This window comes from Labrys sp. WJW (assembly GCF_001676615.1).
Classification (GTDB): Bacteria; Pseudomonadota; Alphaproteobacteria; order Rhizobiales; family Labraceae; genus Labrys; species Labrys sedimenti.
The window spans coordinates 169493-212049 of sequence record NZ_LYXZ01000004.1; the positions used below are offsets into that span (position 1 = coordinate 169493).

Consider the following 42557-nt stretch of genomic DNA (forward strand, 5'->3'; position numbering starts at 1 on the left):
TCGCCATCGAGACGCTGAAGCTCTCCTCGCTGGTGTCGTTCATCTCGATCGCGGACATGACCTTCCGGGCGCAGACCCTGCGCAACCTGACGCAGGACAGCACGACGATCTACACCCTCACTCTCGTGGGGTACTTCCTGATGTCGCTGGTAATCATGGTTGCCATGCGCTTCCTGGAACGCCTAGTGCGCCGCGGCGCGGCCTTTCCGAAGGCGGTGCACTCATGATGTATGGTTTCGAATGGGATCCATCGACGCCGCTCACTTACGCGCAGTCGATCCTGCCAATCTTGCTGATCGGCCTCACCGTGACCCTGCAGGCCGCCGCGGCAGGGTTTGCCATCGCCCTGGTGCTCGGCCTCGTCTTCGCTTTGATGCGGCGCAGCCGGTTGAGGCTTGTGAGTTGGACCACGGCTTTCGTCGTCGAGTTCCTGCGCGATACACCGCTCTTGGTGCAGCTTTTCTTCCTCTATTACGTCCTGCCCGACTACGGCATCGCCCTGCCGGCCTTCCTGACGGGCGCCATCGCGCTCGGCCTGCAATATTCGGCCTATACGTCGGAGGTCTATCGCGGCGGCATCGAAGCGGTGCCGCGCGGACAATGGGAGGCCGCCACCGCCCTCAACATGTCGCGCTGGCAGCTCTACCGGAACGTCATCATTCCCCAGATGGTGCCGCGCATCCTGCCCACCATGGGCAACTACCTGATCGCCATGTTGAAGGAGACGCCCGTGCTCTCGGTGGTGACGGTGCTGGAAATGCTCGGCCTCGCCAACATGATCGGCGAAAATACCTTCGAATATCTGGTGCCGCTGAGCATGGTCGGCATCATCTTCCTCATCCTTACCCTGGTCTGTTCCGCCGGCGTCCACCGGCTGGAAAGGGCCTTGCCGAAAGCAGGGATACCGATGCGATGACCAAGAACGCCCAATCCGACATCATTCGCTTTTCCAATGTGAGCAAGCGCTTCGGCACCCTGACGGTCCTGCATGATTTCGATTTCACCGTCGCGCCAGGCGAGAAGGTCTCGCTGATCGGCCCGTCGGGGTCAGGCAAGACCACGGTGCTGCGCATTTTGATGACGCTCGAGCCCTTTCAGGACGGCACACTGGAGCTTGGCGGCATCGGCTATCATGAACCCGGCGGCCACGGCCCCTTCAAGGCCAGCGAGCGGCATCTGCGCCAGATCCGCACGCAGGTCGGCATGGTGTTCCAGAGCTTCAACCTGTTCCCGCACATGAGCGTCCTGCGCAACGTGGTGGAGGCGCCCATCGCCGTGCTCGGCCTGAAACGCGAGGAGGCGGAATGCCGGGCCCTCGACCTGCTCGGCATGGTCGGCATGGCCGACAAGAAGGACCATTTTCCCAGCCAGCTTTCCGGTGGTCAGCAGCAGCGCGTCGCCATCGCGCGTGCCCTTGCCATGCGTCCCCGAGTCCTCCTGTTCGACGAGCCGACATCGGCGCTCGATCCCCAGCTCGTCGGCGAGGTCCTCGGCGTGATCCGCTCGCTGGCCAGTGAGCACGATCTCACCATGCTGCTGGTCACCCACGAAATGCGCTTTGCACGCGAGGTTTCCGACCGCGTCTGTTTCTTCGACAAGGGACGCATCGTCGAACAGGGAGAGCCCGAACGCATCTTCTCCAACCCGGAACAGGCAAGGACGCGCGAGTTCCTGCAGTCGGTGTTGTGAGCGGTTTTCGCCTAAGGCGTTTCCTACGTCATTGCGAGCGAAGCGAGGCAATCCAGGCGGGAGGAGGGCATCGTGTTTTGGGCTCCTGGATTGCTTCGCTTCGCTCGCAATGACGATGGCAGATCGATTGAACGAAACGCCCCTGACCAATGCCGACGATCTATCGGCGCGCGCCGGCAAATACCGAAGCTTTGACGGCGAGGGCAGGGGGGAAGCGAGACATTCTCGCAGCGCCTCGGGCTAACCTTCAGGACATGACGCCACCGGAGTTTCTTCGATGATCGCCACCGCTCTGAAACAAGTCGGCCATCCCGCGCTCGGCCGGCTCAACGACCGACGACTGCTCAGGGAACTCGCCTATATCGACGGCCGCTGGGTCCAGGGGCGGCAAGCAGCGAGCTTCGAACTGCGGGATCCCGGCTCCGGCACCATCCTCGCCCATATTGCCAGCCTGGGGGCGGAGGAAACGGGCAGGGCTGTCGATGCCGCCGCCAGAGCCTTCCCGGCCTGGAAAGCGCTGGCGCCGCAGGAACGGGCCGCTCGCCTGCGTGCCTGGTACCAGCTCATCCTCACCGCACGCGAGGATCTCGCTTTGCTGATGACGCTGGAACAGGGCAAGCCTCTGGCCGAGAGCCGCGGCGAGATCGACTATGGCGCCTCCTTCGTCGAATGGTATGCGGAAGAAGCCAAGCGCGTGAACGCCGAGAGCGTGACCAGCCACCTTTCCGGAGCGCATATGCAGGTTTCCCGTGAGCCGCTCGGCGTCGCCGCCCTGCTGACGCCCTGGAACTTCCCGTCGGCCATGGTGACCCGCAAGGCGGCGGCGGCCCTGGCGGCCGGCTGCACCGTCGTGCTTCATCCCTCGTCCTATACGCCGCTCTCCGCTCTGGCCCTGGCCGAACTGGCGGAACGCGCCGGCCTACCGGCCGGGGTGTTCAATGTGGTCACCGGCGAGGCAGCTCCGATCGCCAGGCGCCTATGCGAGGATACTCGCGTGCGGGTGGTCAGCTTCACCGGCTCGACCGAAATCGGGCGCCTGATCGCCGCCCAATGCGCGCCCAGCGTCAAGCGTCTGGTGATGGAACTTGGCGGCAATGCGCCGCTCATCGTCTTCGACGATGGAGATCTGGATCGTTCGGTCAAGATTGCGATCGACGCGAAATTTGCGACGTCCGGCCAGGATTGCCTCGCCGCCAACCGCATCTTCGTCCAGCGCCCGCTCTATGCTTCCTTCTGCGAGGCCTTTGCCCGTCGTGCCCGGGAACTCAAGGTCGGCCATGGCCTGGAAGAAGACAGCGCGATCGGCCCGTTGATGCATGAACGTGCCGTCGAGCGCACCAGGGAACGCATCGCCGAGGCTCTGCAGCGAGGCGCCCGCAAGTTGGCGGGTGGAGACATCGTTCCAGGATCGCTTTTCGTGGCACCGACGGTCCTCGCCGACGTCCCCGATGACGCCCTGATCATGCGGGAAGAAGTCTTTGCGCCGGTAGCCAGCATCACGCCCTTCGACGACGAGAACGAAGTGGTGGCCCGCGCCAATGCCACCGAATACGGCCTCGTCGCCTATGTCGTCACGCAGAATGCCGGCCGGGCGCTGCGCCTCAGCCGCGCGCTCGACTATGGCATGGTGGCCGTCAACCGTGTGAAGCTGACCGGTGCGCCGATCCCCTTCGGCGGCGTCAAGCAATCCGGCATGGGGCGCGAAGGCTCGCGCCACGGCCTCGAAGCCTTCACCGATCTCAAATATACCTGTCTCGACCTCGCCTGAAAGGAGCCCCCATGCTCGACCGCGCCGTTTCCGACAATGAACTCACCGCCTGGGATCGCGACCACTTCTTCCATCCCTCGACCCATATGGCCCAGCATGCCCGCGGCGAGACGCCAAACCGCATCATTACCGGTGCCGAGGGGGTCTACATCACCGATCGCAACGGCAAGAGCAGCCTCGACGCTTTTGCCGGCCTCTATTGCGTCAATGTCGGTTACGGCCGCACCAAGATCGCCGAGGCGATCGCCGAGCAGGCGGCGCAATTGCCCTACTACCATGCATATGTCGGCCACGGCTCCCAGCCCTCGATCACCCTGGCCAAGATGATCATCGACCGGGCGCCGGAGGGCATGAGCCGGGTCTTCTTCGGCCTGTCGGGTTCGGACGCCAACGAGACCAACATCAAGCTGGTCTGGTACATCAACAATGTGCAGGGCCGCCCGGAGAAGAAGAAGATCATCTCGCGCTGGCGCGGTTACCATGGCTCCGGCTTGATGTCGGGCAGCCTTACCGGCCTTGCCGCCTTCCACAATCTGTTTGACCTGCCCAAGCCGCCGATCCTGCACACGGAAGCGCCTTACTATTTCCGCCGTGAGGATCGCTCGCAGAGCGAGGAGCAATTCGCCGATCATTGCGCGGCCAAGCTCGAGGAACTGATCCTGGCCGAAGGGCCGGACACGATCGCCGCCTTCATCGGCGAGCCCGTGCTCGGCACCGGCGGCATCGTGCCGCCGCCCCGGACCTATTGGGAGAAGATCCAGGCCGTCCTCACCAAATACGACATCCTGCTGATCGCCGACGAGGTTATCACCGGGTTCGGCCGGCTCGGCTCAATGTTCGGTTCGAACCATTACGGCATCAAGCCCGACCTGATCACCATCGCCAAGGGCCTGACCTCTGCCTACGCGCCCCTCTCGGGCGTGATCGTCTCGGAGAAGGTCTGGCGCATCCTCGAGAAGGGCTCGGACGAGTTCGGCCCGATCGGGCATGGCTGGACCTATTCCTCCCACCCGCTCTGCGCGGCGGCGGGAGTCGCCAATCTCGAACTCGTGGACGAACTCGACCTTGTCGCCAATGCCGGCAGCGTCGGCGCCTATTTCAAGCAGGCGCTGACGGATGCGCTCGGCGCACACGCCCATGTCGGCGAGATCAGGGGCGAGGGACTGATGGCGGCCGTCGAACTCGTGAGGGATCGTGACGACCGCGTCTTCTTCGACGCATCCGAAAAGGTTGGCCCGCGCGTGGTCGCCGCCATGCTGGAGAATGGCGTGATCGGCCGCGCCATGCCACAGGGCGACATCATGGGTTTTGCGCCGCCGCTCTGCCTCACCCGCGAAGAGGCCGACGTCGTGGTGTCGGCGGCGGCCAAGGCGGTGAAATTCGTGCTGGGATAAATGTGACGTGATCTTTCTGGGAGCGCGGACGTCCGCGCTCCCAGGGATCATTCCGGGAACTGGTAGCCCGGCGTCGACTTCGACAGCGCGATCTCCTCGGCATCCATCTCGGCCTCGATGCCGTCGAACAGAGGCGTCGTCATATAACGCTCGCCCGTATCGGGCAGCATGCAGAGGATGACGGAGCCAGCGGTTGCCTTCTCGGCGATCTGGCGGGCTACCGCGAAGGTCGCGCCGGCCGAAATGCCGACAAAGATACCTTCCTTCTGGGCCAGGGCCTTGGCCCATTTCACGCCTTCGGCACCGGCGATCGGAACGAGCTCGTCATAGAGATTGTTGTCGATCCCCTCCTGCAGCACCTTGGGGATGAAGTCCGGCGTCCAGCCCTGGATCGGATGCGGCTCGAAGGCTGGATGGCCGACCGCGGGCGAACCATCGGCATCGCGTTCCTGCTTCTGGCCGCTGCCGACCAATTGGGCATTGGCCGGCTCGCACAGAACGATGCGCGTCTCCGGCCGCTCCCGGCGCAAGACACGCCCGACCCCGACGGCGGTGCCACCGGTGCCATAGCCTGTGACGAAGACATCCAGCCGCTTGCCGGCGAAATCGTTGATGATCTCGCGTGCCGTCGTTGCCTCGTGAATGGCGGCATTGGCCTCGGTCTCGAACTGATGGGCCAGGAACCAGCCATTGGCCTCGGCCAGTTCCACCGCCTTGCGATACATGCCGAAGCCCTTCTGGGCGCGCGGCGTCAGCACCACCTTGGCCCCGAGCATGCGCATGAGCTTGCGGCGCTCGATCGAGAAACTGTCCGCCATGGTGACGACCAGCGGGTAGCCCTTCTGCGCGCAGACCATGGCGAGGCCGATGCCGGTATTGCCGCTGGTCGCCTCGACCACGGTCATGCCCGGCTTGAGCGCACCGGTACGCTCGCCATGCTCGATGATGCTGAGGGCCAGCCTGTCCTTCACCGAAGCGGCCGGGTTGAAGAACTCCGCCTTGACGTAGATCGTGGCATGATCGGGGGCGAGGTTGTTGATCTTGATGACGGGCGTATCGCCCACTGTCTCCAGGATACTTTCGAAAAGGCGGCCGCGGCCGGATGTCGTTCTGGACTGGGACTGTTGGGTCATCTCACCTGCTCCTTGGCTTCGGTTCGTCGCATTTTGCAATCGCGTGATAACATCGAGGCGTGAGCCGCTCGTGAAGAGGCCGGCAAGGCCCGGAAAACCGCAGATGGTTTCCCCGGAACCGGCTCAGCGCCCGGCGGATATGATCACCATCATCGGCCGATCGCGCTCTTCCGCAAGCGTGGAGTGCTCTGCCACCTGTTCTTCCGTCGGGCTCCATTCCACCACGCGCCGGATCGCGAAGCCGACGTCGATCAGGGTGTTCAGGGTCGTCCCGAGGGTGCGATGATATTTGACAACGCCCTTGGCCAGCCAGTCAGTGGTGCGCTCGCCCTCCGCCGAATAACGATCAAGCGGCCAGATCTTCCGGCCGTCCCCGTCCTGCCAGCCTGGATGGCTCGGAGCCATGAAGATCGGGTGCTCGATGGAGAAGACGAAGCCGGAGCGCGGGCGTAACGCATCATGGATAACTCTGGCCAGGCGGCCGAAATCTGCAACATAGTGGAAAGCCAGCGAACTATAGGCGAAATCGAAACCAGCCTCCGGCAGTTCGAGGGTTTCGAGGTCGGCGATCCGATAGTCCGCCTTGGAACTCGCCGTCATGTCCCGGGCCCGCGCGAGCATGTTCTCGGAGAGGTCCAAGCCAAGCGTGCTCGCCGCCCCATGATCGAGCGCCCACCGGCTGAACCAACCGAATCCGCAGCCGAGATCGACCACGCGCTTGCCGCCGAGATGGGGGATCAAGGCTCGAATGTCCGGCCATTCCGGCGCTCCCGCCAGGCCGTGGACGGAGCGCGGCAATTGGCGGTATCCGTCGAAGAATTCCTGACGGTCGTAAATATTCTGAGCCATCCCCGTCTCTTCCTTCGATGTTCTCCGCAGATGGCCCCGCGCCGGTCCAACTGCAAAAGAGGCCGATGGTAAAACGGCTTCAGTTGCGGCTCTCGACCTCTGCCACGCAATCGGCCAGCAATTCGACGCCTCGCCTGATCTGCCGCACATCCAGGCTGCCATAGCCCATCACCAGGCCGACCCTGTCGGGCTTGGTCGCGCTGCCCGCCGCATAGAGCGGCGACAGAGGGTGGAGACCGAGGCCGACCTGGTTGGCTTTTCGGATCAGTTCCCCCTCGTGGGCCGCCGGAATATGGCGGAACCATGCGATGATGTGAAGGCCCGCCTTGGCTCCCTCGACGGCAAGCCTGTCGCCGAAACGCTGCCGCAGCCCCTCGAGCAGGGTGTCGCGGCGTTCGGCCATACGCCGGCGAATGCGCCGGATATGGCGTTCATAGGCTCCACTCTCCAGAAGGGTGGCGAGGGTTTCCTGCTCCAAGGCCGGGCTGTGCCTGTCCATGATCTGCTTGGCGTGCGTGAAAATGCCGGCGAGGCTGGAGGGGACCACCAGATAGCCGATGCGCAGGGTTGGCGACATGGTCTTCGAAACCGTGCCGAGATAGAGGACATTCCGGCCGTTACCCAGGCCATGAAGCGGGGGCACCGGATTGATGTCATAGCGATACTCGCTGTCGTAGTCGTCTTCGATCAGGTAGGCGTCGCGCTCCTGGGCCCAGGCGAGCAGGCGGTGGCGCCTGGCGATCGACAGCACGCTGCCGAGGGGAAATTGATGGGAGGGCGTGACATAGGCGAGCCGCGCATCGACGTCGTCGAGCCGCGAGGTGTCCAGCCCGTCCTGGTCAGCCGCAATCGGCACGATCCTGGCACCGGCCGCCGCGAAAATGTCCCGAGCCATCCGATAGCAGGGATCTTCCACGATCGCACCATCGCCGGGATCGAGCAGGAGACGGCTGCACAGATCCAATCCCTGCTGGGATCCGTTGACGATGATGATCTGTTCGGTCTCGCAGCGCAGCGCACGTGCCCGCCAGAGATAGCCCTGCAAGGCGCGCCTCAACCGGCGGGAACCGGCCGGATGACCATAGGAAAGGCGATCCGGTCTCTGCGCAAGCGCTCCCAATATGGCGCGTCGCCAGATCGGAGTGGGAAAGTCCGACACCGCGAGGTCACCGTAGCGAAAATCGATGGCCGGCCGCGCTGAGGGAGGGAGAAAGGCCGGCTGCACGGCCAGGCGTTCGCCATAGCGCGACAGGGGGAGGGGAACCGGGACCGCCGGTGCCGGCGACATCTGCGGCGTGCGGTCGAGAACGGCGGTCACTTTCGGCCTGGCGCCCTGGCGGCTGCGAATGAAACCTTCCGCCGATAACTGCTCATAGGCCGAGGTGACGGTTGCGCGGGCCACGCTGAGTTCGGATGCCAAGGCGCGGGAGGAGGGCAGAGCACCATCATCACCGTAGGTTCCTGCCAGGATCTGAGCCCGCAGCACGTCATAGATTTGCCTGGCCCCCGGACCTCGCGCCTGTCGGTTTTGCGGCATGATAACTGGCCTAGTAAAAAATACACAAACTGGACGTTCTTGTTGAGCCAGTTTGCTCCTATCCTGACGGGAAACCAAGTCGAGTTTTAACGAACCGAGTTCCTGCGAGTTCTTGCGATGTACATACCGCCCGCCTTCCGCGAAGACGATCCGGCCATCCTGCTGCAACTGATGCAGGATACGCGGCTGAGCACTCTGGTGACAGCAACCACGGCCGGCCCGATCGGCACACCCTTGCCCTTGTTCTTCGATCCGGACGAGGGAGAGCACGGCACCCTCTACGGCCACCTTGCCCGGGCCAATCCGCAATGGCAGGCCGAGCCGATCGGCGACGCCATGGCCATCTTCATGGGGGCCGACGCCTATGTCTCGCCCAGCTGGTATGCCGCCAAGCAGGAACATCACAAGGTCGTGCCGACCTGGAACTACGAAGCCGTCCACGCCTATGGGCCGGTGGAGTTTTTCGAAGATCCCGCGCGCCTGCTCGATGCCGTCACCCGCCTCACCAATCTCCATGAGGGGGCGATGGCCACGCCTTGGCAGGTCGACGATGCGCCACCGGCGTTCGTCCAAGCCCAATTGCGCGGCATCGTTGGGGTGCGCCTGGCCATCCGTCGCCTGGAGGGCAAGCGCAAGCTGAGCCAGAACCGGCCGGCCGCCGACCGGGTCGGCGTAGCACGTGCGCTCGCCGACAGCCCCGATCCCGTCGATCGCCGGATCGCTTCGCTCATCCCCCTCGATTCCATCCGATAGGCGGCTTGATACCAGGCCGGATGCTTGAAATGAACGAACACCACATGGAAGCCACCGACAGGCATGAGCCGGTTGTCACAGCCGCAGAGACGACCGCTCTCGACGAGCAGGACATTGCCCGTTTCGGCCCCGATCCGCAGACGAGTTTCGCCGCCAATCTTGCTGCCGTGCAACACAGGATCGAGGCGACCAGCCAGCGCGCCGCCCGGCAACCGGCCGCCGTGCGCCTTCTTCCCATCACCAAGACCGTGCCGGCCCACATTTTGCGGCTCGCCTTTGCAGCCGGCATCCGCGACTTCGGGGAAAACAAGATCCAGGAGGCGCAGGGCAAACGCGATGACCTCGCCGACCTGCCGATCGCCTGGAGCATCGTCGGGCATCTGCAGACCAACAAGGTGAAATATCTCGCCCGCTTTGCCCGCGAGTTTCACGCCCTCGACAGCCTGCGGGTCGCCGAGATGCTGGACAAGCGCCTGGCCATCGAGGATCGCTTCCTCGACGTCTATGTCCAGGTCAATACCTCGGGAGAGGAGAGCAAATTCGGCCTGCATCCCGATGCGCTGCTCGATTTCGTTGATCGGCTCGACGGCTTTGCGCGCCTGCGTCCCCGCGGGCTGATGACATTGGCCCTGTTCAGCGACGACATGGCCCGCGTGCGCCCCTGCTTTCGCCTGCTGCGCGCCCTGCGCGACCAGGCGGTGAAGCGCAATGCCACCTTGACCGAGCTCTCCATGGGCATGTCCGGCGATTTCGAAGCCGCGATCGAGGAGGGGGCCGACGTGGTTCGCGTCGGCCAGGCCATCTTCGGCAAGCGCCCGACGCCAGACGGGCATTATTGGCCCGGCTTCGCGCCAGGCTAAGGCGTCGCGTCGAAAAGTGAGCGCCGGTTTTCGGCGGGAATGATCAGGCAACCGAATCTACACCGTTCGGAGCGTGAATCCGTCTATCTCAAGACGGAGTTCGAACATGCCTGCAGCGCTCGCCATCGCCCAAACCTATGTGGGGCCCTTTGCTGAAGAATTGGCCAAGCTCCAGAAAACCAACCCGATTGCCGACGCCAAACGCTGGCAGCAGGCCAAGCATGATGCGATCGAGTTCCTGACCGATTGGGGCGACCAGGTGGCCGAACTCGGCTGGAGCGCCGATGACCTTTTCGGCCTGCACCCGACCGCGCCGCTTGTGCGTTATGACGTGATGGGGCTGATCTGGTTGCTGCAAGGGCAGGCCGTGAGCGAGGTCAGCGACCAGAGCGCAAGGCTCGGCGCCACGACCTTTTACAGGACGGTACGATAGAACCAGGTGATCGACGACCCGCCGCAGCGAGCCTTCGGAATCACGCCGAAGTCACAGGCCGTCGACACACTCGCATCAGTCAACGGCCACGACATTAGGAGAGGTCGGCTGACGATAGTACCCCAATAGAACTCGCCCGGCGCAAGAAGCGTCGGGCTTTTTTGTCGGGTATCTTGATTCGCAATATTTGCCGCGCGCAGACGATCACCAACGGTGATGCCGGCCGCCATGCCTGCGCCAGCCGTCATGCCCGTGCCGTCCGCCATACCGACGCCAGCCTTCATGGCGACCGCGCCTCCAGCCGCGATGCAGGCCATTGTCATGGTGCCGGCGCCAGCCATGCTTCCCCCAGCCATGCCAGCCGACCTGCTCGGCCTGCGTTGCGGCGGAAATGCCCAGATGAACCGGTGCGAGAGCGGATGATGGTGCGACGCTGGCCGACAACGCGCCGACGGCAATAAGGGCAGCGAGAAGAAGCTTTTTCATTGAAAATCTCCAATCGGATTTGACGGCACTGACATTCCGTTACGTAATATGAATGGATGCTGAATGAATTTCATTATCCGGATCCGATCGCCTCGCTCCTACTACCGCGGCGGACTTGCCGAACCAGGCGCCAAGCGCAGCCTCGAGGCCCACCGCACTTCGGTCCCCAACCCAGGCCACATGCCCGTCGGGTCGGATCAGCACGGCGCTTGGAGACTGGATCGCGCCGATCACCGGAAGCTCGCATATCCCCTCGAATTTCGCCTCGACCAACGCGATGCGATCCGCCCATCCCCGAATGTCGAGGCTGCCGGGTTCCCCGAGATTGAGCAGCACGGGCCGGGCGTCGTGCAGGAGATCGAAGAGCCGCACTGGCCCGTCGGCACCGACCAGGTCGAGATCGGGCATGCGGCGGCCGAGCAGCGGATGCCCCTCACCGAGGTCGTAGTGAATGTCGAGGCCAGACATCATGGCGCAATACCAGATGCGCGGGGCATCCATTTGCATCGCCGGCGCCATCATCTTGCGCAAGGCCTTCGTGCGCTCATCGCCGCGATTGAGTGCCGTGAGTGCCAGGGTGTGCTCCAGCAGGGCCGCTCCCACCGGATGCCGTTCGGCATGGTAGGTGTCGAGCAGGTCGTCCGGCGAGATGCCCTTGGCCACCTGTGCCAGTTTCCACCCCAGATTGACCGCATCCTGCAGGCCGATATTGAGGCCCTGTCCGCCAACGGGAGAGTGCACATGGGCGGCGTCCCCGGCCAGCAACACCCGTCCCTGTCGATAGGAGGCAGCCTGTCGCGCAGCATCGGTGAACCTCGACAGCCAAGTGACATTGTCGACGCCGAAATCCGATCCATAGGTGGCGATGAGCGTTCCGCGAAGGTCATCGACCGTGGGTTTGCTGCCCCGTTCGAGACGTTGTTCCGTCACGACGCCGCGGACGCGTCTACCGTCCTCCAGCCGGCCAAGGGCATAGACGCCCCTTGCGCCATGGCGCATGCCCAAGGCCGGCTCGTCCGTCATGTCGGCCTCGAAAATCAGGTAGCTGACATCGGGGTCCCATCCGGGGAAGTCTATCCCCGCCATCTTGCGGACAAGGCTGCGACCGCCGTCGCAGCCTGCAAGATATTGCGCGCGCATCATCCGGCCATCGTTCAAGCCAATGGTGACGCCGGTGTCGTCCTGCGTGAAGCCCGTTACCTCACAGCCGCGATAGATCGGCACCGCCAACTCGGAAATCCAGTCGGCGAGAATGCGCTCGATCTTGGCCTGCCAGAGCGCGAGCGTGTAGTTGTGACGGGTCGAACGGTCGCTGGCATCCAGAACGGTTCCGGCAAACGGCACGACCCGGTGTTTTTCGCCCTGTGAGATAAAGCGATCGGCGATGCCGCGCTGGTCCAGCACCTCGATCGACCGCGGATGCAATCCGCCTGCGCGAGATCCCTCGACATCCTGGTTCAGGCGTCGCTCGACAATGGCGATATCGATACCCGCCAGGGCCAGTTCACCCGCCAGCATCAAGCCGGTCGGTCCCCCTCCGGCGATGAGCACGTCATGCCCGGACAAAGACATCTGCCACCTCATGAATCACGGTTGAAGCCCGTTTTCTACGCGATGACCGGCGTCTTGAAGCAAGAGGGGGGGGCGCCCTATATCAGGAGTGGAAGGGAGCGGCATTCGCCGGACTCGGACAGGCCGCCTGCGGATTCAGGCAGGGAATCCGCGCGGCGCTGAGCGGGCGTCTTCTTCCCGTCAGCGCAGCAACAGCCTCTACAATCAGGCTCACTCGGTGAAATCGGTCGAACGGGAGACCTCTTCCCAGACCGCTATCTCCGCCTTCATCGCATCGATCTTGTCTTGGACGAGCTTGAGCGCGTCGGCCCCGAGATAGAGCCGGACTGGTGGGTTCGGGGTCGAGACCAGCTTAAGCAGGGCCTGTGCCGCCTTGGCGGGATCACCCGGCTGATTGCCGCTTTTTGCCTGCCGGGCAGCACGGATCGGATCCATCACCGCATCATAATCGGCAAGACTGCGCTCGGAGCGAACCATCGAACGCCCGGCCCAGTCGGTGCGAAACTGGCCCGGCGCCAACGCCGTCACATGGATGCCGAACGGCTTCACTTCCTTGCCGAGCGCTTCGGAGATGCCTTCGAGGGCAAACTTGCTGCCGCAATAATAGGTAATGCCCGGCATGGTGATGAAGCCACCCATGGAGGTGACATTGACGATATGGCCGGAATGCCGCGCCCGCATGCCCGGCAACACCGCCTTGATCATCGCGACCGCGCCGAACACATTGGCATCGAACTGGCGGCGCATCTCCTCCAGCGACGATTCCTCCAGGATTCCCTCATGACCGTAGCCGGCGTTGTTGACGAGGACGTCGATGGCACCAGCCTCTTCCTGCGCCTGGGCAACGGCCTTCGGGACGGCATCAAAATTCGTGACATCGAGGAGCATGGCATGCGCGCGGCCTGGTGCAAGCGTCGTGAATGCCTGTGCCGCGTCCCCAGTGCGGACCGTGCCGATCACGTGGTGCCCGGCTGCGAGCGCGCCTTCGGCAAAGGCTTTGCCCAGCCCCGAACTGACGCCCGTAATGAGAAAGGTCTTGTTGTTGCTCATGGGAGCTCCTTTTGCAGCGCGCCATCTGGCTCGCCATATTATATCGTGACCTTAATTATATATCATGATATAGATTTTCAAGTGATGTTCGAAACAAGGAATTGAAACGGCCATGGCTGGAACGGAGCGGCAACCCCTTAGGGAAAGGAACAGACAGCTTGCCCGCGAGGTCGTGCTCGATGCGGCCGAGCGGTTGCTCGAGAGGGGCGAAACAGCCGACTTCTCGATGCGGGCACTGGCGGCCGAGGCGGGCGTGGGGTTCGCGACACCGTTCAATCATTTCGGCAGCAAGAATGCGATCATGCAGGCGCTCTCGGCCCGCCTGATCCAGCGGATGGCGGCGCAATTCCGCGACGAGGCCCCCGCCGGTGACGCGATCGACCATGTGTTGGCAATGGGGCGGATCAGCGTCGCTCTCCTGCTGGAGAAGCCGGACGTCCATAAGGCGGTGGTGGGATCGCTCGGCATCGCCACTTCCGAGCCCGGTCCGGTGCGGCAGAACTCACGAGAGCTTTGGTCGCTGGCATTGGGGGACTTCGCTGGCATTGCCGTCGAGACGAAGACGTTCGCCGAGGCTGTGCTGGCAGACCAGCTTGCCTTCAATTTCCGGGGTTGCGTCTCGTTCTGGATCGCGGGCGAACTTCAAGATGAGGATCTTGATAGCGCTTTCCGGGTTGGCGCTTCCACGCTTCTTCTCGGCTTCGCCAGCCCGTCGCGTCGCACCGACCTGATCGAGCAGATCAGGCGCTTCTAGGGGCCGTGGGACGATGCCCGGCCCATCAGGCGAGTGACTTGACAGCCATCCTATCAGAAGGTAGATAGAGAGTGCCTCACTTAGCGGACGGAATGAAGCATTTTTCATCCCCGTAAAGATCGGAAAATCGACTGAGGGCTCCCCTCGATCGGTCCGGCTCAACTTTGAAGGTGTGGGTTGAGTTTGCCTGCTCGACTACCTTCTAGTTGGAAGAACAAGGAGACTGAGATGTTTGGAATCTCTCCGATCGGTTGGGTGCATACACTCGGCAGCTTGCCCGCCATTCCGCTGGCGCTTTACATGCTTATTCGCCACGGGCGGATTGTACCTGGCTCGACATCCGGCATCATCTATTTCATCTCGATGGTCATCGGTGCCGCAACGGCATTTCTCGTTGCGCATCAGCCGGTGAGCTATGTCATCGGTGCGGCGACCATCATGTTGCTGGTCGCAGGCTATGGCGTTGGGCGGCTTCCGGGGCTGGAACGTACCAAGCGCTTCATCGAGACGATCTGCCTGAGCCTGACCGTCTTCCTGCTGATGGTGCCGACGGTCACCGAGACCTTGCGCCGTGTGCCGGACGGCCATCCCCTCGTCACCGACTTGAAGTCGCCACTCCTCCTCGGGGCTCAGGGCAGCCTTCTCGTCCTGCTCATCGTCGGCCTGACGGCCCAGATCGTCTATCTCCGCCGACAGGGGAGGGTTGTGGCATGACAGCCTCGCCGGCGTGACGGCAATCGCCGGCATGCAGCCCGGCAGGGCTAGGACCTGCCGCCGACGCACCCATTAACCATCATTCCACAGCGCTCGTCATGCCGTGACCGATACTATCATTTTTCAGAAACCGTTCATTTTTGTCTCGCTAGTTTGCTCCCCATAGCTGGGGGCGGCTTTTCTAGGAGAATATTATGAAAAAGCTTATTTGCGCCGTCGTCCTTTCCATTGCGGCACTTGGCGGGACAACTCTTGCTGCCTCGGCGGCGCCCCGGCATGACTGGCGGCATCCGGGTTTTGACCGGCATCACCATCGCCCGGTGTGCAAGGTCGTCAAGACCAAGACCTTCAAGCATGGCCGGCCGGTGTGGGTGACACGGCGCGTTTGCCGATAAGAGCGCTTGCGAAGCGCCTGACGCAAACAGGACCCCTCTGGCCCGCAGGCCGGAGGGGCGGCAACTGGGATCGCGAAACCCGGCTACCCGAGCGAAACTTCTCACCGTTCGCGGCTTCGCTGTCGCTCACTTTGCAGGTCTATTCCAGGCTTGGCCCCGGTAATCAGTGAATTTGATTGCCATATCCGGCAGCACGTCAAAATATTCCAAGAGATTTGGGCTGGAGACTTGGCGGCATGGCGAGGATCGTCTTTGGAATGAATCTGTCCCTGGATGGCTATGTCGACCACCAGGAATTTGCACCGGATCCCATACTCTTTCGTCACTGGGTAGAGCATGTGCGCGGGCTGGCGGGCAGCGTCTATGGCCGCCGCATGTACGAGGTCATGCGCTATTGGGATGAAGATCATCCTGAATGGACCCCGGAGCTTCGCGATTTCGCGGTGGCGTGGCGGGAACAACCGAAATGGGTCGTATCGCGTTCGTTGAAATCGGTCGGCCCTAACGCCACGCTGGTCGCGGATGACGTCGCAGCGGTGATAGGCCGGCTGAAGAGTGAGGTCGTCGGAGAGATTTCGGTTTCAGGACCAGAGTTGGCGCAAAGCCTGACCGATCTTGGCCTCATCGATGAATATCGCCTCTATTTTCACCCAGTCGTGCTTGGTCGCGGCAAGCCGTTCTTTGCCGGCTCCCGACCGGCGCTGCGCCTTGTAGCCAGCGAGTTGATCGGCACGGATGTGATCCGGTTGACCTATGTGCCGGCCTGATCACGCAACCGGCCGGGAAGATTGCGTCGATGCTGCAGGCCAGCATCGGATCACAGGCCGTCATCGCCGCGTCGCCGGCCTGTCTGACCATGTCTGGGAGACAGCCATTCCAGCCGGCAGGCCTGGAACCAACGGCGGGTAAGACTGTTTAGCTCTAGCTTCGGCATGACGCTCACATGCCCTTCAGCCGGGTGACCGGCAATTTTGAAAGACTTGCATCATGAATATTTCGCCCAGATTTCGTACAATCGTGGCCGCGGTTATCGCCACGGCGGGCATCGGTCTCGCCAGTTCCGCGCAGGCCGACAGCGGTACGATCCGCTTTTACGTCTACAAGGCTGCCTTCTTCGTGGGTGGCTCCGGAGGCGAGGGCACCCTGACCTTCCATGGTCGCCGCTATCCCATCTCCATCGGCGGCATCTCGGGCGGCCTGGCTTTCGGGGCTTCCAAGACCTATTTCCAAGGCCGGGTGCGCAATATTTATCGCGTCCGAGACGCGACGGGGGTCTATGGCGCGGCGGGCGGCGGCGGCGCCGTCGGCAGGGGCGCGCAGGTGATCGTCATGACCAACGGAAAGGGCGCCCGGCTCGAGCTCCAAGGCCGGCAGGTCGGCCTGCAGGTCAACGCCGATGTCACCGGCCTTGCGATCTCGATGAAGTAAGGGCTGCGGTGTCGGCGGCCGGCCCGGCTTCCGACACCGAAACATCAATCGCTTGGACGAAGAAAATAAATGGCGGAGGGGATGGGTCTGAAAGACAACCTTCTCTACCTCAAGCCTTTGATTTTATTAGCCAGAAGGTCTCGATGTGACGATCAAACTCTCGATGCGCCGAGGTTTCGTGACGCTGCAACCCAAGCCCGCGCACGGCACCTTCAAGGCCTACGAGCCCGGCTATCTGCATATCGACATCAAATACCTGCCCCAGATGGCCGACGAGGACCGGCGGCAGTATCTGTTCGTGGCCATCGACCGGGCGACCCGCTGGGTCTTCGTGCGCGTCTACCCGGCGAAGACGGCTGCCAATGCCCGTCGTTTCCTCCGCGATCTGGACCGCGCCGCGCCCATGCGGATCACCCGGATTCTCACGGACAACGGCAAGGAGTTTACAGACCGGCTCTTTGGCCTGCGCCGTCGCGCCGCCACCGGCAACCACGAGTTCGACCGACTCTGCGCCGATCTCGGCATCGAACACCGCCTGGCGCCGCCGATGCGGCCGCAGACCAACGGCATGGTCGAGCGGTTCAACGGCCGGATCGAGGACATCCTGCAGAGCCACCGCTTCCGCAGCGGGAAGGATCTCGAGCAGACCATCCTGCGCTATGTCCGGCTCTACAACGGCCAGTTGCCGCAGTCCGTCCTCAAGGGTCGAACCCCCATCGATGCGCTCAAGAGTTGGCATCGTGAAAGACCAGAGCTGTTCAAGAAGCGGCCGTATAATCACGCGGGATGTGACACTTAGATAGGTCTGTCCGGGGAAAGGGGAGGTCCGACCGTCACCCGATTGGTGCAACAGAGCCTGGCCATGGCCTTCAGGCTGATGATGTCTCAAGCCCCTGAGCCTGCTTCGCGCGACCTGGAGCCGTCAAAATTCGAGGTGCCCATGGGTAGATTTACTCATGACGCGAGTCTGCCGCCTCTATAGCATGCAAGCAAGATGATATGTTTGGCGTTCTCAGCAACAACAGCGGAGGTAAGCATGCAGACTGACAGTTCGCATTACGCGACATCCGCACAGCGCCGGGCCGTCTCGAATATCATCTCAATCATGTCGGAAGACCTGTCCCGAGCCAACAGGATTTTGATGGTCGCAGAGGAGCTGAACTCTCTGGCGCCGCTGGCCGCGATGTCGCTCTCGATCTACGACCCGCTGACCCGCAAGCACAACTCGATATTTTCGAACGGATATTCCCGGGAAACCGTCGCCTACTTGGACAATTCATACATGCGCGTCGATCCGGCCTATCTGTGGATCCTGCGCACCAACCAGTCGTTCTTCAGCTGGGAAACAACCAATTTTGATTACTCCCGCAGCATTTCCGCGCGCAACTTCTGGAACCCGGCCGGCTACAGGGGTGGGTCGACCAGCTATCTGAAGAGCCGATCGAACAGATATGTTGGCAACCTGCATACCAGCAGTGAAGATCCCGGCCAGCCATCCGTCGGGTTCCTGAGGATCATTGATGACATTTCGCCCGTGCTGTCTGCGCTGGTCGACAATTGGAAAACGCCGAAATCGCTGATCGAAGGGCTGGAGGAATATGCCTGCTCCTTCTTCATCGACAACACGGGAAACACTCAGCGCCCCCACAGGCATGAGGCATGTATCTCCGGCAGGATCCACGAATTGTCCAATATTGCCGTCAGAAAATACGGCAACATCGACCGCCTGCATGTCATCGGCGTGCGTCTGCCCAGCGCCTGCTGGTGCCTATGCGGAGATATCGTGCATCGCGTCGATTTCAATATCTGCCATGGCGGCTGGCTTGTAAGCCACGTCCCCGCGTCCCTACCCTTCGGATTGACCATCAGGCAGGCCGAGGTCTGCTCACTCTCTGCTATCGGCATGACGCGCACCCAGATTGCGGACATTCTGACAATATCTGCACGGACCGTCGATCGGCATATCGAAAATATACTAGAAAAAACCTTCGCCAGAAACCGGATCGAGCTTGCATATATCGCCGCGAGCTCCGGCCTGATCAACCTAGATTACCTTGTCGCACATTTCAATTCGGCACAATGCCACAAAAAGGGAGGAGAAGATGACTGAAGCCAGCGAATCCTGCGTCCGGGATCCGTCGAACTATCGTGACAGGAGCGCCGACTGGTACGCGTTCTATGACGAGCGGCGGCGAAAGGAGATCATTGACATCATTGATGAACACCCCGAAATCGTCGAGGAGCATGCCGCGAACCCGTTCGGCTACAGGAAGCACCCCAGCCCCTATCTTCAGCGAGTGCACAACTATTTCCGCATGCAACCGACCTTCGGAAAATACTACATCTATTCCGAAAGGGAATGGGACGCCTATCGGATCGCCACGATCAGGGAGTTCGGCGAGCTGCCGGAGTTGGGTGATGAGCGATTCAAGACCGAAGAAGAGGCCATGCACGCCGTGTTCCTGCGCCGCATCGAAGATGTGCGCGCAGAGCTTGCATAGTCATTTCTCAGCACGAATTCACACAGCGAGAAGACATGAAAGACGAAGACATGAAAGACATTGCCATTCGCGGATATTGTGACCGCCCCAGCGTCGCCACTGGAGAAACGATCCGCTTTTACGTCAGCGCCAACGAAACCAGGGGGACATTCGATGCCGAGCTGGTCCGGCTGATCCATGGCGACAGCAATCCGGCGGGTCCGGGTTACAAGGAGGAAGCGATCAAATCCGATCTGGAAGGGCAGTATCCCGCCCGCTTTCAGCGCACCCAGTTCGGAAGCTATGTCGAGGTCGCTGATCCCGACGCCGCGCTGCAGCCCGATGGTGCGTTCTCCGTTCATCTGTTCCTCTGGTCCACAACGCCGAGCCGTGGCCGTCAGGGGATTGCGTCGCGATGGAACGACGAGCGCCAGTCGGGGTGGAACCTCGCGATCGAGGACGGCCGCGTCGTGTTTACGATTGGCGACGGCAGCGGTGCGACCTCCAGTGTCGTCAGTGATCGCCCGCTGTTTCAGCAGATCTGGTATTCGATCACCGGTGTTTATGATCCCGAAAAGAAACAGCTTCGGCTGTATCAGAAATCCGTCGTGAACCGGACAAACAGCCGCTTCGGGCTTGTCGTCCCGCTCGATTCGGATTGTGCCGTCTCTGCCGATGCCACTGTAAAGGCTGCCGATTCCGAAACCTCGCTGCTGATTGCCGGGCTCGGCGAGGCAGCCGCGCAGGACGGCCGGACCTGGTGCATCGCCCATTACAACGGCAAGGTCGATGCCCCCAAGATCTATGGCTGCGCGCTGGGCCAAGACGATGCGGAAAAGCTGTCCAGGGGCGAGATCGTGAGGCCTATTTCCCGCCTTGCCCATTGGGATTTTTCTGCTGGGATCGGGCTGAACGGGATTCCCACCGATCACGTCGTCGATGCCTCGGGAAACGGGCATCACGGCCGCTGCATGAATCAGCCCGATCGCGGCTCGACCGGGTGGAACTGGGACGGGCATGAGGAGAACTTCATCCACTGCCCCGAGCAGTATGGCGCGCTCTGGTTTCACGAGGACTGCCTGGACGACTGCCGCTGGGAAAAGGATTTCGAGTTCACCGTTCCAGAGGGCCTGAAAAGCGATTTCTACGCGGTGAAGATCCGTTACGAGGACACCGAGGATTACATTCCGTTCTTCGTTCTTCCGCCGCGCGGAACCGCCACGGCGCCGATCCTCGTCATTGCCAGCACGCTGAGCTATCTCGCCTATGCCAATGAGCAGATCATGCACAAGGCGGATATCGGACAGGCCGTCGCCGGCCATACGCCGGTTCTGAACGAAAACGACGTCGAGTTGCACAAGAACCTGAGCTATTACGGGCTGTCAACCTATGATGGTCATATCGACGGTCGCGGCGTGCAATACACCTCATGGCGGCGCCCGATCATGAACCTTCGCCCGAAACATCGTCAGGGTTTCGGCTCGATCTGGGAGCTTCCCGCCGATCTACACTTGATCGACTGGCTGAACCATAACGGTTTCGAGTACGACGTCGCCACGGAACATGATCTGAACGATCAGGGCGCGGAATTGCTGCGCCGCTATAAGGTTGTGCTGACCGGCTCGCATCCCGAATATCAGACTTGGGCCAATGCCGATGCGTGGGAGGATTATCTGGCCGACGGCGGGCGCGGCATGTATCTGGCCGCGAACGGGATGTACTGGATTGTGGAAGTTCATCCGGAAAAGCCCTGGGTCATGGAGGTCCGCAAGGAACTGGGCGTGACCGCTTGGGAAGCGCCGCCCGGCGAATATCACTACAGCACCAATGGACGGCGCGGCGGTCGTTTCCGTGGACGCGCCCGCGCGACCCAGAAGATCTGGGGCACCGGAATGAGCAGTTTCGGTTTCGATCATTCGGGTTATTTCGTTCAGATGCCCGACAGCCAAGACGAGCGCGTCGCCTGGATCATGGAGGGGATCGATCCTGAAGAGCGGATCGGCGATGGCGGCCTCGTCGGAGGTGGTGCCGGCGGATATGAGCTGGATCGCTACGATCTTGCTCTGGGTACGCCGCCGAATACCTTGCTGCTTGCAAGCTCGGTCGAGCACAGCGTCGTCTATACGGTCATCCCGGATGACAAGGCATTTCCGCATCCGGGGATGAATGGTGGCGAACATCCTTTCGTCCGTGCCGACATCACCTACTTCTCGACCGCAAATGGTGGCGGCATGTTCGCGACATCGTCCATTTCCTGGCTGGGCAGCCTGTCCTGGAATGATTACGATAACAACGTCTCGAAGATGACCAAGAACGTGCTGAACCAGTTCATCAAGGATGAGCCGGCGCCGCGGGTCTGACCAGAGCCGAGCGGCGGATATTCTCACGATATCCGCCGTGCGCTCGGGCTGCCGTTCCCCCCTCCGGTTCGCCTTGCACAAGCGAAGTTGTTTTTCGGCAGGTTTGAAAGCTGGACACCTCCGGAAACCTCAGGGCAATCGCATACAAATGACGGACCCAAAGGCGGATCGACGTGATGTCGATGAAGCCAAGGAAGCTCTCGGCGGTCTTGTCGCAACGGGTGGCAACGCGACGGGCGTTCTTGAGCTTGTTGAAGCACCGCTCGAGGAGGTTGCGCAGGCGGTAGAGGCTGCGATCGACGCCGACCCGCATCTTGCGTGACTTGCGCATTGGAATGACCGGCAGCACATTGCGTGCCTCGATGGTTTTGCGAACGTGGTCAGAGTCATAGCCCCTGTCGGCGAGCATGACCGCCGGGAGAGGCAGGTCGTCCGCCATGACCAGGTCGAAGCCGAGATAGTCGGAGGTCTGGCCTGGCGTGATATCCGCCCTCATGGGCAGGCCATGCGTATTGACGCGGAGGTGGATCTTGGTCGTGAAGCCACCGCGAGAACGGCCGAAACCCTGCCGCGGAGTCCCCCTTTTGCGCCCGCTGCCTGATGATGGGCGCGGACCACGGTGCTGTCGATCATCTGGAGGGCGTCGGGGACCACCCTGCTGTCGTTCAGCGCCTCCATGATCTGCGCCCACAGCCCCGCGAGCGTCCAGCGGCGGAACTGGCGGTAGACGGAGGACCACCTCCCGAACTCCGCTGGCAGATCGCGCCACGGCGAGCCTGTCCGCGCGATCCAGAAAATACCGTCCAGAACAAGGCGATGGTTGGCCGGCTTCCGCCCGTTAGGGGCACGCACTCCCCGGACGAACCCCTCGAAGAACCGCCACTCCTCGTCCGACATCAGGTCTCGTGCCATGCTGGTCTCCATCGCAGATACCAGCTTGAATCACGTTCAGCACACCAAGGGAATCCTTTTTGTCAACAGGTCCTAGACGCGTTCTGAATCTCTGTCGGGACTGACCTTGGTCGCGCCTGCTTCGGCTCTGCGAGCGAGACGCGGGAACGACTGAGGAAGTCAGGCGGTCCGTTGTCATCTGCAAGCCCGCGCCTGGTTGCGCATGACAGCGTAGTCGCTCAACATCTCAGCGAGCGCAGATCCCTGTGGCAGCAGGGCCAGCTCCTCGGCCGCCCGCGCCTGGAACTCCCTGCCATAATCGACCACGGGCGGGCATGTCGCCAGCCTCCCGTTCTCAGAACGAACCGTCGCGCAGCCGCTGAGCAAGCTCGTTACGATCGCGAGGGCGGCGAGCCGCCGCTTCCAGCATCTGGCGATGGACATCATTTGCCTTCTCCGTGGTCTCAAGGCGTTCGGCGAGGCGTCCCGCTCGCTCGCCGAACCGCCGAAGCGCAAGGAGGAACAGGAGCACGGCGAGCGCGATGGCGCCGTAGCGCAGCGCCGCCCGCCCCCAAGGGCTGGCTGCGATCCCGGTGAGGAGTGCGCCGATCACCGCCGCCCCCGGTGCCAGTCGTCGAGGCGGGAGTAGATCGTAACCGCGATGCCAACGAGCGCCACGGCGATGAACACCCAGCGGAGCGTATCGAGATACGGCACCAGCGGCAGTATTGCGGACTGGGTCTCCGCCAGGACGCTCTGCGCCAATTCGACACCCGCGGCGCCCAGTGTCGCAACTCCGGCCGCGCCACCGCCCTTCATGGTGCGGCTGTCGGCCAGCACTTCGCGTACGGGCGGAGTCTCGGCTGCAAATGCGGTCGCCCGGACCGGGAACCGCTCGCCCCACTGGCGTGCGGGGCCGAGGTCGACATGGATGAAGCCCGATCGCGGGTAGAAGCCGAACCCAAGGAACCCGACCTCGCGCGCCGCGGCCTCGAAAGCCACCGGGTCGTGGTTCGCCATGGCGATGTCGAAGGCGGCGCCATCTAGATGCCTCGATCGGGTGGCACCGCCCACGGCCCGGTTGTGCTCCGGGCTGCGATAGCCGGAACGGACGATCAGCGGCTTGCCCAGCCGGTCACGCAACGCCTGCAGCTTGTCGAGCGCCGCTTCGTTGACCAGCAGCTTGCCAGTGCCCCGGCAGGCGATCTCGGCTGGCGAGAAGTTGGGCCAGCGCCAGCTGCTCACGGGGACGTCGCGCCAGTGGTCGTAGAAGGTCGTGGTCATGGGGTTCTCCGAAACGAAAAAAACCCGCCTCGAGGGCGGGTGATTGCGAACTGATGAATGGGGATGGGGCGCGGCTACGGGCTGCCGCCGAAGATCTTGAGCTTGATGGCGATGCCCGCGAGCAGCGCCAGCATGACGCCGGTTGTGATCATGCGGACGGCCGTCTGCATGGCGGTGCGGCGCACCAGGCGGATGCAGTCGACGAGCGAGCGGAGATCGCGGATGTCGAGCGCGGCCTCGTCGCCGTCGAGACCGACATCGGCGAGCGCGCGCTTCGCGCCTTCCTCTGCGGCCCGGGTCAGGATCGCCTCGAATTCGGCGTCGGGCATGCGGACGAAGCCGTCGGATCGGGGTGGTGTCATCGGGATCCTCCTTCCACCGCTCAGCCGACCTTGCAGCCCCAGAAGCTCGTGTGATCGGCGGCAAAATACCCATCCGCCACGCGGAACGTGCCCTGCAGCTCGACGGTATCGCCCGCGCTGAGCGGCACCATGGTCTGCAGCCAGAGCACGGTCGCCTCGGAAACATGATCACCCGAGATCTCGCCGAACGATCCTCGGATTTCGGTCGAGCCGTTCAGCACCAGCCGCCCGCGCATGCGCGCCGTGGTGCTGGAATTGATCTTGTATAGCAGCGTGGCCGAGGAGGTAGGCGTCGGCAGCAAGCATGGCCTCCGCCATTCTCCAGTCCAAATCACCCTGACGACTGGAACCATTTAACGATCTTGGCGATGCTCTCGCCGAACATGGCGATGCCGACGGCAATGCCGAGAATGCCGACGATGATCCATTTGACGAATGCGGACACGGTGCTGATCGAGCGGACCAGGCGAATGCCGTCATCGAGCGTCTTCACCTCGTCGGGGCGCAGGGCAACCAGGAAGGCTTTCGTTTCCTCGGGCAGGTCCTCGAAGCGTTTCGGTGCCTGGTCAGTCATCAGGATGCCTCCTCAATCCGGACATGATGCTCTTGGCAGTGTGACCGCCCATGTAGAGGCCGGTGAACACGCCGGTGAGCGTCATGAGGATGGTGAGATCGACGGCCTCGATTGCAGCGCCGAAGGCGGCATTGGCGAGCGGGCGCAGGATCAATGCGTAGAGCCAGACGAAGGCGAGCAGCCACATCCAGCCCGGTCGCCAGCCCCAGGTCCATGTCGGGCCGCCCTTGTCGAGTTCGGCTTTCAGCGTCTCGTTCATCATGCGCTGGCTTTCGACATGGTGCATGAGGATGTCGGCGGCATCCGGCTCGGCGGCGACGATGGCGTTCTGCAGCTCATCTACCGGCATGTCGGGCAATCCGTCAGGAGATACGCCAGCCTTTTCAGCAATGACGTCGATCACCTTGCCGGCGATTTCGCCGCCTGCGCCGCCGAGCCTGTCGCCAAGAGTCTTCTTGATGACGGGCACGGCAAGCTCACTTGCCGCCCCGAGCAGGATGGATGCAAGGGCGCTCATATCAGCCTCCAAATATGGACGCGGCAGCCACGATCAGCATCAGGATGATGAAGACGAGGATCACAGCAGCCGGCAGGTCGCGCCTTCCGGCGCCGGGTACGATATCGACGGGTGCCGGCTCCGGCGTCGGTGTCGGCGCGCTCGGCGACCGCGACGTGGCGGCATCGTAGCCGGCACCAGCCAGCGCCTTCTCGAACGCGCGCGCATGGTTGGCGATCATCGCCGCCCGATCCGTCCCATTCACCACCCGTCGCGCGCCGACATAGTCCTTCTTCGTGCCGGAAACGTAGTCTGGTAGTTTCCTGCCGGTGAAGGTGCCGAGCATCATGCCGTCGATCAGGATCGTGGTCGCATGATCGATCCGGGCAGCCAGTGCCGGATTGCCGACGAGATCGACGCCAAGGCGATTGGCCCAGTCGGTATAGTTGCGCCGGCCGGTGATCTGGACGAAGCCACGTCCCTTGAACCGAACCCCATCGCCCGGCTGCGTGTTGCCCAATGTCGCGCGCCCCTCATAGGCTGCGCCGGAGGCGTATTCCTCCATGGTACGGAAACGGTCGCTCTCGTGATAGGCAGTGCCGAGAATGTAGGCGGCCTGCGCCAGTTCGATGCGCTTTGCGTCGAGCCGCGTCAGGATCGCTTCCAGCCGATCCACCTGCGCTTGCGTGAGCGATGTGCCAAAGACGCCGGAATCACGACGCCGCAGCGCCGCGTAGAAACGCGAACGGTCCATGGTCTTTCTCCCTGTATGCGATGTTCCGGGCTGGGCGACGTCACCATTCACGGCCAGCGCTTCAACCGCGCAGACGGAGGAGATGTCGACGGGCAGTGCTGGCGATCAGGTCGCCACCCCCGATTCGCACAGCATGGTGATGAAGCGGCGACGCCGCTCCATGTCGGCGGATGTGCGAATATTGTAGATTGTGCCGGAGCGGATTTCGATCAGCCGCCAGGCGGCGTTGATGGTTGCGGTCTCGACATCGTAACGCACGATGATCAGCGCCGGTTGGACGCTTTGCAGGCGCGCGGCAATGACGGTCTCGCCGCCTTTCGATGGAAGGATGCAGGCATCGCGCTCGAACTGTGGCACCCACTGGCCGTAGGTGTTGCCGTAGCCGTCATCGACTTCCTCGCGCTTTTCGAGGCTGACGCGGTCGCGCAGGGCATTGGCGGTGATCCTGGCCATCAGATCAGGCTTTTGCGGTAGGGTGCGATCAGGGCATGGACGGTGCGCTCGATGGCGGCATCGATGCTGGTGTCGGCGCCATCGAACAGGCGCTGGACGATGAGCAGGAGGGCCTGGCGGATGGGCTCCGGCACGTCGGCCGCCGCGCCATAGCCGGCGGTGAAGATGATCGAGACGGCATCCGCGCGACGGAAGGCGGCCGGCCAGGATTGGCCTGACCGCCGGGTGACATAGGCACCGCAGGCATCGGCATGCAGGGCATAGAGGCCCGGATCGAGCACCTGCTGCACATTGCCGGCATCGAAGTAGCTGACGCTGACGACCGCGATCACCGGCGAGACCGGCAGCGGCAAGCGATCGGCAAAGCCGGCAAAATCCTGCCGCCAAGTCTGTGTGATCAGCGCCCGACCGAGAATGCCGGCATAACCATCGAGCCATGCCGTCGCCGCCTTGATCTGGGCGGTGATCAGATCGTCCTGATCATCATGATCCACACGCAGATGGGCCTTGGCCTCGGCCAGCGACACCGGCATGGTCGCGGGCGCTACTGTGCGGACGGGTGCTAGCACGTTTTCAGGTCCATATAATAAAAAAGAAGCGACCAGCCTTCGGACGACCGATTGGCGGCCAGAGGGTCAGCGTTGCCGGTCGTCTGGCCGCCCTGGCGGATCAGACGATCGGCGCGTCGTGGGGATGGCGGAGCGCAAAGACCGCACCGGCGGCAATCGAGGTGCCGGAGGTCTTGGTGATGACGGCGCGGATATAGCGCTTCGTACCCTTATAGCCCTGCTTGTAGGCCGTGTTGGCCTCGAGCGCGGCAGGAAGCGTGCCCAGCAGGTCGCTGGCCGCCACATCGACAAAATCGCCATCCGTGGTGGTGTCCGATTCCTGGATGGCGATGACGAAAAGGCCGTCACCGGCAATCGCGCCGGTGTTGATGATCAGGGTTGCGGAGTTGAAGCCCTGCAGATCGGCATGGCTGCCCTTGGTGGTGGCGGTGACCACGGCGGGAGCAAGCGATGCAACGAGGCCGAGGCCGGAGATACCGTCCTTCATGACAGAAGTCCTTTCGATGAATGGAATGGTGCAGAGACAGGCGAGCGTCCTTCGGAAGGATGGTGGCCGCCCGCCAGTTCGATCAGGTGCTGATCTTAAGAAGCTTGAGCGCCTCGAAGTTGACCACGCCGCCGCCGACACGCTTGGTCGTGTAGAACAAGACGTTCGGCTTGGAGGTGAACGGATCTCGCAGCACCCGGATGCCGATGCGGTCGACGATCAGGTAGGAGCGGCTGAAGTCGCCGAAGGCGACGGGGAACTTGTCCGCCTCGGCCGCCGGCATGTTGTCGTCGGTGTAGACCGGCTTGCCAAGAATGGTGGCAACTTCCGCTGCTCCTGACGGTGGTGCCCAGATATAGGCGCCTTCCGCATCCTTGAACTTGCGTACCGTGTTCATGGTCGCATCCGACATCAGCCACGACGCCCCGTTCCGGTAACCGGACTTGAGCGCATAGTAGAGATCGATCAGGCAATCGGCCGGGCTGATCGAAGCGGTCGCAGCCAGGAAGCCGTCCGCCTTGCCGGAGGCGACGAAGCCGATCTTTCCCCACACATGGGAAGCATTCGCCACCTTGTCGTAGGCGAGAATGCCGCGTGGCTTGTTGATGCCATCGCCATTGGCAAAGGCAGCACCTTCCTGCTCGGCGAACTCGATCGACACCTCGTCGGCCAGCCAAGCCGCCAGATCGATGCGGGCATCGTCGAGCGAGGTCTGCGTGGCGCCCGGCATGGCGTAGATCTCGCCGGTATTGATGGCGATCTCCCGCAGCGTCGGCGTGGCCGTGCCAGGACGATCCTGTTCCTCACCCACCCAGCCGGAAGTCGCGCCACCTATATTGACCAGCTTCTTGTAGGTGCTGGTCGAGATGGAGATGGTGCGGGCCAGCGAGCGGATCGTCGACACCGTGCCGAGAACACGATCGATCCCGGCTTCGGTTTCTTCCGGCACCAGATAGCCGCCGTCCGGGTCGGATTGCGTGGTCAGCTTGGCCTTGACCTCGAGATCACGCAGACCATTGTCGACGCCGCGACGGAAGAAGCGGTCGAAGGCTTGCGCGTGTTCGCGCTTGTCCGGGTCTTCCACTCCGCCAACACCGCCGACCTTGACCGCTGCCAGCATGGCGTTGGTCTCGTCGAGCGCCTTTTGCAGGGCGGTGATCTCGGCATTGATGCGATCGACCTTTTCGGTCTGCACCACGTCGGCCATGCCGGCCTTGATGTCGGCCAGCTCCTTGTCGCGCTCAAGCTTGAAGTCCTCGAAGGTCTTCTGCAACTCGGCGAGGATTTTCGTGGCATTGCCGGAATCTGCGCGCACGGCAAGGATCCCGCGCGCACGCGGGGTGAGTTCGATACCCATGACGGGTCTCCTATGATCTGATGGTGTCGATCAACCGCTGGATGGCGGCTGCATGGAAGCCAGCGTCGTGCGTGGCGGTGTCGGCAGCGTCGTGCATGCCGGCAATCTGGCAAAACATCTTGCGCCGCTCGGAGCGGGTGATGCCCTGTTGCGCCAGGGCGGCATCGATGCGGCGCTTGGCGCGGATTTGAGATGGTACCGTTGCGGATGCGCTTACTGCGGTCCCGGACGCATGATCAGCGTCATCGGTGACCCCATCAGCAAAACCATATTCGACGGCCTGCGTCGGGTTCATGAACGTTTCCGCGTCCATCAGCTGCTCGATGTCGGCACGCTTCATGCCGGTGCGCGCCTGGTAGATGTCGGCGATGGCCGCATCGAACTGGTCGAACAGGGTGGCGGCGTCACGCATGTCATGGCGATTGCCGATCACCACACCCCAGGCATTGTGGACCATCATGAAGGAGCCGAGCCCCATGCGGATGTCGTCACCAGCCATGGCAATGATCGAGGCCGCGGAAGCCGCCCAGCCCATTACCTCGACCGTGACCCGGGCCGGATGGGCACGCAACAGATTGTAGATGGCAATACCCTCGAACATGTCGCCGCCGGGCGAATTGATGCGGACGGTGATGTCCTTGTTCCCGATCGACCGCAGCGCCGCCGAGATGCGGTTTGCGGTGACGCCGCCGCCTGTCCAGCCATCCTCGCCTATGACGTCGAACAGGGAAATGACGGTGTCGGTGTCAGCGCCATTGGCGCTGGGTGCAGCGGCAAGCGGATGCTCGGCCCATTTCGTCAGCACGTCACTCGGCGCATCCCACTGGTAGTTCTGCGGCCGAGGGAACGTTCGCGCCTCGGGCAATTTGCGAAGGCTCATCGAACGTTCTCCAGCGCCAACAGGAAAAAGTACCCGCCAAGCGTGATACCGGCGATGAATGTGCCGAAGTGGAAGGCGGGGTTGATGACCGCAACGCTGACAACGCCCATGACCACCATCGTCGCGGCCAGTTTCAAACTATCCAGGATGCTCATCTGCTTGCGTCCTCATCATTGGGGTCAACATCACCATCGCTGCCGCCATCATCTTGATGGCGATCACGATCCTCATCTGCCGGCACGCCTGCCGTGTTCGGCGGTGGATAGAAGACATCACCGCCGTCACGCGGGTTCTGGTCTTCGAGTGCTCGGATTTCGTTCGGGCTGTAGACGCCCCATTGCAGGCCTTTGACGTAGGCTTCCCAGCGCGCCTTGATGTCGCCCTTGACGAGCGCCGCCCGGTTGAAGCGGGCATAGAGATTGTCGTCGCGGTTTACCTCTGGGCCGATCAGGTCGCGGTTGATCGCCTCTTCCCACATGGTCAGATGGTCTTCGAGCGTATAGGCGACGAAGCCGATCGACTGCTGTTCGATGCCGGTGCCCCATGACGTGCTCTTTTCCGTGTCGCCGATCATGTGCGGCGGCACGCCGAAGAACATGGCGATGTCGGTACGGCTGAACTTGCGGGCCTCCAGCCATTGCGCATCCTCGGCCGTCATGGCGATGCGGGCATAGTCCATGCCCTCTTCGAGGATGAGGTTCTTTCCCTCCTGCTCGCCGCCGGCGCGGAACTCTTCGAGCCCGGCCTTGAGATTGGCGACAGCCTCTGGCCCGAGCTTGTTCGGATGTTTCAGCACCCCGCTGACGCGAGCGCCATTGCGGAAGGTGATGGCGCCATGATCCTCCATGGCGAGCGACAGCCCGATGGTCTCGCGAGCGTAGGCGATCGCTGAAACCCCGTGCACGCCATCAAGCGTCAGCCCAACCAGATGGAACACTTCCGTCTGAGCAAGCTGGATGCGCCGTCCGTCCTGTCTTGTGTATGTGTATTCGAGCGTCAGATCGTAAGTCTGCTTCACCTCGACGCGATCGGGATGCAGCGGGATCAGTTCCTGCACATTCCCGCGCGAGCGCACGATCATGGCGTAGGCATTGCCGCGCAGCAGAAGATGCGCTTGCAGCATGCGGCGGAACTGCGACGGCGTCTGCCAGCGGTTCGGCCGCCGGCGCAGCACCGTCCAGATCGGCGTGTCGGAAGCATCTTCGCGCGTGCGCTCATCGACCCGGCGCTTGATGTGCAGCGGCAAGGTCGCCACGGCACCGGCAATGATGCGCACGCAGGCATAGACGGTCGCCACCCGCATGGCGCTGTCGGGCGTCACCGCAGCCCCCGAGGCGGTCACCGTTCCCGAGCGCAGCGCCTCTTCCAGCTGCTGCGCCGTGGTGATGACGATCCCGCCACCCGCATCCTGGCCAATGTTCTGGAACGACGCACGCGGAGATGCGGCCGGCGGCTTTGCCCCGCCGAACCAGTTTGACCAGAATGCCATCTACTCTCTTCTTCTCTGCAGTCGCCGCTACAGCATCAGGATGCCGCGGTTCTCATAGACCGAGCGGCCGGCATTGACGTCACGGGCCAGCGCTCGGCCCAGCGCGTTGCAGATCGCGACAATTCCGTCGATGCGTTCGCTCGACCGCTCCTTGTCCGGCTTGATATTACCGGCCGGATCATGGCGCACAGCAACGTTCGACGCGTTCCAACGCAGCACGGGATGGCCGCCATGCCAGAGCGAGCGTGACACCGAAAGCCGCTCCAGCTCCGCCGTGGGTGCCGCCATGGACAAAAACCCTTGTCCGAACTGCACCAGGTTCAAGCCTTCATCCTGCAGATGCTGGACGATCTCGCCGGCAAAGGTGCGATCATAGGACAGCTCCCGCAGATCATGGCGTGAGGCCAGCTCCAGTATCTCGGCCTCGATGAAGGCAAAGTCGGTGGCATTGCCGGGTGTCGCGGTCAGGAATCCCTGATCACGCCAGACGTCATAGGGCACGCGGTCGCGCCGCACACGGCGGACTATGTCGTCCTCGGGAATCCAGAACCGGCAGGTGACGATCCATTTGTCGGCAAGCTTTCCAAGCGTTTCATCCAGTGTCGGCGGGAAGACCAGCACGAAGGCCGACAGATCGTTGACGCGGGCAAGATCGAGCCCGCCATAGCATTCACGCCCCAGCAGCTTGCCTTCCAGTTCCTCCAGTTCGTGTTTGACGATGCGCCAGTCGGTGGCAGCTGGCAGTCCGCCTTCCTCCCACACGCTCATGTCGAGCCAGCGGGTGACCTGCTCGGTCCATTCGTTGAGGCGCAGCCGGCGGATCGCATTCTGCTGCGCCGGCATTTCCCTAGCCTCGTCGATCTGCCGCTTCAGGTCATCCAGCTTCACCGTCACGCCAAGGCTCGGATTGGCCTTCACCCAGACCTTTTCGTCGGTCCAGTCGTCGCCCTCATCGATGGTGGCGATATAGGCAAACCAGCTGTCCGACGACTCCATCGGCACCGTGCCTTCCAGCGCCTTGACCGAGAATTCGTGATGCTGGCGGCAGACCGAATGGCGATCATAGCCGGCCGTGGTGATCTCGAAGATCAGCGGCTGGCGCCGTGCGCCGGTTGCGGTATTCAGCTTCTGGATGATTTCCGGGCCTGGATGTTCATGGACCTCGTCGACGGCGGCGAAGTGAATGTTGAGCCCATCCATCTTGGTGGCGTCGGCCGACAGTGGCCGGAACCAGGACGAGGTCGGCAGCACCGCCAGATTGTTCACCGTGCGGGTGATCCGCGCCTGCAAGGCCGAACTCGCCGCCACCATGCGCTCGGCCTCACCAAAGACGATCCTTGCCTGATCGCGGGTCGTTGCCGCCGAATACACATGCGCACCGGGCTCGCCATCGGCGATCAGCGCATAGAGCGCCGTGCCGGCCAGAAGCACCGACTTGCCGTTCTTCCTCGCCACTTCGACATAGGCGGTGCGAAAGCGGCGCAGGCTGTCCTGACCAGGACCATTCTTGCGCTTCCAGCCATAAAGCGAGCCGACGACGAACTGCTGCCAGTCCTGCAGCACGAAGGGCTCGCCCGCCCATTCGCCGGTCGAATGGCGCAGATGGCCGAAGAAGTCGATCGCATGCCGTGCGGCGGCGCCATCCCAGACCAGTCCGCGCGTGCCGCCGGATTTGAGATCGGCCAGATGACGCTCGCATGCTAGCTTCACCAGGCGGCCAGTAACAATCTTTCCGGCGACGACACCGCGTGCGTAGGCCGTGACTGGGCAGGATGGCGCTTTCTTGGCCGAGCCGGATTTACGCTTTTCTGCCACGGGTCAAAAAGTCCTCGAATGGATCGGCGGTCTCGGCCGGCTCCGCCATGCGGATGCGCGAGCGGCTCGACGGCGTCAGCCCGAATTCGCTCTCGATCTGCGCCATCTGCGCCAGACACTTGTTGGCCACCGCCAGAAACGGATTCTGGATGATGTTGTCGTTCGACGTCTTCACCACCGGGCCACGCCGTTTCACTTCCTGTTCTGCCTCCAGCCAGCGTCGCCAGATCACGACATAGCGGGCGAGCGCGCCGATATCGAGTTCGGTCATCACGCCGTGCCGGGCAAGCAGCGCCGCCATCTCGGTGAACTTTTTCCGGGCGTCCTCATCAAGATGATCGGGCGGCGCGGGAACTGCCACCACCGGTTTCGGCTCGGCCTTGTTGATGCGGTGCGGACGGGCCGTGCCCTTCACCAGCTTCAGATGCGTTGGCAGCGGCTTGCGGCCGGCCATGTCAAAACTCCATGCCTTATCCAGTGCCGTCACCGCGAAGGCGAACCGCCTCGAACAACCTGCGCAGACAGTAACTGCGAGCAATCGACACCAAGGTGAAGATCGCGCCCATCGCCATGTTCTCGGCCAGCGTGGTCGATAACCCGAACAGTGGGAACACCAGGATCTGGGTGATGACGGCGATGCCATAGCCGATGGCGACATTGGTGAGCGATTCCACCAGCGACATGGTGCGCGACTGCTTCATGCCGCTGCATCCTTGGCCGTATCTCCGGTGTCGGGCACGCGCTCGGCGGCGATCGCGTCAAAGCTGCGGCCGTCGCCCTCGAGCGTTGCCTGCTTGCCGGTGAATTCCTGCCAGCGTCGGACGACGACATCGCAAAAGGCTTCCGACAATTCGAGGCCATAGACCTTGCGTCCGATCTTTTCGCCCGCAATCAGCTGCGAGCCGGAGCCGGAAAACGGCTCGTAACAGATATCGCCGGGATGGGTGTGCAACTGCATCGGCAGCGTGAACACCCGCACCGGTTTCGAGGTCGGATGCTCTCGGGTCTCGATTTCCGAGGACGGGATGTTCCAGACCGTCGTCGGCCAGCTTTCGAACCCCTCGCGATTGATCCTTGGCTTCTTGCCGCGAACCCAGCCGAACAGGCAGGGCTCGTGCGCCCACAGCATGACCGAGCGGGTCAGCACCGGGCGGGATTTGGCCCAGATGATCTGCTGGTGATGCAGCACGTCGAACTTGTCCCAGACCGTTTCCAGCATGCGCTGGCGGCGCGAGGCGTGCCAGCAGTACCAGGCGACGTCCTCGGCAATGGCATGCTCGATCGCCGTCCGGCAGAAGGCTTCGTAGAACTGCGGGCCTTGTGAGGAATCATCCCAGTGCTTCTGCTCGACATAGTCCTCGGACCAATCCTTGTTCGCGATCTTCTTGGCCCGCGCCGAGGCGGTCTTCTTCGTCGGATGGTTGGTTCCATCATAATCGACCAGGTAGGGTGGGTCGGTGGCAAACAGCGCGGCGCGTTCGTCATTCATCAGCCTGGTGACATCTGCCCCATCGGTGGAGTCGCCACAGAGCAGTCGGTGTTCACCCAGCAGCCAGAGGTCACCGCGCCGTGTCACCGGCGTTGCCGGCACTTCCGGAATGGCGTCGTCCTCGGTCAGGCCGCCCTGTTCTTCGCGATGGCCGTAGAGCAGGTCCTGGAGTTCGTCGTCGCCGAAGCCGGTGAGCCCGAGGTCAAAACCGGCCTCCTGCAGATCGGAAAGCTCGAGCGCCAACAGATCCTCGTCCCATCCGGCATTCATGGCGATGCGGTTGTCGGCGAGCACCAGCGCCCGGCGCTGCGTTTCCGACAGGCCCGCCAGCACGATGGCCGGTACCGTTTCAATGCCGAGTTTGCGCGCGGCAAGCACCCTTCCATGGCCGGCGATCAGCGTGCCATCCTCGGCAATCAGCACCGGGTTGGTGAAACCGAAAGCGCGGATCGAACCGGCGATCTCGGCGACCTGTGCCTCAGAATGGGTGCGGGCGTTGCGCGCATAGGGCACCAGGCTGTCGAGCGGCCGGTATTCAACCGCCAGCTGGCGCTCGGTAACACCGAGATCAACTGGGCCAAGATCAGTCGCAGGCACGAGTTTATCCTTCAATTCGCACGTTCATTTCGACGTCGCACCCCCCATCGCCATTTTGGCCACGGATGCGTGTTTGGTGGCGCGCGGTCCTGGGGTCGAACTCTCCAGAGATTTGACCGCCCCCGGGGGGGCTATCAGCAGCGCCGCACATTGCCGAAGCCGCCATCCTTCGCTGCGGTCTTCCTGCCGTGGCACGATGCGCACAGCGCCTGCCAGCGGCTGCGATCCCAGAACACCGTTTCGTTGCCATCGTGCGGATCGACGTGGTCGACGACGCTGGCCGGTCGGATCAGATCATGGCGCTCGCATTCCACGCACAGCGGATGATCGTGCAGGAAGGATGCGCGTTCTGTTCGCCAGCGCTTTGAGCGATAGAGCGCACGGGCCACCGGATTGCGCTGGCGGGCATAGTCCTGGTCACGCTCACGCTTTTCGCGCCGGCCAACCGGGCGATGGATCGGCGGGCGGACAGGCATGGTGCTGATCTCGACGATGATGCTGATGGCGATGGCGTTGGAAACGACAACGCCCGCGATGGATCGTCTCCGTCGCGGGCGCGCTACTCTCCCGAGCATAGTCAAAACTATAGCTGATTTGCCCTCGTTTGTTGCATGGAAAAGTGTTGCAACACATTGGAGTCACTGCGCATTCAACCGCGCCGCGATCTTTGTGAGCGCGAGCTGCCAGCGTCGCCACGCCGTGGTTCGATCGCAGCCATGCTCATGGCTGATGAGTTTCCAGGGCACGCGGGCAGCGCGTTTCCAGACGAGTTTACGCTCGTCCTCTTCGATCCAGAGCACCCAATCAAAAGTCCGCTCGAGCCGGGTGATCGCCGCGGCCGAGGGCCACACCCGCATCGGCTCGGGTTCCATGAACGCAATCTCGCGCCTCGACCGCACGATCTCGGGCCAGGTGTTGAAATACCCCTGCGCCTTGACCGACGGCAGCTTACGCAGGGTACGAAACGCCTCCTCGAAATGATCGGCGACGCACTCGGCAGTCCATTCGCGCTCAGCCATGGCGCGCCTCCCTGTCGGAAGGACGTGGTCCGTAGAGCTTCTCGCCGAGCTGTCGGACCAGTTCACGCTCGGGCCAGGTGAGGCGGTCGTCATCGGCGGAGACCGCGAGGACGCCCTGTTCCTGCCAGCCCTCGCGCTTGACCTGTTCGGGATCCCGGCGCCGGCCGCCGTAACCGTGGGGATGCCATCTCATGCGACACCTCCGTTCGTTTCGATCGCCCAGAGCAGGATCGCGATGGCGTCGGCCTCGTTGTCGTCGGCCGGGCTGAAGCCGCGGGCGCGGACGGCGGCGACCATCGCGGCCTTGTCGGCGTTGCCCTTGCCAGCGGCGTGACGCTTGATCGTGCCGACCGGAACGCCCTCGTAGGGCACGCCGCGCAGTTCCGCCCATGCGGTCAGCGTGGCCATGAGCCCGCCGTAAATATGGCTCGCGTCGGTGCCCGCGTGCCGGCGGACCTCTTCGAACCAGATCGCGGCGACAGGACCGGACAGCCGGTCGATCTCGGTCAGCCAGTTGGTGAAGCGAAGATAGCGCATGCCGCCGCCGTCGAAGCGGCCGGGGCGCAGCGAGACGGTGCCGCTGGTGATCAGGCCGTCATGGCCGCGGATCGCCCAGCCGGTCGAGGTGCCGAGGTCGAGCGCGAGGATGCAGCGGTTGCGGGGGGCGTCGAGCGGAAGCGATTCAAACCTTGCGCCGTCGCAATTCGGGATCAGAGTCGGCTGAGCCATGATGGGTCTCCTTTGCCGGGGGCCTGTGGTGGTGGAAGACGACGGCGGTCTGGTGCTTGGCGGTACGGGGCCGCCGTCGTCGGATCGGGAAGCACAACAGACCGTCACGGCGGCGCGCGCGGCTGGCCCGGACGTATGGGAGGAGTGGCCAACCCTGTGGGGTGGCCCTCCCATACGTAGTATGGGGGTTTGACACCTAACTGTTCCGGGGAGGACAAGTGGCTGAAATCATTGTGGAATAAGACTTCATGAAGTCTTCGGGCATGAGTTAGGGACCTAACTCTTATTTTCCAGTAACTCATTGATTTCGTTGAGTTCACAGTTGGCGCTGTCATATGAGTCAGGCCTCACTCGTATGAGTGAGGTCGTCCTCCAGCCCCTCCGGGTAGACCCAGACGGCGGGGTTTTCGACCTGAAGGCAGAGCCCGGATTGGGGGCATTTGAAGTGGCTGGGCAGGACCGGACGGGCGGTTGTGGTGACCTCGCCGGTGGCCGGATCGACATGATCGACGGGTGCGCCGAACTGCATGCTTTCCACGCAGAGGTAGCCGAACCGCGACCGGGTGACGGGGAAGCCGAACCCCGAGGGGTCGCGCAGGAACTTCACGAAGCCCTTGGTCGCCAGCACGCTGAGCCGCTCGCGGATCGTGTGCTTGCTGCCCAGACCGCCCCGGTTCTCGAAGGTCTCGGCGAACTGCATGGCGGTGTAGAGGCGCTCGCTCACCGCCTCATCCAGCAGCATGCCGAGGATGACATCGTGCTTGCGCAGCCGTTCGGCATCGAGCTTGGCGCCGACCTCCTTACGCACCAGGCGCTCGTTCAGCGGGTTCAGTTCGACCCACTCGCCCTTCACCTTGTCGATCAGCTTGCCCGGCAGCGCGGGACCGTTCCGAAGCTCGATCTCCAGTCTGCGGACGGTGCTGTCCTCGTCAGGCCGGTGCATCAGCAGACCCGAGGTGTAGAAGCCGCGCAGCGCGCTGGCGCCGGAGAGGGCGAGGAAGGGGTCGTCCTTGACCTGCTGCTTGGTGGCCTTGCGGGTGTGGTGGGCGAGGATGACGCCCGCGTCCGGATTGACCGCCTCGCGGAGAAGTTCCACCCGGTCCTTCAGGAAGAACATCATGGCGGTGTTGTCGTTCTCGCCGCCCCCCTCGGGTCCGCCATCGAAAAGGTTCCGGATCGGGTCGATGACGATGATGTCGGGTGGCACGTCGGCGAATGCAGCCCGGATCGCCTCGGCCATGTGGGCGACACCCTCCGCGTCGAGCAGCAGCTTCAGCTTCGGTGTGGCGATGAAAGTGTCGCGCGCGGCGGCGATCACGGGGGCGGGCAACGCGATCTGCTGCATGCGCTCGCGCAGGTAGTGATACTGGATCTCGGCCTGCAGATAGAACACGCGCAGCGGCCGGGGCGGCGTGAAGCCGAGGAAGGGGACGCCCGCCGCCATATGCACGAGCCAGGAGATCAGGAAGTCGCTCTTGCCGACCTTGGGCGCGCCGCCCAGCACCAGCAATCCGCCCGGCGTCAGGACGCGCGGGCCGATGATGTCCTCGGGCATCGGGCTCGTGTCATCCAGCAGCGCGCCGAGGCTGAAGGTCGGCAGCGGGCTGGCGGGGACGTTGGCGTGGGCCGCGCGCAAGAGCGGCGGACCGTTGCGCTTCACATGCAACGCCCAGAGCCGTTTGGACTCGGCCATCAGCCGATCGAGCGGCCAGGACGGGCGCAGCATGGCGGCGTTGTAGCCGCAGATCGCCTCCCAGCCCGCGAAGGGGTCGAGGCGGCCCTCGTGGACGAGGCGTACGTAATGGCCGATGGCGGCGCTGGCCCCCTGGAAGCGGGACCAGTCGTCCACCGCGCCTTCGCGCACCGGCGTGGTGAGCACCGCGTCGATTCCGGGCTTCGATGCTGGTGCGGCAACGTCGCTGGCGAAGCCCACGCCGGGCAGCGGTGGCATCTCGGCGACCTTTTCCGCGAAATCCGCCAGGTCCACCTCGACCGTGCGATGCTCGCGGATCTGCACGAGGCGCTGGTGGCCGTGCTTGTGATAGACGGTGCCGGGCACCCGGATCGGCTGGTGCGCCGAGCGGAAATGCGTGTCGCCGCCGACCTTCACGGCGATGTCGCCGCGCAGACGGCAAAGGGTGGCGAGATCCTCTCCCTCGGAGGGTTCGGTCAGTTTCCACCAGACATGGAGCTTCGCGGCGCCCTCGGGCGTGCGCCCGCCGCTCTCAATGACCAGCGTCGGCGTGCCGAGGTGGCGCGTGACATGGTCGAGCTTGGCCGGGATGTCGCCCGCGTCGAGATCGACGACGATGGCCTGCATCTGCAGCACGTCGGCGGCACGAGCCTGACCCTGCTCGGCGACGGTGCCGGGGATGACATAGACGGCCGCGCCCTCACGGTTCGCCCATGCGGCGAAAGTCGCGAGCTTCTCGGGCGCGGTATCGTCGGCCGGGATCCAGATGTTGTGCGGCTTGCCGTCCCGGCCCTGACCCTTGTCGACGAAACCGCGGAGCGGGATCAGCCCCTCGCACCAGCTGAACACGGTGTCGAGGAAATGGGCGATCTGCTCGGGGTCGGGGTCGCAGCCGAACGGGTTCTCGGACGGCGGCCCGTCGTTGAAGTCCATCCACGGGTTGAAATGCAGGATGCCGTCGTCGCTCATGCGGGAAGCCTCCAGCAGCGCTCGGACCACGGGCAGAAGCGGCATTCGAAGAAGTCGGGCGAGGTAGCGACGCGCGGAAGCAACTCGCCCGCATCAGTAGCCTGCAGGATCCGCACGCCCCGGTCGGACATGCGCTGCGCGAGATCGGCGTCGAAAGGTACCAGTTCATGGTGCATCTCGGCCGTGTCCTTGTTGATCGCAGTGAAGAGCGCGGGCGCGGCGCTGATGCCGGGCACGCTGGTTTCCATGTAGGCCTGATAGACCGCGATCTGGGCGGCGTAGACTGGCTTGGATTTCGTCACGCCGTCCTTGACGCAGGCGCGCCAGTTCTTGGCGTTCATGGTCTTGCATTCCCAGAGCGCGGGAACGGCCAAGCCGAAGCCTTCAGGCCCTGCGGCGATGATGCCGTCGACATGGCCACGGATGCGCCCGCCCGCGACGGAAAAGCCGAACTGGCCGCCATCGGGCCGGTTGCCCTTGCGGGTGTAGAGGTCGAACCCGGCGCCGCGCAGCCAGGCGACGGCCAGATCCTCGAGCGCATGGCCGATCGCGAAGATGCGCAGCGACTGGCCGCTGAAGTCCTGGCCCTCATCCTTCGGCGTCGCCGTGAACTCGAACTGCAGGGCACGCTCGCATGAATGGCCGAGGCGCGAGCCGCCGAGGTAGTCGCGGGGCGGCCGCGTCGCCTGATCGGCGGTGAGCGCTCGATCGACGGCAGCGTTGACCCGGTCGGCGAAGCTGGGGCGATGATTGTAATCGAGGGTCAAAACGGCACCTCCGGCGTCTGCGCCCGGGCGATGTCGGACATGGCCTCGCGGAAGCCCTCGACGGCTTCCTCGATCAGCGCGCGCACCTGCGCCTCGGTCAGTTCGCCGAGCGGGGTGGCCCAGCCGATCTCGTCTATCAGCAGCGCCACGCGCTTCATGGTGGCGGTGATCGCGGCGCGCTCTTCCTCGGTCAGGTCAACCATGGCGAAACGCTCCCGCGCCAAGCGCGTCCAGAAGGACTGGCAGGGCATCGAGCAGAACCAGACCGATGGCCGGGGCCGCTTCGACCGGTGCGGATCGAACCAGCCAAAACCACGGGTGGGTTGCCAGCAGACAGCGCAAAGCGTCCCACGCGGATGCCAGAGTCGCCGCCGGTCCTCGGCCGTGATGGGGGCTGAGGGTGCCATGGGTCATGCCGCCCTCCGTTCGAGCCGGGCGGCCGCGTCGATCAACTGGCGGATGGCCTGCTTGTTGAAGCCGAAGGTCATCAGCGCGGAGGCGCGGTAGCGCGTCAGGCCGAAGTCATGGCGGCATTCGGGTGGCAGGTACTGGAGCTGCTTCTCGGTCGGCGGCTGGCGCAGCCAGGATCGGGTCTTGAAGGCGCTTTCGTCGGTCTCGTGGGTGTTCAGCCAGTCGTCGGCCTGCGCGAGGCAGACCGTGCGCTCGCCGACGCCGAGCAGATGCGGGCGTTCGCCTTTGGCCCCGCCGATGGCGTACCAGACCCCGTCCAGCCAGAAGATGCCGCCCCAGGCCGCGAAGCCCGTGGCCATCAGTGCATCGTCCGTGCCGTAAAGGTCGACCCACGCGAAGCTGGAACGCTTCAGCAGGTCGATCTCGGTCATCATGAAGCCCGAGAGCAGCGCGGCGGCCCCACCTTCGTCCGCATCCAGATCCTCGCGGGGGAACGCCTCACCGCAGAGCGGGCATTCGGTGGCGGCCAGCGGGATCTCCGCCTCGCAAGCCGGACAGGTCTTCGTCGGTGCCTCGCCGGTCTCGGTCTTGCCGTCGAGATCGACATCCTGTTCCAGCGTGCCATGAATCAGGCTCGAGGTGCCGAAATCCAGCACGACGCAGTCGGTCTTGACGATGCCGGGGTGTTCCTCGGGGTCGACGGTGCGCAGGCCGCGCCCGACCATCTGGATCATGGTGGACTTGTAGGAGCTGGGCCGCAGCAGCACGACGCAGGAGGTGGGCGGATGGTCCCAGCCCTCGGTCAGAACTGCCACGTTGACCACGACGCGGATGCTGCCCGCCGCGTAGTCGGCGAGGATCGCCTTGCGCGTCTCGGTCGCCAGATCGCCGTGGATCAGCGCGGCGGAAACGCCCGCCGCCCTGAACGCCTCGGTGACGTGTTCGGCATGCGCGACGGTGGAGCAGAACACCACGGTCTGCCGATCGCCCGCCTTCTCCTTCCAGTGGCGGATCACCTCGTCGGTGACGGGGGCGCGGTCCATGATGCCCGCCACCTCCGCCATGTCGAAATCCGACATGGTCTTGCGGACCGAGCGCAACTCGTCCTGCACGCCCACGTCGATGACGAAGGTGCGGGGCGGCACGAGGTGGCCCGAGGCGATCAGTTCGCCCAGACGGACCTGGTCGGCGACATTGTCGAAAACCTCGCGCAGGCCCTTCTTGTCACCCCGGTTCGGGGTGGCCGTGACCCCGAAGATGCGGGCGTCGGGATTGGCCTCGCGTACCCGATCGATGATGCGGCGGTAGCTGTCGGCGACGGCGTGATGCGCTTCATCCACGACCAGCAGGTCGAGGCGCGGCATGTCGGCAAGGTTCGAGACCCGTGCCAGCGTCGGCACCATGGCGAAGGCGACCTGGCCGCCCCAGGACTTCTCGGTGGCGTCGATGACCGATGTGGCGACGCCCGGCACCACGCGCTGGAACTTGGCGCGGTTCTGCGCGGTCAGCTCGTCGCGATGCGCCAGCACGCAGGCCTTGGCCCCATCACCGATCATCTCGCCGGTGACCGCCGACAGCATGATGGTCTTGCCGGCACCGGTGGGCGCCACGCCCAGCGTGTTGCCGCGGGAGGCGAGCGCAGCCACGCTGCGCTCGACGAAGGTCTTCTGGCGGGGGCGCAGGCGCATGGCCGGTCTCCCCTTACTGCGCCCAGCTCGGCCGACCGGCGGTGCCGGGGGCGGACGCGGGCTGGCTGGGCTGGGTGGCGGTGGCAGGCTGCTGCGCGGCGTGGCCCTGCGCCGGGGCGGCGGTGAACT

Annotated in this window: 49 protein-coding genes and 2 pseudogenes (1 of these 51 cut by a window edge); 17 read left to right on the plus strand and 34 right to left on the minus strand. The window is 63.5% G+C overall.

The genetic code is table 11. The features are described from left to right. The 5 genes from ehuC to BA190_RS03995 all read left to right on the plus strand — a co-directional run. Window positions 1–227 carry the 3' portion of an ectoine/hydroxyectoine ABC transporter permease subunit EhuC gene (ehuC, locus tag BA190_RS03975; RefSeq protein WP_068282870.1) on the plus strand. Its footprint begins 439 nt before the window's first position, so 227 of the gene's 666 nt are visible here — the last part of the coding sequence; the start codon falls outside the window, past its left edge; the stop codon is at window positions 225–227. Further along, entirely contained in the window at window positions 224–916 is a 693-nt protein-coding gene (gene ehuD / locus BA190_RS03980; protein WP_068282872.1) for an ectoine/hydroxyectoine ABC transporter permease subunit EhuD, read from the plus strand. The genes ehuC and ehuD overlap by 4 nt, the downstream gene beginning before the upstream one ends. Beyond that, window positions 913–1689, plus strand: coding sequence for an ectoine/hydroxyectoine ABC transporter ATP-binding protein EhuA (ehuA, locus tag BA190_RS03985; protein ID WP_068282875.1), 777 nt, complete (start codon window positions 913–915; stop codon window positions 1687–1689). The genes ehuD and ehuA overlap by 4 nt, the downstream gene beginning before the upstream one ends. Before the next feature lie 277 nt (window positions 1690–1966). Beyond that, window positions 1967–3457, plus strand: coding sequence for an NAD-dependent succinate-semialdehyde dehydrogenase (locus tag BA190_RS03990; RefSeq protein ID WP_068282878.1), 1491 nt, complete (start codon window positions 1967–1969; stop codon window positions 3455–3457). 11 nt (window positions 3458–3468) lie between these two features. Further along, window positions 3469–4851, plus strand: a complete 1383-nt coding sequence (locus BA190_RS03995) for an aspartate aminotransferase family protein (RefSeq protein ID WP_068282886.1) — start codon at window positions 3469–3471, stop codon at window positions 4849–4851. A gap of 47 nt (window positions 4852–4898) precedes the next feature. Here BA190_RS03995 and BA190_RS04000 read toward each other — a convergent pair whose 3' ends face one another. The 3 genes from BA190_RS04000 to BA190_RS04010 form a co-directional block, all read right to left on the minus strand. Next, on the minus strand, window positions 4899–5984 hold the full coding sequence (locus tag BA190_RS04000; protein ID WP_068282889.1) for a PLP-dependent cysteine synthase family protein: 1086 nt from the start codon (window positions 5982–5984) through the stop codon (window positions 4899–4901). A gap of 123 nt (window positions 5985–6107) precedes the next feature. After that, a complete protein-coding gene (locus tag BA190_RS04005; RefSeq protein ID WP_068282891.1) occupies window positions 6108–6833 on the minus strand; it encodes a bifunctional 2-polyprenyl-6-hydroxyphenol methylase/3-demethylubiquinol 3-O-methyltransferase UbiG in 726 nt (241 codons plus the stop codon). A gap of 79 nt (window positions 6834–6912) precedes the next feature. Then, window positions 6913–8370: a PLP-dependent aminotransferase family protein gene (locus BA190_RS04010; protein WP_068282892.1), complete on the minus strand. Its 1458-nt coding sequence runs from the start codon at window positions 8368–8370 to the stop codon at window positions 6913–6915. Between the two features lie 117 nt (window positions 8371–8487). On the opposite strand from BA190_RS04010, the gene BA190_RS04015 reads away from it, so the two are divergent. From BA190_RS04015 to BA190_RS04025, 3 genes are all read left to right on the plus strand, one after another. Further along, window positions 8488–9123 carry an FMN-binding negative transcriptional regulator gene (locus BA190_RS04015; RefSeq protein WP_068282895.1) on the plus strand — a complete coding sequence of 212 codons (636 nt, stop codon included), beginning with the start codon at window positions 8488–8490 and terminating at the stop codon, window positions 9121–9123. A gap of 44 nt (window positions 9124–9167) precedes the next feature. Further along, window positions 9168–9983, plus strand: coding sequence for a YggS family pyridoxal phosphate-dependent enzyme (locus BA190_RS04020; RefSeq protein ID WP_068282898.1), 816 nt, complete (start codon window positions 9168–9170; stop codon window positions 9981–9983). A gap of 106 nt (window positions 9984–10089) precedes the next feature. Continuing rightward, entirely contained in the window at window positions 10090–10416 is a 327-nt protein-coding gene (locus BA190_RS04025) for a hypothetical protein (RefSeq protein ID WP_068282901.1), read from the plus strand. Here the strand turns inward: BA190_RS04025 and BA190_RS35675 are convergent. From BA190_RS35675 to BA190_RS04040, 4 genes are all read right to left on the minus strand, one after another. Further along, window positions 10398–10700, minus strand: coding sequence for a hypothetical protein (locus tag BA190_RS35675; protein ID WP_162275044.1), 303 nt, complete (start codon window positions 10698–10700; stop codon window positions 10398–10400). The two genes, BA190_RS04025 and BA190_RS35675, sit on opposite strands and share 19 nt — an antisense overlap. Next, window positions 10621–10902, minus strand: a complete 282-nt coding sequence (locus BA190_RS36410) for a hypothetical protein (protein WP_082979434.1) — start codon at window positions 10900–10902, stop codon at window positions 10621–10623. The genes BA190_RS35675 and BA190_RS36410 overlap by 80 nt, the downstream gene beginning before the upstream one ends. A 39-nt stretch (window positions 10903–10941) precedes the next feature. Then, window positions 10942–12474, minus strand: coding sequence for an FAD-dependent monooxygenase (locus tag BA190_RS04035; protein WP_068282909.1), 1533 nt, complete (start codon window positions 12472–12474; stop codon window positions 10942–10944). 210 nt (window positions 12475–12684) lie between these two features. Continuing rightward, complete coding sequence (locus BA190_RS04040; RefSeq protein ID WP_068282910.1) at window positions 12685–13524, minus strand: oxidoreductase; 840 nt, start codon at window positions 13522–13524, stop codon at window positions 12685–12687. A 112-nt stretch (window positions 13525–13636) separates the two neighbouring features. Here BA190_RS04040 and BA190_RS04045 point away from each other — a divergent pair, with 112 nt between their 5' ends. From BA190_RS04045 to BA190_RS04080, 9 genes and pseudogenes are all read left to right on the plus strand, one after another. Then, complete coding sequence (locus BA190_RS04045; protein WP_068282912.1) at window positions 13637–14278, plus strand: TetR/AcrR family transcriptional regulator; 642 nt, start codon at window positions 13637–13639, stop codon at window positions 14276–14278. Window positions 14279–14506: 228 nt separating this feature from the next. Further along, window positions 14507–14992, plus strand: a complete 486-nt coding sequence (locus BA190_RS04050) for a hypothetical protein (protein WP_068282915.1) — start codon at window positions 14507–14509, stop codon at window positions 14990–14992. Between the two features lie 194 nt (window positions 14993–15186). After that, window positions 15187–15387, plus strand: a complete 201-nt coding sequence (locus tag BA190_RS35680; RefSeq protein ID WP_156771352.1) for a hypothetical protein — start codon at window positions 15187–15189, stop codon at window positions 15385–15387. Between the two features lie 236 nt (window positions 15388–15623). Next, a complete protein-coding gene (locus tag BA190_RS04055) occupies window positions 15624–16154 on the plus strand; it encodes a dihydrofolate reductase family protein (RefSeq protein ID WP_068282920.1) in 531 nt (176 codons plus the stop codon). Window positions 16155–16374: 220 nt separating this feature from the next. Further along, a complete protein-coding gene (locus BA190_RS04060; protein ID WP_068282923.1) occupies window positions 16375–16815 on the plus strand; it encodes a hypothetical protein in 441 nt (146 codons plus the stop codon). A gap of 202 nt (window positions 16816–17017) precedes the next feature. Continuing rightward, window positions 17018–17614: pseudogene (locus tag BA190_RS04065) on the plus strand (DDE-type integrase/transposase/recombinase); the annotation flags it as partial. Window positions 17615–17851: 237 nt separating this feature from the next. Then, window positions 17852–18925: a helix-turn-helix transcriptional regulator gene (locus tag BA190_RS04070; protein ID WP_068282924.1), complete on the plus strand. Its 1074-nt coding sequence runs from the start codon at window positions 17852–17854 to the stop codon at window positions 18923–18925. Next, a complete protein-coding gene (dmfA1, locus tag BA190_RS04075; protein WP_062563510.1) occupies window positions 18918–19316 on the plus strand; it encodes a N,N-dimethylformamidase subunit alpha in 399 nt (132 codons plus the stop codon). The genes BA190_RS04070 and dmfA1 overlap by 8 nt, the downstream gene beginning before the upstream one ends. A gap of 35 nt (window positions 19317–19351) precedes the next feature. Then, the gene (locus BA190_RS04080; protein WP_082979437.1) at window positions 19352–21655 is read left to right on the plus strand and encodes a N,N-dimethylformamidase beta subunit family domain-containing protein; all 2304 of its coding nucleotides are present in this window, start codon (window positions 19352–19354) and stop codon (window positions 21653–21655) included. A 145-nt stretch (window positions 21656–21800) separates the two neighbouring features. Here the strand turns inward: BA190_RS04080 and BA190_RS35065 are convergent. The 27 genes and pseudogenes from BA190_RS35065 to BA190_RS04215 all read right to left on the minus strand — a co-directional run. Then, window positions 21801–22579 (minus strand): annotated as a pseudogene (locus BA190_RS35065) (IS5 family transposase); the annotation flags it as partial. Window positions 22580–22901: 322 nt separating this feature from the next. After that, complete coding sequence (locus tag BA190_RS35070; RefSeq protein ID WP_082979438.1) at window positions 22902–23159, minus strand: hypothetical protein; 258 nt, start codon at window positions 23157–23159, stop codon at window positions 22902–22904. Continuing rightward, window positions 23156–23830, minus strand: a complete 675-nt coding sequence (locus BA190_RS04100) for a D-Ala-D-Ala carboxypeptidase family metallohydrolase (RefSeq protein WP_068282932.1) — start codon at window positions 23828–23830, stop codon at window positions 23156–23158. The genes BA190_RS35070 and BA190_RS04100 overlap by 4 nt, the downstream gene beginning before the upstream one ends. 74 nt (window positions 23831–23904) lie before the next feature. Then, window positions 23905–24192, minus strand: a complete 288-nt coding sequence (locus BA190_RS04105; protein ID WP_068282935.1) for a DUF6127 family protein — start codon at window positions 24190–24192, stop codon at window positions 23905–23907. A 20-nt stretch (window positions 24193–24212) separates the two neighbouring features. After that, window positions 24213–24494 (minus strand): hypothetical protein, encoded by a 282-nt coding sequence (locus BA190_RS04110; RefSeq protein WP_068282937.1) that lies wholly within the window; start codon window positions 24492–24494, stop codon window positions 24213–24215. 29 nt (window positions 24495–24523) lie between these two features. Continuing rightward, the gene (locus BA190_RS04115; protein ID WP_068282940.1) at window positions 24524–24766 is read right to left on the minus strand and encodes a hypothetical protein; all 243 of its coding nucleotides are present in this window, start codon (window positions 24764–24766) and stop codon (window positions 24524–24526) included. Then, window positions 24759–25283 carry a 3TM-type holin gene (locus tag BA190_RS04120; RefSeq protein ID WP_068282945.1) on the minus strand — a complete coding sequence of 175 codons (525 nt, stop codon included), beginning with the start codon at window positions 25281–25283 and terminating at the stop codon, window positions 24759–24761. Before BA190_RS04120 ends, BA190_RS04115 begins: the two co-directional genes overlap by 8 nt. 1 nt (window position 25284) lies before the next feature. Then, window positions 25285–26016 (minus strand): hypothetical protein, encoded by a 732-nt coding sequence (locus BA190_RS04125; RefSeq protein ID WP_068282947.1) that lies wholly within the window; start codon window positions 26014–26016, stop codon window positions 25285–25287. A gap of 105 nt (window positions 26017–26121) precedes the next feature. Then, a complete protein-coding gene (locus BA190_RS04130; protein WP_068282949.1) occupies window positions 26122–26469 on the minus strand; it encodes a phage head closure protein in 348 nt (115 codons plus the stop codon). Next, complete coding sequence (locus BA190_RS04135; protein ID WP_245314536.1) at window positions 26469–27038, minus strand: head-tail connector protein; 570 nt, start codon at window positions 27036–27038, stop codon at window positions 26469–26471. The genes BA190_RS04130 and BA190_RS04135 overlap by 1 nt, the downstream gene beginning before the upstream one ends. A 100-nt stretch (window positions 27039–27138) precedes the next feature. Next, the gene (locus BA190_RS04140; RefSeq protein WP_068282954.1) at window positions 27139–27525 is read right to left on the minus strand and encodes a hypothetical protein; all 387 of its coding nucleotides are present in this window, start codon (window positions 27523–27525) and stop codon (window positions 27139–27141) included. Window positions 27526–27607: 82 nt separating this feature from the next. Next, window positions 27608–28882 (minus strand): phage major capsid protein, encoded by a 1275-nt coding sequence (locus BA190_RS04145; RefSeq protein ID WP_068282960.1) that lies wholly within the window; start codon window positions 28880–28882, stop codon window positions 27608–27610. 10 nt (window positions 28883–28892) lie between these two features. Further along, window positions 28893–29762: a head maturation protease, ClpP-related gene (locus BA190_RS04150; protein WP_068282965.1), complete on the minus strand. Its 870-nt coding sequence runs from the start codon at window positions 29760–29762 to the stop codon at window positions 28893–28895. Continuing rightward, complete coding sequence (locus BA190_RS35685; protein WP_156771353.1) at window positions 29759–29917, minus strand: hypothetical protein; 159 nt, start codon at window positions 29915–29917, stop codon at window positions 29759–29761. The genes BA190_RS04150 and BA190_RS35685 overlap by 4 nt, the downstream gene beginning before the upstream one ends. Then, window positions 29914–31251, minus strand: a complete 1338-nt coding sequence (locus BA190_RS04155) for a phage portal protein (protein ID WP_245314538.1) — start codon at window positions 31249–31251, stop codon at window positions 29914–29916. Before BA190_RS04155 ends, BA190_RS35685 begins: the two co-directional genes overlap by 4 nt. A gap of 27 nt (window positions 31252–31278) precedes the next feature. Next, the gene (locus BA190_RS04160) at window positions 31279–33066 is read right to left on the minus strand and encodes a terminase large subunit (protein WP_082979439.1); all 1788 of its coding nucleotides are present in this window, start codon (window positions 33064–33066) and stop codon (window positions 31279–31281) included. Further along, a complete protein-coding gene (locus BA190_RS04165) occupies window positions 33050–33520 on the minus strand; it encodes a phage terminase small subunit P27 family (RefSeq protein WP_068282967.1) in 471 nt (156 codons plus the stop codon). Before BA190_RS04165 ends, BA190_RS04160 begins: the two co-directional genes overlap by 17 nt. A gap of 16 nt (window positions 33521–33536) precedes the next feature. Continuing rightward, window positions 33537–33767: a hypothetical protein gene (locus BA190_RS04170; RefSeq protein WP_068282969.1), complete on the minus strand. Its 231-nt coding sequence runs from the start codon at window positions 33765–33767 to the stop codon at window positions 33537–33539. Next, complete coding sequence (locus BA190_RS04175; RefSeq protein WP_082979445.1) at window positions 33764–35152, minus strand: site-specific DNA-methyltransferase; 1389 nt, start codon at window positions 35150–35152, stop codon at window positions 33764–33766. The genes BA190_RS04170 and BA190_RS04175 overlap by 4 nt, the downstream gene beginning before the upstream one ends. Before the next feature lie 134 nt (window positions 35153–35286). Further along, window positions 35287–35727 carry an HNH endonuclease gene (locus BA190_RS04180; protein ID WP_245314540.1) on the minus strand — a complete coding sequence of 147 codons (441 nt, stop codon included), beginning with the start codon at window positions 35725–35727 and terminating at the stop codon, window positions 35287–35289. Between the two features lie 63 nt (window positions 35728–35790). Then, the gene (locus BA190_RS04185) at window positions 35791–36171 is read right to left on the minus strand and encodes a DUF6362 family protein (protein ID WP_068282971.1); all 381 of its coding nucleotides are present in this window, start codon (window positions 36169–36171) and stop codon (window positions 35791–35793) included. Further along, window positions 36164–36364, minus strand: coding sequence for a hypothetical protein (locus BA190_RS04190; protein ID WP_028720215.1), 201 nt, complete (start codon window positions 36362–36364; stop codon window positions 36164–36166). The genes BA190_RS04185 and BA190_RS04190 overlap by 8 nt, the downstream gene beginning before the upstream one ends. Next, the gene (locus BA190_RS04195; protein ID WP_068282973.1) at window positions 36361–36900 is read right to left on the minus strand and encodes a hypothetical protein; all 540 of its coding nucleotides are present in this window, start codon (window positions 36898–36900) and stop codon (window positions 36361–36363) included. The genes BA190_RS04190 and BA190_RS04195 overlap by 4 nt, the downstream gene beginning before the upstream one ends. A gap of 340 nt (window positions 36901–37240) precedes the next feature. Continuing rightward, window positions 37241–39562: an AAA family ATPase gene (locus tag BA190_RS04200; protein ID WP_202908420.1), complete on the minus strand. Its 2322-nt coding sequence runs from the start codon at window positions 39560–39562 to the stop codon at window positions 37241–37243. Beyond that, on the minus strand, window positions 39559–40329 hold the full coding sequence (locus tag BA190_RS04205; protein ID WP_068282978.1) for a hypothetical protein: 771 nt from the start codon (window positions 40327–40329) through the stop codon (window positions 39559–39561). The genes BA190_RS04200 and BA190_RS04205 overlap by 4 nt, the downstream gene beginning before the upstream one ends. After that, window positions 40326–40532, minus strand: coding sequence for a DUF6511 domain-containing protein (locus tag BA190_RS04210; RefSeq protein WP_068283077.1), 207 nt, complete (start codon window positions 40530–40532; stop codon window positions 40326–40328). The genes BA190_RS04205 and BA190_RS04210 overlap by 4 nt, the downstream gene beginning before the upstream one ends. 207 nt (window positions 40533–40739) lie before the next feature. Beyond that, window positions 40740–42428, minus strand: a complete 1689-nt coding sequence (locus tag BA190_RS04215) for a DEAD/DEAH box helicase (protein ID WP_068282981.1) — start codon at window positions 42426–42428, stop codon at window positions 40740–40742. Window positions 42429–42557: the final 129 nt, after the last annotated feature.

What these genes read in the sequence shown, in the direction of transcription:
- BA190_RS35685 (WP_156771353.1), bottom strand. Translation starts at nt 29,917, where the DNA reads ATGAGCATCCTGGATAGTTTGAAACTGGCCGCGACGATGGTGGTCATG.
- ehuA (WP_068282875.1), top strand. Translation starts at nt 913, where the DNA reads ATGACCAAGAACGCCCAATCCGACATCATTCGCTTTTCCAATGTGAGC.
- BA190_RS04150 (WP_068282965.1), bottom strand. Translation starts at nt 29,762, where the DNA reads ATGAGCCTTCGCAAATTGCCCGAGGCGCGAACGTTCCCTCGGCCGCAG.
- BA190_RS04165 (WP_068282967.1), bottom strand. Translation starts at nt 33,520, where the DNA reads ATGGCCGGCCGCAAGCCGCTGCCAACGCATCTGAAGCTGGTGAAGGGC.
- BA190_RS04060 (WP_068282923.1), top strand. Translation starts at nt 16,375, where the DNA reads ATGAATATTTCGCCCAGATTTCGTACAATCGTGGCCGCGGTTATCGCC.
- BA190_RS04195 (WP_068282973.1), bottom strand. Translation starts at nt 36,900, where the DNA reads ATGGCTCAGCCGACTCTGATCCCGAATTGCGACGGCGCAAGGTTTGAA.
- BA190_RS04050 (WP_068282915.1), top strand. Translation starts at nt 14,507, where the DNA reads ATGTTTGGAATCTCTCCGATCGGTTGGGTGCATACACTCGGCAGCTTG.
- BA190_RS04005 (WP_068282891.1), bottom strand. Translation starts at nt 6,833, where the DNA reads ATGGCTCAGAATATTTACGACCGTCAGGAATTCTTCGACGGATACCGC.
- BA190_RS04170 (WP_068282969.1), bottom strand. Translation starts at nt 33,767, where the DNA reads ATGAAGCAGTCGCGCACCATGTCGCTGGTGGAATCGCTCACCAATGTC.
- BA190_RS04190 (WP_028720215.1), bottom strand. Translation starts at nt 36,364, where the DNA reads ATGAGATGGCATCCCCACGGTTACGGCGGCCGGCGCCGGGATCCCGAA.
- BA190_RS04070 (WP_068282924.1), top strand. Translation starts at nt 17,852, where the DNA reads ATGCAGACTGACAGTTCGCATTACGCGACATCCGCACAGCGCCGGGCC.
- BA190_RS04200 (WP_202908420.1), bottom strand. Translation starts at nt 39,562, where the DNA reads ATGAGCGACGACGGCATCCTGCATTTCAACCCGTGGATGGACTTCAAC.
- BA190_RS03995 (WP_068282886.1), top strand. Translation starts at nt 3,469, where the DNA reads ATGCTCGACCGCGCCGTTTCCGACAATGAACTCACCGCCTGGGATCGC.
- dmfA1 (WP_062563510.1), top strand. Translation starts at nt 18,918, where the DNA reads ATGACTGAAGCCAGCGAATCCTGCGTCCGGGATCCGTCGAACTATCGT.
- BA190_RS04045 (WP_068282912.1), top strand. Translation starts at nt 13,637, where the DNA reads ATGGCTGGAACGGAGCGGCAACCCCTTAGGGAAAGGAACAGACAGCTT.
- BA190_RS04000 (WP_068282889.1), bottom strand. Translation starts at nt 5,984, where the DNA reads ATGACCCAACAGTCCCAGTCCAGAACGACATCCGGCCGCGGCCGCCTT.
- BA190_RS04155 (WP_245314538.1), bottom strand. Translation starts at nt 31,251, where the DNA reads ATGGCATTCTGGTCAAACTGGTTCGGCGGGGCAAAGCCGCCGGCCGCA.
- BA190_RS04145 (WP_068282960.1), bottom strand. Translation starts at nt 28,882, where the DNA reads ATGGGTATCGAACTCACCCCGCGTGCGCGCGGGATCCTTGCCGTGCGC.
- BA190_RS04020 (WP_068282898.1), top strand. Translation starts at nt 9,168, where the DNA reads ATGGAAGCCACCGACAGGCATGAGCCGGTTGTCACAGCCGCAGAGACG.
- BA190_RS35675 (WP_162275044.1), bottom strand. Translation starts at nt 10,700, where the DNA reads ATGAAGGCTGGCGTCGGTATGGCGGACGGCACGGGCATGACGGCTGGC.
- BA190_RS35680 (WP_156771352.1), top strand. Translation starts at nt 15,187, where the DNA reads ATGAAAAAGCTTATTTGCGCCGTCGTCCTTTCCATTGCGGCACTTGGC.
- BA190_RS04040 (WP_068282910.1), bottom strand. Translation starts at nt 13,524, where the DNA reads ATGAGCAACAACAAGACCTTTCTCATTACGGGCGTCAGTTCGGGGCTG.
- BA190_RS04035 (WP_068282909.1), bottom strand. Translation starts at nt 12,474, where the DNA reads ATGTCTTTGTCCGGGCATGACGTGCTCATCGCCGGAGGGGGACCGACC.
- BA190_RS04125 (WP_068282947.1), bottom strand. Translation starts at nt 26,016, where the DNA reads ATGGACCGTTCGCGTTTCTACGCGGCGCTGCGGCGTCGTGATTCCGGC.
- BA190_RS04080 (WP_082979437.1), top strand. Translation starts at nt 19,352, where the DNA reads ATGAAAGACGAAGACATGAAAGACATTGCCATTCGCGGATATTGTGAC.
- BA190_RS04215 (WP_068282981.1), bottom strand. Translation starts at nt 42,428, where the DNA reads ATGCGCCTGCGCCCCCGCCAGAAGACCTTCGTCGAGCGCAGCGTGGCT.
- BA190_RS04025 (WP_068282901.1), top strand. Translation starts at nt 10,090, where the DNA reads ATGCCTGCAGCGCTCGCCATCGCCCAAACCTATGTGGGGCCCTTTGCT.
- BA190_RS04055 (WP_068282920.1), top strand. Translation starts at nt 15,624, where the DNA reads ATGGCGAGGATCGTCTTTGGAATGAATCTGTCCCTGGATGGCTATGTC.
- BA190_RS04185 (WP_068282971.1), bottom strand. Translation starts at nt 36,171, where the DNA reads ATGGCTGAGCGCGAATGGACTGCCGAGTGCGTCGCCGATCATTTCGAG.
- BA190_RS04115 (WP_068282940.1), bottom strand. Translation starts at nt 24,766, where the DNA reads ATGACTGACCAGGCACCGAAACGCTTCGAGGACCTGCCCGAGGAAACG.
- BA190_RS04210 (WP_068283077.1), bottom strand. Translation starts at nt 40,532, where the DNA reads ATGGTTGACCTGACCGAGGAAGAGCGCGCCGCGATCACCGCCACCATG.
- BA190_RS04180 (WP_245314540.1), bottom strand. Translation starts at nt 35,727, where the DNA reads ATGCTCGGGAGAGTAGCGCGCCCGCGACGGAGACGATCCATCGCGGGC.
- ehuD (WP_068282872.1), top strand. Translation starts at nt 224, where the DNA reads ATGATGTATGGTTTCGAATGGGATCCATCGACGCCGCTCACTTACGCG.
- BA190_RS04015 (WP_068282895.1), top strand. Translation starts at nt 8,488, where the DNA reads ATGTACATACCGCCCGCCTTCCGCGAAGACGATCCGGCCATCCTGCTG.
- BA190_RS04010 (WP_068282892.1), bottom strand. Translation starts at nt 8,370, where the DNA reads ATGCCGCAAAACCGACAGGCGCGAGGTCCGGGGGCCAGGCAAATCTAT.
- BA190_RS04140 (WP_068282954.1), bottom strand. Translation starts at nt 27,525, where the DNA reads ATGAAGGACGGTATCTCCGGCCTCGGCCTCGTTGCATCGCTTGCTCCC.
- BA190_RS04130 (WP_068282949.1), bottom strand. Translation starts at nt 26,469, where the DNA reads ATGGCCAGGATCACCGCCAATGCCCTGCGCGACCGCGTCAGCCTCGAA.
- BA190_RS04105 (WP_068282935.1), bottom strand. Translation starts at nt 24,192, where the DNA reads ATGACACCACCCCGATCCGACGGCTTCGTCCGCATGCCCGACGCCGAA.
- BA190_RS04120 (WP_068282945.1), bottom strand. Translation starts at nt 25,283, where the DNA reads ATGAGCGCCCTTGCATCCATCCTGCTCGGGGCGGCAAGTGAGCTTGCC.
- BA190_RS04100 (WP_068282932.1), bottom strand. Translation starts at nt 23,830, where the DNA reads ATGACCACGACCTTCTACGACCACTGGCGCGACGTCCCCGTGAGCAGC.
- BA190_RS36410 (WP_082979434.1), bottom strand. Translation starts at nt 10,902, where the DNA reads ATGAAAAAGCTTCTTCTCGCTGCCCTTATTGCCGTCGGCGCGTTGTCG.
- BA190_RS03990 (WP_068282878.1), top strand. Translation starts at nt 1,967, where the DNA reads ATGATCGCCACCGCTCTGAAACAAGTCGGCCATCCCGCGCTCGGCCGG.